At 71.9% G+C, this 57,187-nt stretch carries 52 protein-coding genes and 1 riboswitch (2 of these 53 cut by a window edge); of the genes, 18 read left to right on the top strand and 34 right to left on the bottom strand.

Annotation, left to right across the window (positions count from 1 at the left end; genetic code table 11):
• From AB0P17_RS01595 to AB0P17_RS01605, 3 genes are all read left to right on the top strand, one after another.
• On the top strand, nt 1–183 hold the final stretch of the coding sequence (locus tag AB0P17_RS01595; RefSeq protein ID WP_365806572.1) for a DUF2252 domain-containing protein. The gene continues 1,152 nt to the left of window position 1, outside the view; 183 of the gene's 1,335 nt are visible here — the last part of the coding sequence; the start codon falls outside the window, past its left edge; its stop codon occupies nt 181–183.
• 75 nt (nt 184–258) lie between these two features.
• Nucleotides 259–942 (top strand): hypothetical protein, encoded by a 684-nt coding sequence (locus AB0P17_RS01600; protein WP_365806574.1) that lies wholly within the window; start codon nt 259–261, stop codon nt 940–942.
• A 74-nt stretch (nt 943–1,016) separates the two neighbouring features.
• Nucleotides 1,017–1,832 carry a DsbA family protein gene (locus tag AB0P17_RS01605; RefSeq protein WP_365806575.1) on the top strand — a complete coding sequence of 272 codons (816 nt, stop codon included), beginning with the start codon at nt 1,017–1,019 and terminating at the stop codon, nt 1,830–1,832.
• 54 nt (nt 1,833–1,886) lie between these two features.
• Here AB0P17_RS01605 and AB0P17_RS01610 read toward each other — a convergent pair whose 3' ends face one another.
• Nucleotides 1,887–2,456 (bottom strand): dienelactone hydrolase family protein, encoded by a 570-nt coding sequence (locus AB0P17_RS01610; RefSeq protein ID WP_365806577.1) that lies wholly within the window; start codon nt 2,454–2,456, stop codon nt 1,887–1,889.
• A gap of 73 nt (nt 2,457–2,529) precedes the next feature.
• Between AB0P17_RS01610 and AB0P17_RS01615 the strand changes: the two genes are divergently transcribed.
• Nucleotides 2,530–3,651 (top strand): mechanosensitive ion channel domain-containing protein, encoded by a 1,122-nt coding sequence (locus AB0P17_RS01615; RefSeq protein WP_365806578.1) that lies wholly within the window; start codon nt 2,530–2,532, stop codon nt 3,649–3,651.
• A gap of 12 nt (nt 3,652–3,663) precedes the next feature.
• Here the strand turns inward: AB0P17_RS01615 and AB0P17_RS01620 are convergent, their stop codons facing one another.
• From AB0P17_RS01620 to AB0P17_RS01640, 5 genes are all read right to left on the bottom strand, one after another.
• A complete protein-coding gene (locus AB0P17_RS01620; protein WP_365806580.1) occupies nt 3,664–5,250 on the bottom strand; it encodes a Na+/H+ antiporter in 1,587 nt (528 codons plus the stop codon).
• 214 nt (nt 5,251–5,464) lie between these two features.
• Entirely contained in the window at nt 5,465–5,944 is a 480-nt protein-coding gene (locus AB0P17_RS01625) for a GNAT family N-acetyltransferase (RefSeq protein ID WP_365806581.1), read from the bottom strand.
• The gene (locus AB0P17_RS01630) at nt 5,941–6,882 is read right to left on the bottom strand and encodes an RluA family pseudouridine synthase (protein WP_365806583.1); all 942 of its coding nucleotides are present in this window, start codon (nt 6,880–6,882) and stop codon (nt 5,941–5,943) included. The genes AB0P17_RS01625 and AB0P17_RS01630 overlap by 4 nt, the downstream gene beginning before the upstream one ends.
• 79 nt (nt 6,883–6,961) lie before the next feature.
• A complete protein-coding gene (gene lspA / locus AB0P17_RS01635; RefSeq protein WP_365806585.1) occupies nt 6,962–7,546 on the bottom strand; it encodes a signal peptidase II in 585 nt (194 codons plus the stop codon).
• A gap of 180 nt (nt 7,547–7,726) precedes the next feature.
• Nucleotides 7,727–8,623, bottom strand: coding sequence for a TraR/DksA C4-type zinc finger protein (locus AB0P17_RS01640; protein ID WP_365806586.1), 897 nt, complete (start codon nt 8,621–8,623; stop codon nt 7,727–7,729).
• A 615-nt stretch (nt 8,624–9,238) separates the two neighbouring features.
• Between AB0P17_RS01640 and ileS the strand changes: the two genes are divergently transcribed.
• Nucleotides 9,239–12,409, top strand: coding sequence for an isoleucine--tRNA ligase (gene ileS, locus AB0P17_RS01645; RefSeq protein ID WP_365806588.1), 3,171 nt, complete (start codon nt 9,239–9,241; stop codon nt 12,407–12,409).
• A 176-nt stretch (nt 12,410–12,585) separates the two neighbouring features.
• Here the strand turns inward: ileS and AB0P17_RS01650 are convergent, their stop codons facing one another.
• From AB0P17_RS01650 to rsmH, 16 genes are all read right to left on the bottom strand, one after another.
• A complete protein-coding gene (locus AB0P17_RS01650) occupies nt 12,586–13,893 on the bottom strand; it encodes a DivIVA domain-containing protein (protein ID WP_365806589.1) in 1,308 nt (435 codons plus the stop codon).
• 49 nt (nt 13,894–13,942) lie between these two features.
• Nucleotides 13,943–14,239: a YggT family protein gene (locus AB0P17_RS01655; protein ID WP_365806590.1), complete on the bottom strand. Its 297-nt coding sequence runs from the start codon at nt 14,237–14,239 to the stop codon at nt 13,943–13,945.
• Nucleotides 14,240–14,332: 93 nt separating this feature from the next.
• Nucleotides 14,333–14,944 carry a cell division protein SepF gene (gene sepF / locus AB0P17_RS01660; protein ID WP_365806592.1) on the bottom strand — a complete coding sequence of 204 codons (612 nt, stop codon included), beginning with the start codon at nt 14,942–14,944 and terminating at the stop codon, nt 14,333–14,335.
• Nucleotides 14,945–15,068: 124 nt separating this feature from the next.
• Nucleotides 15,069–15,788: a YggS family pyridoxal phosphate-dependent enzyme gene (locus tag AB0P17_RS01665; RefSeq protein WP_365806920.1), complete on the bottom strand. Its 720-nt coding sequence runs from the start codon at nt 15,786–15,788 to the stop codon at nt 15,069–15,071.
• Between the two features lie 68 nt (nt 15,789–15,856).
• Nucleotides 15,857–16,585 carry a peptidoglycan editing factor PgeF gene (gene pgeF, locus AB0P17_RS01670; protein ID WP_365806594.1) on the bottom strand — a complete coding sequence of 243 codons (729 nt, stop codon included), beginning with the start codon at nt 16,583–16,585 and terminating at the stop codon, nt 15,857–15,859.
• Between the two features lie 6 nt (nt 16,586–16,591).
• Nucleotides 16,592–17,803, bottom strand: a complete 1,212-nt coding sequence (ftsZ, locus tag AB0P17_RS01675; protein ID WP_365806922.1) for a cell division protein FtsZ — start codon at nt 17,801–17,803, stop codon at nt 16,592–16,594.
• A gap of 276 nt (nt 17,804–18,079) precedes the next feature.
• Nucleotides 18,080–18,871 carry an FtsQ-type POTRA domain-containing protein gene (locus AB0P17_RS01680; protein WP_365806596.1) on the bottom strand — a complete coding sequence of 264 codons (792 nt, stop codon included), beginning with the start codon at nt 18,869–18,871 and terminating at the stop codon, nt 18,080–18,082.
• Between the two features lie 21 nt (nt 18,872–18,892).
• Nucleotides 18,893–19,987 carry an undecaprenyldiphospho-muramoylpentapeptide beta-N-acetylglucosaminyltransferase gene (gene murG, locus AB0P17_RS01685; protein WP_365806598.1) on the bottom strand — a complete coding sequence of 365 codons (1,095 nt, stop codon included), beginning with the start codon at nt 19,985–19,987 and terminating at the stop codon, nt 18,893–18,895.
• Nucleotides 19,988–19,993: 6 nt separating this feature from the next.
• Nucleotides 19,994–21,433: a putative lipid II flippase FtsW gene (gene ftsW / locus AB0P17_RS01690; protein WP_365806600.1), complete on the bottom strand. Its 1,440-nt coding sequence runs from the start codon at nt 21,431–21,433 to the stop codon at nt 19,994–19,996.
• Between the two features lie 169 nt (nt 21,434–21,602).
• Nucleotides 21,603–23,018 carry a UDP-N-acetylmuramoyl-L-alanine--D-glutamate ligase gene (murD, locus tag AB0P17_RS01695; protein ID WP_365806924.1) on the bottom strand — a complete coding sequence of 472 codons (1,416 nt, stop codon included), beginning with the start codon at nt 23,016–23,018 and terminating at the stop codon, nt 21,603–21,605.
• Nucleotides 23,000–24,070 (bottom strand): phospho-N-acetylmuramoyl-pentapeptide-transferase, encoded by a 1,071-nt coding sequence (gene mraY / locus AB0P17_RS01700; protein ID WP_365806602.1) that lies wholly within the window; start codon nt 24,068–24,070, stop codon nt 23,000–23,002. Before mraY ends, murD begins: the two co-directional genes overlap by 19 nt.
• On the bottom strand, nt 24,067–25,497 hold the full coding sequence (gene murF, locus AB0P17_RS01705; RefSeq protein ID WP_365806604.1) for a UDP-N-acetylmuramoyl-tripeptide--D-alanyl-D-alanine ligase: 1,431 nt from the start codon (nt 25,495–25,497) through the stop codon (nt 24,067–24,069). Before murF ends, mraY begins: the two co-directional genes overlap by 4 nt.
• A 4-nt stretch (nt 25,498–25,501) precedes the next feature.
• Nucleotides 25,502–27,097, bottom strand: coding sequence for a UDP-N-acetylmuramoyl-L-alanyl-D-glutamate--2,6-diaminopimelate ligase (locus tag AB0P17_RS01710; protein ID WP_365806605.1), 1,596 nt, complete (start codon nt 27,095–27,097; stop codon nt 25,502–25,504).
• A gap of 164 nt (nt 27,098–27,261) precedes the next feature.
• On the bottom strand, nt 27,262–29,226 hold the full coding sequence (locus AB0P17_RS01715; RefSeq protein WP_365806606.1) for a penicillin-binding protein 2: 1,965 nt from the start codon (nt 29,224–29,226) through the stop codon (nt 27,262–27,264).
• Between the two features lie 4 nt (nt 29,227–29,230).
• Nucleotides 29,231–29,764, bottom strand: coding sequence for a hypothetical protein (locus AB0P17_RS01720; protein WP_365806608.1), 534 nt, complete (start codon nt 29,762–29,764; stop codon nt 29,231–29,233).
• Nucleotides 29,764–30,720 carry a 16S rRNA (cytosine(1402)-N(4))-methyltransferase RsmH gene (gene rsmH, locus AB0P17_RS01725; protein WP_365806610.1) on the bottom strand — a complete coding sequence of 319 codons (957 nt, stop codon included), beginning with the start codon at nt 30,718–30,720 and terminating at the stop codon, nt 29,764–29,766. The genes AB0P17_RS01720 and rsmH overlap by 1 nt, the downstream gene beginning before the upstream one ends.
• A gap of 289 nt (nt 30,721–31,009) precedes the next feature.
• Between rsmH and AB0P17_RS01730 the strand changes: the two genes are divergently transcribed.
• The 4 genes from AB0P17_RS01730 (at nt 31,010) to AB0P17_RS01745 (ending at nt 36,714) form a co-directional block, all read left to right on the top strand.
• Entirely contained in the window at nt 31,010–31,636 is a 627-nt protein-coding gene (locus tag AB0P17_RS01730) for a carbonic anhydrase (RefSeq protein WP_365806612.1), read from the top strand.
• Nucleotides 31,637–31,880: 244 nt separating this feature from the next.
• Nucleotides 31,881–32,933 (top strand): MoxR family ATPase, encoded by a 1,053-nt coding sequence (locus AB0P17_RS01735; protein WP_365806614.1) that lies wholly within the window; start codon nt 31,881–31,883, stop codon nt 32,931–32,933.
• On the top strand, nt 32,933–34,291 hold the full coding sequence (locus tag AB0P17_RS01740) for a DUF58 domain-containing protein (protein ID WP_365806616.1): 1,359 nt from the start codon (nt 32,933–32,935) through the stop codon (nt 34,289–34,291). The genes AB0P17_RS01735 and AB0P17_RS01740 overlap by 1 nt, the downstream gene beginning before the upstream one ends.
• Entirely contained in the window at nt 34,288–36,714 is a 2,427-nt protein-coding gene (locus tag AB0P17_RS01745; RefSeq protein ID WP_365806618.1) for a DUF3488 and transglutaminase-like domain-containing protein, read from the top strand. The genes AB0P17_RS01740 and AB0P17_RS01745 overlap by 4 nt, the downstream gene beginning before the upstream one ends.
• A 286-nt stretch (nt 36,715–37,000) precedes the next feature.
• Here the strand turns inward: AB0P17_RS01745 and AB0P17_RS01750 are convergent, their stop codons facing one another.
• From AB0P17_RS01750 to AB0P17_RS01760, 3 genes are all read right to left on the bottom strand, one after another.
• A complete protein-coding gene (locus AB0P17_RS01750; RefSeq protein ID WP_365806620.1) occupies nt 37,001–37,396 on the bottom strand; it encodes a DUF3040 domain-containing protein in 396 nt (131 codons plus the stop codon).
• Between the two features lie 308 nt (nt 37,397–37,704).
• On the bottom strand, nt 37,705–38,490 hold the full coding sequence (locus AB0P17_RS01755; protein ID WP_365806622.1) for a methyltransferase: 786 nt from the start codon (nt 38,488–38,490) through the stop codon (nt 37,705–37,707).
• Between the two features lie 90 nt (nt 38,491–38,580).
• Nucleotides 38,581–39,120, bottom strand: a complete 540-nt coding sequence (locus AB0P17_RS01760; RefSeq protein ID WP_365806624.1) for an SAV_6107 family HEPN domain-containing protein — start codon at nt 39,118–39,120, stop codon at nt 38,581–38,583.
• A 627-nt stretch (nt 39,121–39,747) separates the two neighbouring features.
• On the opposite strand from AB0P17_RS01760, the gene AB0P17_RS01765 reads away from it, so the two are divergent.
• Nucleotides 39,748–40,338: a DUF4126 domain-containing protein gene (locus tag AB0P17_RS01765; RefSeq protein WP_365806626.1), complete on the top strand. Its 591-nt coding sequence runs from the start codon at nt 39,748–39,750 to the stop codon at nt 40,336–40,338.
• Nucleotides 40,339–40,348: 10 nt separating this feature from the next.
• Entirely contained in the window at nt 40,349–41,878 is a 1,530-nt protein-coding gene (locus AB0P17_RS01770) for an NAD(P)/FAD-dependent oxidoreductase (protein WP_365806628.1), read from the top strand.
• A 19-nt stretch (nt 41,879–41,897) separates the two neighbouring features.
• Here AB0P17_RS01770 and AB0P17_RS01775 read toward each other — a convergent pair whose 3' ends face one another.
• The 6 genes from AB0P17_RS01775 to AB0P17_RS01800 all read right to left on the bottom strand — a co-directional run bounded on the left by AB0P17_RS01775 (nt 41,898) and on the right by AB0P17_RS01800 (nt 47,078).
• Nucleotides 41,898–42,938, bottom strand: a complete 1,041-nt coding sequence (locus tag AB0P17_RS01775; protein ID WP_365806629.1) for a hypothetical protein — start codon at nt 42,936–42,938, stop codon at nt 41,898–41,900.
• A gap of 12 nt (nt 42,939–42,950) precedes the next feature.
• Nucleotides 42,951–43,868, bottom strand: coding sequence for a methylenetetrahydrofolate reductase [NAD(P)H] (gene metF / locus AB0P17_RS01780; protein WP_365806631.1), 918 nt, complete (start codon nt 43,866–43,868; stop codon nt 42,951–42,953).
• Between the two features lie 193 nt (nt 43,869–44,061).
• A complete protein-coding gene (thiE, locus tag AB0P17_RS01785; RefSeq protein ID WP_365806633.1) occupies nt 44,062–44,712 on the bottom strand; it encodes a thiamine phosphate synthase in 651 nt (216 codons plus the stop codon).
• A gap of 141 nt (nt 44,713–44,853) precedes the next feature.
• Entirely contained in the window at nt 44,854–45,219 is a 366-nt protein-coding gene (locus AB0P17_RS01790; RefSeq protein WP_365806634.1) for an Rv2175c family DNA-binding protein, read from the bottom strand.
• Nucleotides 45,220–45,366: 147 nt separating this feature from the next.
• Nucleotides 45,367–46,551: an FAD-dependent oxidoreductase gene (locus AB0P17_RS01795; RefSeq protein WP_365806926.1), complete on the bottom strand. Its 1,185-nt coding sequence runs from the start codon at nt 46,549–46,551 to the stop codon at nt 45,367–45,369.
• Nucleotides 46,552–46,718: 167 nt separating this feature from the next.
• Nucleotides 46,719–47,078 (bottom strand): hypothetical protein, encoded by a 360-nt coding sequence (locus tag AB0P17_RS01800; protein WP_365806636.1) that lies wholly within the window; start codon nt 47,076–47,078, stop codon nt 46,719–46,721.
• Between the two features lie 49 nt (nt 47,079–47,127).
• Nucleotides 47,128–47,241, top strand: a riboswitch (TPP riboswitch).
• On the opposite strand from AB0P17_RS01800, the gene thiO reads away from it, so the two are divergent.
• The 5 genes from thiO to AB0P17_RS01825 all read left to right on the top strand — a co-directional run bounded on the left by thiO (nt 47,239) and on the right by AB0P17_RS01825 (nt 52,414).
• On the top strand, nt 47,239–48,450 hold the full coding sequence (gene thiO / locus AB0P17_RS01805) for a glycine oxidase ThiO (RefSeq protein ID WP_365806638.1): 1,212 nt from the start codon (nt 47,239–47,241) through the stop codon (nt 48,448–48,450). It overlaps the preceding riboswitch by 3 nt.
• Before the next feature lie 11 nt (nt 48,451–48,461).
• Complete coding sequence (gene thiS / locus AB0P17_RS01810) at nt 48,462–48,662, top strand: sulfur carrier protein ThiS (RefSeq protein ID WP_365806928.1); 201 nt, start codon at nt 48,462–48,464, stop codon at nt 48,660–48,662.
• Nucleotides 48,663–48,667: 5 nt separating this feature from the next.
• Nucleotides 48,668–49,462, top strand: coding sequence for a thiazole synthase (locus AB0P17_RS01815; protein ID WP_365806640.1), 795 nt, complete (start codon nt 48,668–48,670; stop codon nt 49,460–49,462).
• Nucleotides 49,463–49,609: 147 nt separating this feature from the next.
• A complete protein-coding gene (gene pknB, locus AB0P17_RS01820) occupies nt 49,610–51,553 on the top strand; it encodes a Stk1 family PASTA domain-containing Ser/Thr kinase (RefSeq protein ID WP_365806642.1) in 1,944 nt (647 codons plus the stop codon).
• 6 nt (nt 51,554–51,559) lie between these two features.
• Nucleotides 51,560–52,414, top strand: a complete 855-nt coding sequence (locus tag AB0P17_RS01825) for a deoxyribonuclease IV (RefSeq protein ID WP_365806643.1) — start codon at nt 51,560–51,562, stop codon at nt 52,412–52,414.
• 42 nt (nt 52,415–52,456) lie between these two features.
• Here AB0P17_RS01825 and AB0P17_RS01830 read toward each other — a convergent pair whose 3' ends face one another.
• A complete protein-coding gene (locus AB0P17_RS01830) occupies nt 52,457–53,089 on the bottom strand; it encodes a sulfite oxidase-like oxidoreductase (RefSeq protein ID WP_365806645.1) in 633 nt (210 codons plus the stop codon).
• Nucleotides 53,090–53,246: 157 nt separating this feature from the next.
• Between AB0P17_RS01830 and bfr the strand changes: the two genes are divergently transcribed.
• Entirely contained in the window at nt 53,247–53,726 is a 480-nt protein-coding gene (bfr, locus tag AB0P17_RS01835; protein WP_365806647.1) for a bacterioferritin, read from the top strand.
• Nucleotides 53,727–53,768: 42 nt separating this feature from the next.
• Here bfr and AB0P17_RS01840 read toward each other — a convergent pair whose 3' ends face one another.
• Nucleotides 53,769–53,999: a (2Fe-2S)-binding protein gene (locus AB0P17_RS01840; RefSeq protein WP_365806649.1), complete on the bottom strand. Its 231-nt coding sequence runs from the start codon at nt 53,997–53,999 to the stop codon at nt 53,769–53,771.
• Nucleotides 54,000–54,158: 159 nt separating this feature from the next.
• Complete coding sequence (locus AB0P17_RS01845) at nt 54,159–55,511, bottom strand: class II 3-deoxy-7-phosphoheptulonate synthase (protein WP_365806651.1); 1,353 nt, start codon at nt 55,509–55,511, stop codon at nt 54,159–54,161.
• Between the two features lie 280 nt (nt 55,512–55,791).
• On the opposite strand from AB0P17_RS01845, the gene AB0P17_RS01850 reads away from it, so the two are divergent.
• Nucleotides 55,792–57,187: the 5' portion of an anthranilate synthase family protein gene (locus tag AB0P17_RS01850; protein ID WP_365806653.1), read on the top strand. It continues 596 nt past the right edge of the window; only the first 1,396 of its 1,992 coding nucleotides appear in the window; it begins with the start codon at nt 55,792–55,794; the stop codon falls past the right edge of the window.

The raw sequence follows: 57,187 nt of genomic DNA on the forward strand, positions 1-57,187 counted from the left end.
GACGACGAGAGCGGGCACTCCCTGGTGCCGTTCTCCACGGAGCGCGCCATCGACGCGGCGATCGCCGCCGACGAGGACGGCTTCGGAGCGCTGCTGGTGGAGTTCGCGCACACGTACGGGGCGCGGGCCAGGGCGGACCACCAGATCTTCGTGGACCTGTTCCGCAACGGCCGGCTGGCATAGGACACCGGTCGGGACACCGGTCAGGACACCGGTCTTAGGTATCGCTTACCGGGACCCATGGCACACTCGGCGACGATGGACATATCCGGGACGCGGCTCAGAGCGGCGCGGGCAGCACTCTTCACGGCACTGGTCGTGACGCTGTCCGCGGGCTCGCACGTGCTGCTGTCCCGGACCCCGCTGCCGCTCTCCCTGGTCGCCGGGCTCGGCGCCGTGGTGTTCGCGCTCAGCTACGCGGCGGCGGGCCGCGAGCGCGGCTTCTGGCGGATCGCCGCCCTGCTCGTCCCGCTCGAACTGGCCGCGGACACGGTCTTCACCAGCGGCCAGCGCGTCTGTTACGGCCCCTCGGGCGGCCCCGTGGCGGGGTCACTGCGCTCGGTCGGCTTCGACGTCCTGTGCGGCGGCGCCCTCGGGGCGCCGCTGCCCGGGGTGGCCTCGTCCCGGTCCACCGCCGCCGCGCTGCTGGACTCCCCCGATCCCGCCCTGCCGTGGCTGCTGCTGGCCGTCCACGTCTCGGTGGGGCTGCTCGCCGCGGCCTGGCTAAGGCACGGCGAGGCGGCGCTCTCCCGGCTGGTACGGACCGCGGCCGTGAGCGCCTTCCGGCCGCTGCTGATCGCGTGCGCCGTGGTCTCCACGGCCGCCCGGGCGGTACGGCGCGCCGTGCTCCCCACCGGCCGCCCGCGTCCCTCCCGTCACCGGCTCCTCGTCCACTCCGTGGGACGGCGGGGCCCGCCCCGAGCGGTGCCCGCCGCCGCCTGAGGCTCTTCCCGAGCCCGCGCGGCCGCACCCTCCCCTCCCCAGCCGCGGCACGTCATCACACGGAGCGAATCACCATGAGCGCACGCAACAGCAAGGCCAGCAAGGAAGCCGCCCGCGAGCGGCTGCGCGCCGAGCGCGAACGGCAGGCGAAGAAGGACAAGGTACGCCGCCAGCTCGTCGTCATCGGCTCGGCCGTCGCCGTCCTCGCGATAGCCGGCGGCGTCGGCTTCGCCGTCGTCCAGTCCAACAAGCCCTCCCACTGGGAGACGGCGAAGGAAGAGAAGACCGTCGTCGCCCCCAAGAACACCGAGGGCACGAACGGCACCACCGTGGTCATCGGCAAGCCGGACGCCAAGAAGACGCTCGAACTGTACGAGGACTCCCGCTGCCCCGTCTGCGCGAACTTCGAGCAGGCCGTCGGCCCGACGGTCCAGAAGGACCTCGACGCCGGCAAGTTCAAGATCAAGTACATCGGCGCGACCTTCATCGACAACTCCGACAACGGCGAGGGCTCGAAGAACGCCCTGTCGGCGCTGGGCGCGGCGCTCAATGTGAGCCCCGAGGCGTTCCTGGAGTACAAGACGGCGCTCTACTCGGCGAAGTACCACCCCGAGGAGTCGCAGGACAAGTTCGCCAAGGACAGCTACCTCCTCGAAGTCGCCGACTCGGTGAACGCGCTCAAGGGCAACGCGACGTTCAAGAAGGACGTCGAGGACGGTACGTACGACGCCTGGGCGATGAAGATGTCCGCCACCTTCGACAAGAGCGGCGTCCAGGGCACGCCCACCCTGAAGATGGACGGCAAGAAGCTCACGAGCCCGGGCAGCGACAATCCGCCGATGACCGTGGCGGACTTCGACACCGCGATCGCCGCGGCGCTCAAGGGCTGACGGAACGCCGCCCTGCGGACCGCCCGCGAGGGCCGGTCCGCAGGGGCTCACGGCTCAGAGCGAGTCGATGAAGGCGAGCCCGGTCCGCCAGGTCTCCTCGGCGGCCCGCTCGTCGTAGTCCGGCAGCTCCGGGTCGGTGAAGAGGTGCCCGGCGCCGGGGTAGCGGTAGACCTCCACGTCCGCCCCCGCCTGCCGCATCCGCAGGTACCAGGCGGTCAGCCAGTCGTGCGGCTCGAAGGGATCGGGGTCGGCCACATGGAGCTGTACGGGAAGCTCGTCCACGGACGCGTTCTCCGCGATGTCGGACGTACCGTGCAGGAGCAGCAGCCCGCGCGCCTTCGCGTCGCCCAGCGCCAGGTTCTGCGCGATGGAGCCGCCGAGCGAGAGCCCCACGTACACCAGTCCGCGCTCGGAGTACGGCGCCGCCGCCAGCACGGCCCGGCGCAGCAGCTCCTCCTTGCCGATCCGGTCCTTCAGCGCCATTCCCTCCTCGACGGTGGAGGCGGTTTCCCCCTCGAAGAGGTCGGGCACGCGCACCTCGTGCCCGGCGGCACGCAACCGGTCGGCCGCCGCGTGCACCGCGGGGCGCAGACCGTAGACGGAGTGGAAGAGCATGATGTTCATCCGGACATCCTGCCAGCCCGTCCGGACCCGACCGAGAGACCCTGGCCCCACGAGAGGCCCACGTAGGAGAACGATGGAGAACGCACTGCGCCCACTGATCGTGCTCGGCGGCACGGTCCTGCTCACCCTGGCGCTCGGCTGGGCGGTGGACCTGCTGCTGCGCCGCGCGGACGACCGCCACCCCGAGACCCCGCTGTGGGGCCTGCTGCGGCGCTGTGGAGTACCGCTGCAGGTGCTGCTGCTGACGTCCCTGCTGCGCGGCACGTACCGCGAGACCGGCTGGCAGCTCATCGAGGACTACCACACCGACATCGGCCGGGCGCTCTCCCTGGTGATAATCGGATCGGGTGCCTGGCTGGTCGTACGGATAGTCTCCGTGGTGGTCGAGTCGTCGTACGCGCGCTACGCGTCCACGACCCGCGACCCGGCCCGGGTGCGCCGGGTCCGTACGCAGGTCACGCTGATGATGCGGATCATCATCGCCGTGGTCGTGGTGGTCGCGGTCGCCGCGATGCTGCTGACCTTCCCCGACCTGCGCAGCATCGGCACCTCGATGCTGGCCTCCGCGGGCATCATCGGCATCGTCGCCGGTGTCGCCGCCCAGTCCACGCTCAGCAATCTCTTCGCCGGGTTCCAGATCGCCTTCGGCGACATGGTGCGCATCGGGGACACGGTGGTGGTCGACGGCGAGTGGGGCGTGGTCGAGGAGGTCACGCTCACCTTCCTCGCCGTACGGACCTGGGACGAGCGGCGCATCACCATGCCCGTCTCGTACTTCACCAGCAAGCCGTTCGAGAACTGGTCACGCGGCGGGGTCCAGATGACCGGCACGGTCTTCTTCCAGCTCGACCACTCCGCACCGGTGCCGCTGATGCGCGAGAGGCTCCAGGAGATCCTCGCGGAGTGCCCGGCGTGGGACGGCCGGGACTGGAGCCTGGCCGTCACGGACACCACCCCGACCACGATCGAGGTGCGCGCGGTGGTCACGGCCAAGGACGCGGACGACATCTGGAAGGTGCGCTGCGTGGTACGGGAGCAGATGGTGGCCTGGCTGGCCGCCCACCACCCGTACGCCCTGCCGAGGATCGTGGGAGAGGTCGCCACGCCGCCCGCCGCACGGAGCCGGGTCCCCGCGACCCGGGAACCCGGGGAGGAGACCGACGACAGCCGGGAGGCCGGCACCGGCCGCGGCTGACGTACCCGCCCGTCAGTGCATGCTGCGTACGTCGAGGTGGCGCAGGACCCGGTCGACGATCTCCGGGTCCGCGCCCGGCTCGTTACGGGCCGAGAGGACCTCGTGGCGGGCCGCCGACATCATCTCGCGCTGGATGCGCAGCATGGTCCGGCCTCTCGCGACGCGCTGCGCCGCCCACTCGCGGCGCTCGTCGTCCGCCAGGTCGGGACTGATCCGCAGCCCGATGTCGTAGGCCGCGCGCAGCAGCCGTTCGCTGATGTCCTCCGGCAGCTCCTCGACGCCCTCGATCTCCTTCAGCCGGCTCTTGGCCGCCTTGGCCGCGCGGAGCGCGAGCGCGTGCTCCAGGTCGTGCTCCGCCTGCGAGTCCGCCCGCACCCCGAGCCGCTTCACCAGCCAGGGCAGCGTCAGCCCCTGGACGACCAGGGTCGCCATGATGACCGCGAACGCGATGAAGATGATCTGCTCGCGCCCCGGGAAGGGCTGCCCGTCGTCGGTCTCCAACGGGATCGCGAGCGCCAGGGCGACCGAGGCCACCCCGCGCATCCCGGCCCACCACATGACGACGGTCTCGCGCCAGCTGGTGGGGATCTCCTCGTCGTAGTCCCGGATCTTGTGCATCCGCTTGGCCAGCCAGGTCGCGGGCAGCAGCCACAGCAGCCGTACGAACACGACGACCCCGATCACCGCCGCGCCCCAGGCGAGCATCTCCGACGCCCGGCCCTCGGCCGCGCCGAACGCGTTGTGCAGCTCAAGCCCGATGAGACCGAAGGCGACCCCGGTCACCAGCGTGTCGACGACCTGCCAGAAGGAATTGCCCGCCAGCCGTCCCATGACGTCGTCGGCGTCCGCCGTGTGGGTGGCGAGGAAGAGCGCGGTGGTGAGGACGGCGAGCACTCCGGAGCCGTGCAGTTCCTCCGCCAGGACGTAGCTGACGAACGGCACCAGCAGCGACAGACCGATCTGGAGGGTCGCGTCGCCGAGCAGCGACATCAGCTTGTTGGTGAGCCAGCCGAGCGCGAGCCCCACCGCCACGGCCACCACCGCGGAGAGGACCAGGGAGCCGACGGCGCCGGGCCAGGAGAAGGTCCCGCTGACGGCCGCCGCGATCGCCACGTGGTACAGCACGATCGCCGTGACGTCGTTGAAGAGGCCCTCGCCCTCCAGGATGGAGACGAGCCGCCGGGGCAGCCCCAGCGATCCGGCCACGGCGGTCGCCGCGACCGGGTCGGGCGGGGCGACCAGCGCGCCGAGCGCGACCGCGGCGGCGATCGGCAGGCCGGGCACCACCGAGTTGGCCACCCCGGCCACGGCCGCCGTGGTCACGAAGACCAGGGCGACCGCCAGCAGGAAGATGGGCCGCAGATTCGCCGTGAACTGCCGCCAGGAGGTGCGCTGTACGGCGGCGTACAGCAGCGGCGGCAACAGGAGCGGAAGGATGAAGTCCGGCGGCACCTGCACATTCGGTACGAACGGGAGCAGCGCCAGGACGATCCCGACGATCGTCATCAGCACCGGCGACGGCAGCCCCAGCTTGTCGCCGAGCGGAACGGTGAGCACCGCCCCGAGCAGCAGGACGATCAGCAGTGCCAACTGGTCCACGGGGCCCTCCGGTGGTCGAAAGCCGTCGAAAGCCTTGGCGGCAGACAAGGGTGATCAAGGCTCCAAGCCTGCCATGGGCCCCGTACGCCCCAGGTCAGGGGGTACGGACGCCCGCCCCCGGCCGACCGGCCCACCGGGCCCCACTACTGCCTCGGAGCCGCCTCGGAACCCCCGCGGAGCAGCCGGAGCAGCCCGGAGCAGCCCCGGAGCCGCCTCAGAACCGCCGCAGGACCCGGCGCATGGAGCGGTGCGGAATGCCCGCGTCCGGGAATTCGGGGCCGTACGCCTCGTATCCGAGCCGTTCGTAGAAGCCGAGCGCGTGCGACTGCGCGTGCAGGTCGACCACCCGGAGGCCGCGCTCCCGCGCCGCGTCCTCGACGGCCCGCACGAGCGCCGCGCCGATACCGAGGCCGCGGGCCGTGGCGCGGACCGCGAGCCGCCCCAGGGAGCCGGTGTCCGGGTCGCCGCCGGTACGGTCGGCCGCGCCGGGCCCGTACAGCAGCCGTCCGGTGCCCAGCGGCACCCCGTCGTCCCGTACGGCGAGCACCTGGACCGCGTCGGCGTCCCGGCCGTCGTACTCCAGCTCCTCGGGCACCCGCTGCTCGACGACGAAGACCTCCTTGCGGACCGCGAAGCACGCCTCGATGTCCGCGGGCTCCGTGGCGACCCGCAGTGCGTAGCCGGGCGCGGTCACGCGTTGCTCTCCGCCCTGACCTTGTCCAGCGCGCCCTGGAGGTCGGCGGGATAGGTGCTCGCGTACTCGACCCAGCGTCCGTCCGACGGGTGCTCGAAGCCGAGGCGTACGGCGTGCAGCCACTGCCGGGTCAGCCCGAGCCGCTTGGCGAGGGTGGGGTCGGCGCCATAGGTCAGATCGCCCACGCAGGGGTGGCGGTGGGCGGACATGTGCACCCGGATCTGGTGTGTGCGGCCCGTCTCCAGCTTGATGTCGAGCAGCGAGGCGGACCGGAACGCCTCGATCAGGTCGTAGTGGGTGACCGACGGCTTGCCCTCGGCGGTCACCGCCCACTTGTAGTCGTGGTTCGGATGGCGGCCGATGGGCGCGTCGATCGTGCCGCTCATCGGGTCCGGGTGCCCCTGCACCAGCGCGTGGTAGCGCTTGTCGACGACGCGCTCCTTGAACTGCGCCTTGAGCAGGGTGTACGCGCGCTCCGACTTGGCGACGACCATCAGCCCCGAGGTCCCGACGTCCAGCCGGTGCACGATGCCCTGGCGCTCGGCCGCGCCGGAGGTCGAGATGCGGTAGCCGGCGGCGGCCAGTCCGCCGATGACGGTCGTGCCGGACCAGCCGGGGCTGGGGTGCGCGGCGACGCCGACCGGCTTGACGATGACGACGATGTCCTCGTCGTCGTGCACGATCTCCATGCCTTCGACGGGCTCGGCGACGATCTGCACGGGCGCGGGGGCCGCGGGCATCTCGACCTCCAGCCAGGCCCCGCCGTTCACACGCTCGGACTTCCCGACCACGGCGCCGTCGACCTGGACCTTCCCGGAGGCGGCCAGTTCGGCCGCCTTCGTACGGGAGAAGCCGAACATGCGGGCTATGGCGGCGTCGACGCGCTCGCCCTCCAGGCCGTCGGGCACGGGCAGGGTTCTGATCTCGGGAAAGCTCACCTGTCGAGTATGCCTTGTGGCTACGACAGCCCCGACCGCCTGCCCTCCGGCCCTCCCGGCACGCGGTCCCCTCAGTCCTTCAGTCCTTGTGCACGGTCCCGTCGGGGTCGAGTCCCCGGAAGGAGAGCAGCACGATCAGGATGCCGCCGCAGACGATCGCGGAGTCGGCGAGGTTGAAGACCGCGAAGTGCGCGGGCGCGATGAAGTCCACCACGGCGCCCTGGAAGACCCCGGGCGAGCGGAAGATCCGGTCGGTGAGGTTGCCGAGTGCGCCGCCGAGCAGCAGCCCGAGCGCGATCGCCCACGGCAGGCTGTAGAGCTTGCGCGCCAGCCGGGCGATCACCACGATCACCGTCGCCGCGATGATCGTGAAGATGACGGTGAACGCCTCACCGATGCCGAAGGCCGCGCCCGCGTTCCTGATCGCCTCGAACTTCAGCAGATCACCGATGACCTCGATCGGCTCGTGGTGCTCCAGCTTGGCCACCACCAGCATCTTGGTCCCGAGGTCCAGCAGGTACGCCAGGAGCGCGACCGTGAAGAGCGCGGCGATCTTGCGCTTGCCCTTCGGCTGCTCGGCCGTGGCCGCGGTCTCGTCGTCGTTCCCGTTGTCGCTGTCTTTGTCAACGGACGGCGTACCGATGCTGCGCTCCGCCTCTGCCACGTGAGTCCCTCAACCTGCTGGAGTACTGGGTACCTGACTGAGGACGAGGGTACGTCACACCGGTACCCCCGTCCCCGTACCTCCGCACCGGCCGCCCGGTCGGCACCCGGCCCCGGGGGCGCGGGTCCGTCGGCCTCAGTGCCTGTCGTGCGGCTCAGGGCCTGCCGTGCGGCTCGGACCCTAGCCCCGCCGTTCCTGCTTCTGCTTGTCCTCCACGCAGAGGGTGGCCCGGGGGAACGCCTGCATCCTGGCCTTGCCGATCGGCTTGCCGCAGACCTCGCAGAGGCCGTAGGTGCCCGCGTCGAGCCGCAGCAGCGCCCGTTCGGTCTGCTCCAGCATCTCGCGGGCGTTGGCGGCGAGCGACATCTCGTGCTCCCGTGTGATGTTCTTCGTACCGGTGTCCGCGTCGTCGTCACCGGCGCCGTCCCCGGAGTCCCGCATCAGCCCGGCCAGCGCGGCCTCCGACGCGGTGATCTCGGCGGTCAGCCGGGCGATCTCGCTCTCCAGACCGGTACGCGCCTCGGCGACCTCCTCCGGGGTCCAGGGGTCCTCACCGGGCCGTACCGCGAGTTCCCCGGGCGCCGACGCGCCGTCCTGGGCCGTGGACACCGCTGTGGCGCCGGCCGGGCCTCCGCCGCCCGCGGTCTTCTTAGCTCCCACCGTTCTGGCTCCCGTCTGTTCCGCGGCCTGGGCCGCCCCCTCGGCCGCGGACGCGGCCTGCTTCGCAGGTGCCTTGCTCGCCGGCGCCTTCTTCGCGGGGACCTTCTTCGCGGCCGTCCTGCCGGTCGCCGCTCTCCCGCTCGGAGCCTTCTTCGCCGGCGCCTTCGTGTCCGGTGCGCTCTTCGCCGTCGCCTTCTTCGCCGCGGCCTTCGTCGCGGTCGCCTTCTCTGCCACCGGCTTCCCGGCCGCCGCCTTTTTCGCGGTCGCCTTCTTGGCCGGCGCCTTCTTCGCAGTCGCTTTCTTGGCCACCGCCTTCTTTGCGGCCTTCTTTGCGGTCGTCTTCCTCGCTGCCGCCTTCTTCGCCGCCGCGGGTTCCGCCACGGTGGTTTCCTTCGCGGCGGTCTTCTTCGCCACCATGGCCGCGGCCCCTTCACATAGCGCGATCTTGCTCGCGAATCGTGCTGGGACGATAAATCGACACCAGCCCCGCGGCAACGGGGCACGCCGCCCTCTCCGGCCCCTCCCCATGGCGTGAGAACACCGGCCTCCCTGCGTTGTGCCCAGCTCCCCGCCCGGTAATCCGCCGCCGCGCGCGCCACGCCGTACGCGGGCGCCGGTATAACCATTCGGGTCATACGCTCGGCCGTACGGCGTCCTCCGCTCCCCGGTCCCACCGACACGCTCCCGAGCGCGCGCTCCCTCGCCCTGCCTGCCGTAAAACCGGTCGGCCGGGCCGGGCGCCGCCCCGTACACTGGGCCCAGCGAGAGGCGTGGATGGGGACGAGTAGCGTCGTACGCGGCCATGAGCGACCCGGGGACGGTGCGAGCCCGGGGGCAGAGCGCGGCGTGAAGCATCACCCCGGAGCCGCCGGAAGAAAGCCCAGGTCACCCCGGGGCGAGTAGAACCGGCAGCGCGACCCCAATGAGGGGGCCACGGGCGGCGACGCCCGGGGCCAAGAAGGGTGGTACCGCGGGAGCCCAGCTCTCGTCCCTTCGACGGAGACGCCGCAGATCCGCCGGAGGAAGCCCCCGATGACACCAGAACCCGCGCCGACGACCGCGACCGGCCCCCGGTACCGCCAGGTGCCCGCCCAGGTCGACCTGCCCGCGCTGGAGCACGCCGTGCTCGACCTGTGGCGCGAGAACAAGGTCTTCGAAAAGAGCCTCGAACAGTCCGAGGGCCGCCCCGAATGGGTCTTCTACGAGGGCCCGCCCACCGCCAACGGCATGCCGGGCGCGCACCACATCGAGGCCCGCGTCTTCAAGGACGTCTTCCCGCGCTTCCGCACCATGCGCGGCTACCACGTCGCCCGCAAGGCCGGCTGGGACTGCCACGGCCTGCCCGTGGAGCTGGCCGTCGAGAAGGAACTGGGCTTCACCGGCAAGCAGGACATCGAGGCGTACGGCATCGCCGAGTTCAACGCCAAGTGCCGTGAGTCCGTCACCCGGCACACCGACGCGTTCGCCGAGCTGACGACCCGCATGGGCTTCTGGACCGATCTCGACAACGCGTACCGGACCATGAACCCGGAGTACATCGACTCCGTCTGGTGGTCCCTGAAGGAGATCTTCGGCAAGGGCCTGCTGGTCCAGGACTACCGGGTCGCGCCCTGGTGCCCGCGCGACCAGACCGGGCTCTCCGACCACGAGCTGGCGCAGGGGTACGAGACGGTCGTCGACCCCTCGGTCTTCGTCCGCTTCCCGCTCACCTCGGGCCCGCTCGCCGGCGAGGCGTCCCTGCTGGTCTGGACGACGACCCCCTGGACGCTGGTCTCGAACACCGCGGTCGCCGCGCACCCCGACGTCCGGTACGTCGTCGCGACGGACGGCACGGAGCGGCTCGTCGTCGCCGAGGCCCTGGTCGGCAAGGCGCTGGGCGAGGGGTGGGAGACCACCGGCGCGTCCTTCACGGGCCGCGACATGGAGCGATGGACATACGACCGCCCCTTCACCCTCGTGGAGTTCCCCGAGGAGGCGCACTACGTCGTCAACGCCGCGTACGTGACCACGGAGGACGGCACGGGCCTGGTCCACCAGTCCCCCGCCTTCGGTGAGGACGACCTCGCGGTCTGCCGCTCGTACGGCCTCCCCGTCGTCAACCCGGTCGGCCCCGACGGCACGTTCGAGGCCGGTCTCCCGCTGGTCGGCGGCGTCTTCTTCAAGAAGGCCGACGAGGTGCTGACGGCGGACCTCAAGGAGCGCGGCCGGCTCTTCCGCCACGTGCCGTACGAGCACAGCTACCCGCACTGCTGGCGCTGCCACACCGCGCTCCTCTACTACGCGCAGCCGTCCTGGTACATCCGTACGACGGCCGTCAAGGACCGCCTCCTGGAGGAGAACGAGCGGACGAACTGGTTCCCCGACTCGGTCAAGCACGGCCGGTACGGTGACTGGCTGAACAACAACGTCGACTGGGCGCTCTCCCGCAACCGCTACTGGGGCACCCCGCTGCCGATCTGGCGCTGCGAGGACGGCCACCACACCTGCGTCGGGTCGCGCGCCGAGCTGACGGAGCTGACCGGCACCGACCAGAGCGCGCTCGACCCGCACCGCCCCTTCATCGACGCGGTGACCTTCACCTGCCCGCAGGACGGCTGCGAGCTGACCGCCGTCCGCGTCCCCGAGGTCATCGACGCCTGGTACGACTCGGGTTCCATGCCGTTCGCGCAGTGGGGCTACCCGTACAAGAACAAGGACCTCTTCGAGAAGCGCTACCCGGCGCAGTTCATCTCGGAGGCCATCGACCAGACGCGCGGCTGGTTCTACACGCTGATGGCCGTCGGCACGCTCGTCTTCGACAAGTCGAGTTACGAGAACGTCGTCTGCCTCGGCCACATCCTCGCCGAGGACGGCAGGAAGATGTCCAAGCACCTGGGCAACATCCTCCAGCCGATCCCGCTCATGGAGCAGCATGGCGCGGACGCGGTGCGCTGGTTCATGGCGGCCGGCGGCTCCCCCTGGTCGGCCCGGCGCGTGGGGCACGGCACGATCCAGGAGGTCGTGCGCAAGACCCTCCTCACGTACTGGAACACGGTCGCCTTCCAGGCGCTGTACGCCCGTACGTCCGACTGGGCGCCGAGCGCCGCCGACCCGGCCCCGGCCGACCGGCCGCTGCTCGACCGCTGGCTGCTGAGCGAGCTGCACGCGCTGGTCGACCAGACCACGCAGGCGCTGGACGCGTACGACACCCAGCGGGCCGGCAAGCTGCTCTCGGCCTTCGTCGACGACCTGTCGAACTGGTACGTACGCCGCTCGCGCCGCCGCTTCTGGCAGGGCGACAAGGCCGCGCTGCGCACGCTGCACGACGTGGTCGAGACGGTGACGCGGCTGATGGCCCCGCTGACCCCGTTCATCACGGAGCGGGTCTGGCAGGACATGGTCGTACCGGTCGCCCCGGACGCACCCGAGTCGGTGCACCTGGCGACCTGGCCGGAAGCGGACCTGTCGGTGATCGACCCGACGCTCTCCCGCCAGATGGCGCTGGTACGGCGCCTGGTAGAGCTGGGCCGCGCGACGCGGGCCGAGTCGGGGGTGAAGACCCGCCAGCCGCTGTCGCGCGCCCTGATCGCGGCGACGGGCTTCGAGGCGCTGTCGCCGGAACTGCGCGCCCAGATCACCGAGGAGCTGAACGTCTCCGCGCTGGCAACGCTCTCCGAGGTCGGCGGCTCGCTCGTCGACACGACGGCGAAGGCGAACTTCCGCGCGCTGGGCAAGCGCTTCGGCAAGGGCGTCCAGGCGGTGGCGAAGGCGGTCGCCGAGGCGGACGCGGCGGCCCTCTCCGCGGCGCTGCGCGACGGTACGGCGTCGGTGACCGTGGACGGCGAGAGCGTCTCGCTCGCCCCGGACGAGGTGATCATCACGGAGACCCCGCGTGAGGGCTGGTCGGTGGCCTCCGACTCCGGCGCGACGGTCGCCCTCGACCTGGAGATCACCCCGGAGCTGCGCCTGGCGGGCCTCGCACGGGACGCGATCCGCCTGATCCAGGAGGCCCGCAAGAACAGCGGCCTGGACGTGGCGGACCGGATCGCGGTGCGCTGGACGGCGTCGGACGACGCGACGACGGAGGCGCTGACGGCGCACACGCCGCTGATCGCGGACGAGGTCCTGGCGACGGACTTCGCCCCGGGCGACGCGGACGCCACGTACGGCACCCCGTTCGAGGACGAGGGCCTGTCCCTCACGTTCCGCCTCCGCAAGGTGTAACCCTCTTTCAAGCCCATCCGGCGTTTGAGGACCGGGGCCCGGTACGGTGCCCCGGTTCGGGACCCCACACCCCGCACCGGCGGAGTCACGCAAAAGGGCTGGGCCCAGGACGGAAGTCCTGGGCCCAGCCCTTTTCAAGCCTGCCGACGGCTACGCGTACCTCACGCGCGAACCCGTCAGTTGTCGTCCTCGTCGATCAGGAACCCACGCATCGGCGACGGCGCCTGCTGCATCGGCTGCGGCGCCTGCGGCCGTACCGGTGCCATCGGCTGCGTCATCGCGGGCGACATCTGCTGCTGACCGCCGTACGACGGACCCGGCGACGGCGCGCCCATCGAGGGGCCGCCCATGGACGGGCTGCCGCCCATGCTGTGGCCCATCGCGCCCGCGCCGGCCGGAGCCATCGAGGGCGACGGCGGCAGCGAGGCGGCCGCCGGGGTGCGCGGCGGGGCCAGCGAGTCGTCCGCCTGGGTCTCCAACTGCCGGAGCTGGCTCTCCAGGTAGGACTTCAGCCGCGTACGGTACTCGCGCTCGAAGCCGCGCAGGTCCTCGACCTTGCGCTCCAGCGTCGCGCGCGCGGACTCCAGGGAGCCCATCGCCACGCGGTGCTTCTCCTGCGCGTCCCGCTCCAGCGCGTCCGCCTTGGCGCGCGCGTCGCGCTCCAGGCCCTCGGCACGGCTACGGGCCTCGCCCACGATCTTGTTGGCCTCGGAACGCGCCTCGGCGATCGCCTGGTCGGCGGTCTGCTGGGCGAGGGAGAGCACGCGTGCGGCGCTGTCACCGCCGGGCCCCTGACCGGGCTGGCCCATCTGCGGACCGTGGCCGCCCATGGGGCCGCCCATCGGACCGCCCATGGGGCCGCCCTGCTGCTGCATCGGACCGCCCTGGCCCATCGGGCCGCCCTGCCCCATCGGGCCGCCCTGGCCCATGGGTCCGCCCTGCTGCATCGGGCCACCCTGCATGGGGCCACCCTGCTGCTGCATCGGACCGCCCTGGCCCATCGGACCGCCCTGGCCCATCGGACCGCCCTGGCCCATCGGGCCGCCCTGGCCCATGGGTCCGCCCTGCTGCATCGGGCCACCCTGGCCCATCGGGCCGGGGCCGTGCTGCTGCTGGCCCTGCGGCCCCTGGCCGTGGGCGCTCGGGCCCGCGGGAAGCTGCGGTGCGCCACCGGGCAGCTGGGGCGGGCCCATCTGCGGGGGCTGCTGCTGTTGCGGCGGTCCGGATATGGCGGCGGGCACCGGAGCCCCGGGTCGGTCCTGCTGCTCGGGCGGCTTGCGCATGGACTGCTGCTGCTGGTTCTGCGCGGCGGCACGCGTCGCCGCGGCCAGCTTGGCGCGCAGGTCCTCGTTCTCGCGGAGCAGGCGGGTCAGTTCGGCCTCGACCTCGTCGAGAAAGGCATCGACCTCGTCCTCGTCGTAGCCTTCTCGGAGGCGGACGGTTGTGAACTGCTTGTTCCGCACGTCCTCGGGGGTCAACGGCATCTCTTCTTCACCTCTACGTAGTCGTCGGCAGTCGGCAAGACCGTTTCGTTCACATTCCCCTCGCAAGATTGCTGACAACCGCGATGAGGATGTAAACGATGATCATCAGAACGAAGAAGGACAGGTCGAGTGCCACGCCCCCGAGACGCAGCGGCGGGATGAACCGCCGCAGAAGCTTGAGCGGTGGATCGGTGACAGTGTAGGTGGCCTCCAGAATGACCACCATCGCCTTGCCTGGCTGCCATGAGCGCGCGAACTGGAAGACGTAATCCATGACCAACCGGAAAATCAGCACGATGAGGAAGCACATCAGCGCGATGTAGACCACCTGTAGTGCGATGCCCATCCCGCTGCTTCCCTCTCCCCTGGCTCACTCTGATTCCGGTCGCGTCGGCGGGCCGTTCCCGCCGTGCGACCGGGTCGTTCCCGGTGCTGTGTTCTAGCTCTGGTTGAAGAATCCGCCCTCTGCGATGCGGGCCTTGTCCTCCGCCGTGACATCGACGTTAGCAGGAGAGAGCAGGAACACCTTCTGCGTCACCCGCTCAATGCTGCCATGGAGACCGAAGACGAGTCCCGCGGCAAAGTCGACAAGTCGCTTCGCGTCCGTGTCGTCCATCTCCGTGAGGTTCATGATCACCGGAGTGCCCTCGCGGAAGTGTTCCCCGATGGTACGGGCCTCGTTGTAGGTCCTCGGGTGCAGTGTGGTGATGCGGTAGGGCTCCCGCTCGGACACGACCTTGGGCATGATCACAGGTGCGTTCTTCTCCAGGCTGGGACGTTCAGGTGTGATGGATGCCACGGGGGCGATTCGGGCCGGACGTACACTGTCCGCCGCGAGCGAAACCGGCTCGCGGTCGCGCTGCGCGGGCGGTTGGGCCACGCGCACGGGCTCTTCCCGCTCGGGCTGGTGTACGGGCTGGTGACGCCGGTGCTCTCGTTCCGGCTCCGGCTCGGGTTCGAAATCATCGTCGGGGTCGAAGCCCCGGCCGTCGTACCCATCGTCCTCCACGAGGCCGAGGTAGACCGCCATCTTGCGCATCGCGCCGGCCATGCTCTGGGTCCTCCGCTCTGTGGTGGATCGGCCTCGTCACCAAGTGCCCTCGATCCACTGGGTCTGACCGCCTTTCGGCGGAAATGACCATATTTTCTGCTGTGGTCCGACTCGCTTCGCGACGTTACCCGAGCCGAGGTCGGACTCCGAGTACCGCCGTACCGACGCGTACATGTGTCGCTCCCGCCGCTACCGCGTCCTCAAGGTCCGCACTCATCCCCGCCGAGACCATGTTCGCAGCCGGATGGTCCGCGCGCAGGCGGGACGCCAATTCCAGCAACCGGTCGAACGCGGCCCGTTGCCGGCCCGCGTACCGGCCGGCGAGCGGCGCCACGGTCATCAGACCGCCGAGTCGCAACCCCGGCGCACCGGCCACCGCGGCCGCCAACTCCTCGATTCCGTCGGGCGCCACACCACCCCGCGCCCCGCGCTCACCGGACTCGGCGTCGAGGGCGACCTGAAGCAGGCAGCCGACCTCACGCCCCGTGCGTACCGCCGCGGCGGAGAGTGCGGAGACAAGCTTGGCGCGGTCGACAGATTGCACCACATCGGCGTAACTGGCTACGGAACGGACCTTGTTCGTCTGCAATTGACCCACAAAATGCCAGGTCAACGACAAATCTTCACAAGCGGCCGCCTTGGGGGCGGCGTCCTGGTCCCGGTTCTCCGCGACCTGCCGGACCCCGAGTTCATGGAGCAGCCGGACATCACTCGCGGGGTAGGTCTTGGTGACCACGATGAGGGTCACCTCCTCCCGCTCGCGGCCCGCGGCGGCGCAGGCGGCGGCGATCCGCCGCTCCACCGTCGCCAGATTCGCGGCGAGTTCGGACTTCCGCCCCGCCATGTCCCGCGCGTCCCACGTGTCCTGCATGCCCCGCACATCCTGCTCGTCCCGCATGTCCGCCCCGTCCATCATGCCAGCCAGACATAGCCGGCGAGCCGACCGGTCGTGCGGTCCCGGCGGTACGAGTAGTGGTCGTCCGACTCGCGGGTGCAGACCTCCGAGCGTCGCAGGTCCAGGACGCCGAGGGAGGCGAGCTGTGCGTGCACACCGCCGACCACGTCGACGGACGGGGTCCCCCAACTGGTCTCGGCCCCGGCCTCCGGTACAACGGCGGCGACGTCGTCCCGCATCGTCGCGGGGACCTCGTAGCAGCGCCCGCAGACGGCGGGCCCGGTACGGGCGGTGATCCTTTCGGGCCGGGCGCCGAGCGAGACCATCGCCTCGACGGCGGCGGGCACGACGCCCGCGACCAGACCGGGGCGCCCCGCGTGGGCCGCGGCGGCGACACCGGCGACCGGGTCGGCCAGCAGGACCGGGACGCAGTCCGCGGTGAGCACGGCGAGGGCGAGTCCTCGCCGTACGGTGACGACCGCGTCGACGGCCGGAATGTCGCCGTCGGTCCACGGTCCTTCGATGACGGCGACATCGCGGCCGTGCACCTGGTTCATCCAGACGACCCGCGTAGGGTCGATCTCCAGGGACTTGGCCGCGAGGTCGCGGTTGGCACGTACGGCGACGGGGTCGTCACCGACCGCGCCGCCGAGGTTGAGCTCACCGAACGGAGCGGCGCTCACCCCGCCCCACCGGTCGGTGAAGGCGAAGTGCGCGCCGCTCAGTTCTTCGTACTGTCGTATCACTTCAGGTCACTTCAAGAAGTCCGGGACATCCAGCTCCTCGGCCTGGCTGTCCTGGTACGGACGGGCCGGCGGGACCTGCGGCTGGTTGACCGTCGAGAGCGGCTTCTCGCTCACCGGGGCCGGGTCGACCCGGATCTGGCTCTCCTCACGCGGCGGCACCGTGCCGAGCCCGCCCGCGGGGCGGCCGGTCTCGGCCGGGCGGGCCGGAGCCTGCGGTTCGTCGCGCTTGCCGGAGCCCGCGCCGAGCACGGTCTCGCGCCGGGTCGGCGGCTGCCCGCCGTCGAAGCCGGCCGCGATGACGGTGACCCGTACCTCGTCGCCCAGGGCGTCGTCGATGACCGCGCCGAAGATGATGTTGGCCTCGGGGTGGGCGGCCTCGCTGACCAGCTGCGCGGCCTCGTTGATCTCGAAGAGACCGAGGTCGGAGCCGCCGGAGATGGAGAGCAGGACACCGCGGGCGCCGTCGATGGACGCCTCCAGGAGCGGCGAGGAGATCGCCATCTCCGCCGCGGCCACCGCCCGGTCGTCGCCCCGGGCGGAGCCGATGCCCATGAGCGCCGAGCCGGCCTCGGACATCACGGACTTCACGTCGGCGAAGTCCAGGTTGATCAGCCCGGGGGTGGTGATGAGGTCGGTGATGCCCTGGACACCCGACAGCAGCACCTGGTCCGCGGACTTGAACGCGTCGAGCACGCTGACCTGGCGGTCCGAGATGGACAGCAGGCGGTCGTTGGGGATGACGATGAGGGTGTCGACCTCTTCTCGGAGTTCGGCGATGCCGTCCTCCGCCTGGTTGGCGCGGCGCCGGCCCTCGAAGGTGAACGGGCGGGTGACCACACCGATCGTGAGGGCGCCGAGCGAGCGCGCGATGTTGGCCACGACGGGCGCGCCGCCGGTGCCGGTGCCGCCCCCCTCGCCCGCGGTGACGAAGACCATGTCGGCCCCCTTGAGGACCTCCTCGATCTCCTCACGGTGGTCCTCGGCCGCCTTGCGGCCGACCGCCGGGTTGGCGCCGGCGCCGAGGCCACGGGTGAGTTCCCTGCCGACGTCGAGCTTGACGTCGGCGTCGCTCATCAACAGGGCTTGCGCGTCCGTGTTGATCGCGATGAACTCGACGCCCTTGAGACCGACCTCGATCATTCGGTTGATGGCATTGACACCACCGCCGCCGACACCGATGACCTTGATGACTGCGAGGTAGTTCTGCGGTGCTGCCACGTCGAAGGCCTCTCGCCTCGAGTTACGTGTCGTCACGGAGCTGATGTGGCGCCGCGACGACTGATGCCGATGGGACGGTCCGAATCGCCGACCCAAACCCTCACGTTGAAGTTCAGGGTTACCAGTGTGTCCGCTTCACGGACTCTTCCGGACAGGACACTAAGTCGACAAGTGGCGCGCGTTCAACGAACACGCCGAACCTCCCGTTTTTCTTTTCACCCTATGTGATCACCCATAGCGATGACCAACCAGGGTGCTGGCCAGCGCATATGTCCGTCAACTCCCGGACGCGGCGGGCGCCGTGGGTGCGCTCACATCGAAGTGCCCCGCCTTGGGGACCGCTTTCATGAGGGCGGTGAGCGCACGCGCCTTGGCCGGCCCGTCCTCCCCGCTTCCCCACATCACCGTACGTCCGCCGGTCAGCTCCAGGGAGATGGAATCGTACGATCGGACCCTGAGGGCCCTGGTCTCCCTGGCTACCGCGCCGGGGAGTTCGCTCCGGACGGCCACCGCTTCGAGCAGCAGCCGGTCGGTGCCGAAGCGACCGGAACCGGCCGATTGACCGACCGTCATTTTCAGCAGCGGAACACCGCGGGGCGCCTTGTCGACGGTGGCGAAACGGACACCCTCGGCGTCCATTTCGATGAACTTTGCGCCTTTTTCAATGAGCAGAGCGGGCTTTCGCTCGATCACTTTCAGACTGATTCCGTCCGGCCATGACCGGCCGACGTCGACGGAGTCGATACGGGGCAGTCTCCGCAGCAGCCGGGCCTCCACCGCGTCCGTGTCGACGGAGACCAGCGGCTCCCCGAGGGGCACCGCCGCCACCGACTCGACCTCGGCGCGGGAGAGCACCTCGGTGCCGGACGTGGTCACCTCCCCGACGCGGAGCCACTGGGAGCCGTAGAGCGCCCAGAGCGCCGCGCCGGTCAGCACGGCCGCGGCGGTCACCGCGATCAGCAGCCGGGGGCGCGGCAGCCGGAACCGGCCGCCCCCGCCCCCCTCACCCGGGTGGCCGGAGACCGGCTTCGGTCGTGCGCCGCGCTCGGCGGTCGTCGGTCCGGCCACGCTGCTGCCTCCTGCCTGCGCCTACGCCCTCCGGCGTGCGGCGATCGCCTCGTACACCATGCCGACGAGCAGGTCGTCGGCGTCCCTGCGACCGAACTCGGCCGCCGCGCGCGACATCTCGAACAGCCGGTGCGGATCGGCGAGCACGGGAAGCACCTGGCTCTGGACCCACTCGGGCGTCAGTTCCGCGTCGTCGACCAGCAGTCCGCCGCCGGCCTTCACCACCGGCTGCGCGTTGAGCCGCTGTTCGCCGTTGCCGATGGGCAGCGGGACGTATGCGGCGGGCAGGCCGACGGCGGAGAGTTCGGCGACGGTCATCGCGCCCGCGCGGCAGAGCATCATGTCGGCCGCGGCGTACGCGAGGTCCATCCGGTCGACATACGGTACCGGGATGTAGGGCGGCATACCGGGCATGTTGTCCACGCGCGGCATTTCGTTCTTCGGCCCGACCGCGTGCAGGATCTGGATCCCGGAGCGCTGGAGCACGGGGGCGATCTGCTGGACCACCTCGTTGAGCCTGCGCGCGCCCTGCGAGCCGCCGGAGACCAGCAGCGTCGGCAGGTTGGGGTCGAGCCCGAAGGCGGCACGGGCCTCGGGGCGCACCCGGGCGCGGTCCAGGGTGGCGATGGAGCGGCGCAGCGGGATGCCGATGTAGCGGGCGTCCCGCAGCTTGCTGTCGGGCGTGGAGACGGCCACCGCGGCCGCGTACCGCGAGCCGATCTTGTTGGCCAGTCCGGGCCTGGCGTTGGCCTCGTGGACGATGATCGGCACCCCGAGCCGCTTGGCGGCGAGATAGCCGGGCAGGGCGACATAGCCGCCGAAGCCGACGACGCAGTCCGCCTTGGTGCGCTCCAGGATCTGCTCGGCCGCCTTGATCGTGCCGCGCAGCCGCCCCGGGACGGTGATCAGTTCGGGGGTGGGCTTGCGCGGCAGCGGTACGGCGGGGATGAGCCCGAGCTCGTACCCGCGCTCGGGTACGAGCCTGGTCTCCAGCCCGCGCTCCGTGCCGAGGGCCGTGATCCCCACGGTGGGGTCCTGCCTGCGCAGGGCATCCGCGAGGGCGAGCGCGGGCTCGATGTGGCCGGCGGTCCCCCCACCGGCGAGTACGACATGCACCGAAATTCACCGCTCTCCGGACGGACGCTTCTTGACGCGCCGTCTCATCGTCTTCCAACTCACCCCGGGCCGCTTCCTGCCGAGGACAGGCTGCCGGACGGCCAGGGCCGCCTTCGCGGCGGGATCCTCCCGTGCGAACGCGATCAGCAGTCCGACCGCGAACATCGCCGGCAGCAGGGCCGACCCTCCGTAGGAGAACAGCGGGAGCGGGACTCCGGCGATCGGCAGCAGACCGAGCACCGCACCGATGTTGATCACAGCCTGCACCGTGATCCAGGTGGTCACGCCTCCCGCGGCGTACCTCACGAAGGGGTCCTCCGTGCGTCCGGCCACGCGAATACCCGCATAGCCTAGAGCCGCGAACAGTGCGAGCACCGACAGCGTCCCCGCCAGCCCCAGTTCCTCCCCGGTGATGGCGAAAATGAAGTCGGTGTGCGGTTCGGGCAGTTGACCCCACTTTTCCACACTCGCGCCGAGGCCGGAACCGAACCATCCGCCGGAGGCGAGGGCGTAGATTCCGTGGACGGCCTGCCAGCACTCGCCCTCGGGTCCCAGGTCCTTCGCGGCGATGCAGCCGAACCGGTCGAGCCGGTTCTGGCTGGTCTGGATGAGCATGAAGCCGATCAGTCCGGCGACCCCGAGGACCCCGGCGAAGAGCCGGGTGGGGGCGCCGGCCAGCCAGAGCAGCCCGAAGAGGATCGCCGTGAGGATGATCGCGGTGCCCATGTCGCCGCCGAGCATGATCAGTCCGAGCAGCAGGAAGCCGCCGGGGACCAGGGGCACCAGGAGATGTTTCCACTGGGTCAGCAGCCGTTTGTCGTTCTTGCGGGCGAGCAGGTCGGCGCCCCACAGGACGAGGGCGAGCTTGGCGAATTCGCTGGGCTGGAGCTGGAACGGGCCGCCGAAGTAGATCCAGTTCTGGTTGCCGTTGACGGACCGCCCTATCCCGGGGACCTGGACGAGCGCCATCAGGAAGACGGTGGTGACCAGCATGGGGTACGAGAGGGCGCGGTGCAGTTTGACGGGCATCCGGGAGGCGGCGTACAGCAGCCCGGCGCCGAGGATCACGGCGAGGAACTGTTTGCGGAAGAAGTAGGTCGCGGGCAGCGAGTTCTGGAGCGCGTAGATCATCGACGCGGAATAGACCATCACCAGGCCCAGCACGGTGATCAGCAGGCCGCTGCCGAGGATCACGTAGTAGGCGGTGAGCGGCCGGTCCCAGGCCCGCCGCAGCCGCTCGTAGAAGCGCCTGGTGCGAGCGCCACGGGGCGGACGCGGGGTCCTGGCTCCCCCGCCCCCGCGCCGGGCCGCGGGCGGCCTGCGTACGGCGGCGCCGGGCGCCCTGCCGCGGAGCGCGGTGGCTCCGCCGAGCGCGGGCAGGGCCACGAAGCCCCAGCGGGTCGCCGCGGACCGGTCTTCCCGGTGCGCGGTGTCATCGGCCGGCATCGTCGCTGTCCCCTCCGTCGTGCCTGGCGCGGCCGTCACGGCTGTCGCGGATGTCGCGGCGTTCGGCGGGCCGGGGCGTGTTCGGCGGGGCCGCCGCTGTCGCGGCCCCGGGAACAGTTCAGCACGGCGCGGGGGCCGGACCGGTCAGGCGTGCTCGGCGGCTGCGGACTCATTCATCCAGGGCGTGTACCGCGTCGGCGAACGCCTCGCCCCGTTTGTTGTAGTTGACGAACATGTCCATCGAGGCACATGCGGGGGCCAGCAGGACCGTATCCCCCGGTCGCGCGAGCCGCGCCGCTTCGCGGACCGCCGCCGACATCGCTCCCGTGTCCGTCCGGTCGAGGTCCACGACCGGGACGTCGGGGGCGTGTCGCGCGAGTGCTTCGCGGATGAGGGCCCGGTCGGCCCCGATCAGGACCACGCCGCGCAGCCGTTTCGCGGCGGCGGTGACGAGTTCGTCGAAGGTCGCGCCCTTGGCGAGGCCGCCGGCGATCCAGACGATCGGGTCGTACGAGGCGAGGGATGCCTCCGCGGCGTGTGTGTTGGTGGCCTTGGAGTCGTCGACGTAGGTGACGCCCCCGATCTCCGCGACGCGCTCGATGCGGTGCGGGTCGGGGCGGAACGCGCGCAGTCCGTCGCGTACGGCGGCGGGTTCGACACCGTACGCGCGGGCGAGGGCCGCGGCGGCTAGGGCGTTGGCGATGTTGTGCGGGACCGGCGGGTTCACGTCGGAGACCTGGGCCAGCTCCTGGGCCTGCTCACGGCGGTTCTCGACGAAGGCCCGGTCGACCAGGATGCCGTCCACGACGCCGAGTTGGGAGGGGCCCGGGGTGGAGAGGGTGAAGCCGATCGCCCGGCAGCCCTCCTCGACATCGGCCGCGCGGACCAGGTCCTCGGTGGCCGGGTCGGCCGCGTTGTAGACGCACGCGACGGTGTTGCCCTCGTAGATCCGGCCCTTGTCGGCGGCGTACGCGGCCATGGAGCCGTGCCAGTCGAGGTGGTCGGGGGCGAGGTTGAGCACGGCCGCGGAGTGGGCGCGCAGGCTCGGCGCCCAGTGGAGCTGGTAGCTGGACAGCTCCACGGCGAGGACGTCGTACGTCTCCTCGCCGGTGACGGCGTCCAGCAGCGAGACGCCGATGTTGCCGACGGCGGCCGTGCGCAGCCCCGCGGCGGTCAGGATCGAGGCGAGCATCCTGACCGTCGTGGTCTTGCCGTTGGTGCCGGTGACAGCCAGCCAGGGGGCGGCATCCGGCCCCCGCAGCCGCCAGGCCAGTTCGACGTCGCCCCAGATCTCCACGCCGGCCGCCGCGGCGGCCGCGAAGAGCGGCTTGCCGGGCCCCCAGCCGGGGGCCGTGACGATCAGCTCGGTGCCGTCGGGCAGGGTGGCCCCGTCGCCGAGGCGCACCGTCACGCCGAGCTTCTCCAGCTCGGCGGCCTGGGCGCGGTCCCGCTCGTCGTCCGTGTCGTTGACGACGGTGACGACGGCGCCGAGACCGTGCAGCACCCGGGCCGCCGGGATCCCGGAGATCCCGAGACCCGCGACGGTGACCCGCTTGCCCTGCCAGTTCACTTCTCTGCCGCCCAGCCCGCGTAGAAGAGTCCGAGACCGACGATGACGCACATGCCCTGGATGATCCAGAAGCGGACCACCACAAGGACTTCCGACCACCCCTTGAGTTCGAAGTGGTGCTGGAGCGGTGCCATACGGAAGACGCGCTTGCCGGTCATCTTGAAGGAGCCGACCTGGATGACCACCGACATGGTGATCATCACGAAGAGGCCGCCGAGAACGGCCATCAGGATTTCCGTACGGGAGAGGATCGCGAGACCGGCGATCGCGCCGCCGAGCGCGAGCGATCCGGTGTCCCCCATGAAGATCTTGGCGGGCGAGGTGTTCCACCACAGGAAGCCGAAGCAGGAGCCCATGAGGGCGGAGGCGACGACCGCGAGGTCGAGTGGATCTCGTACCTCGAAACAGGCGTTGGGGTTGGTCAGGGTCATCGCGTTGGCGCAGGACTCCTGGAACTGCCACAGCCCGATGAACGTGTACGCGCCGAAGACCATCACCGAGGCGCCGGTGGCGAGGCCGTCCAGACCGTCCGTCAGGTTCACGCCGTTGGACATCGCGAGGATCATGAACAGCGCCCAGACCACGAAGAGCACCGGGCCGATGGACCAGCCGAAGTCCGCGACGAACGACAGCCTGGTGGAGGCCGGGGTGTTGCCGCGGTAGTCGGCGAACTGGAGCGAGAGCACCGCGAAGGCGATGCCGACGATGAGCTGGCCCGCCATCTTGGCCTTGGCCCGCAGTCCCAGCGACCGCTGCTTCACGATCTTGATGTAGTCGTCCAGGAACCCGACGAGCCCCATCCCGCCCATCAGGAACAGGACGAGGAGACCGGAGAAGGACGGGGTCTCGCTGGTGAGCACCTTCGCCAGGGCGTACGCGATGAGCGTGGCCAGGATGAAGGCGATGCCGCCCATCGTGGGCGTGCCCTTCTTGCTGCCGTGGGTGCGGGGTCCGTCGTCCCGGATGAACTGCCCGTACCCCTTCCTCGCCAGCAGCTTGATCAGCAGCGGTGTGCCGATCAGGGTGAGGAAGAGCCCGATGGCTCCCGCGAAGAGGATCTGCCTCATCGGCCGGCGACCTCGCCCTCGGTGGCGTTCTCCAGCAGTGCCTGGGCGACCTTTTCGAGGCCGACCGACCTGGAAGCCTTCACCAGCACGACGTCTCCCGGACGCAGTTCACTGCGCAACAGGTCGATCGCCGCCCGCGCGTCGGACACGTGCACCGACTCCTCACCCCACGAACCCTCGTTGTAAGCGCCCATTCGCAGCCAGGCCGCTTCCCTGCCCCCGACTGCCACGAGCTTGCTGACGTTGAGCCGGACGGCGAGCCGTCCGACCGCGTCGTGCTCGGCGAGCGACGCGTCACCCAGCTCGGCCATCTGCCCGAGCACCGCCCACGTACGGCCCCCCTCGGCCCGTGAGGCACCACCCATGGCGACCAGCGCACGGAGCGCCGCTCTCATGGATTCGGGGTTCGCGTTGTAGGCGTCGTTGACGATCGTCACGCCGTCCGCGCGCTCGGTGACCTCCATACGCCAGCGGGAGAGGGTTCCCGCCTCGGAGAGCGCCACTGCGATCTCGTCGACGGACATGCCCAACTCATGGGCGACGGCGGCCGCGGCGAGCGCGTTCGACACGTGGTGCTCACCGTACAGCCGCAGCGTCACCTCGCTGCACCCGGAGGGTGTTCGAAGGCTGAACGCGGGCTGTCCGGTGGCTGTGAGACGGACGTTCTCTGCCTGTACGTCTGCTTCGCCCGACTCCCCGAAGAGGACGACGCGCGCCGTGGTGCGCGACGCCATGGCGCGAACGAGCGGGTCGTCGGCGTTGAGGACGGCCACCCCGCCGTCGGCGGCGGACGGCAGGGACTCGACCATTTCGCCCTTGGCCTGGGCGATCTGTTCCCGGCCGCCGAACTCGCCGATGTGCGCGGTGCCGACGTTCAGGACGAGGCCGACGGTGGGCGGGACGAGTCCGGTGAGGTAGCGGATGTCCCCGATGTAGCGCGCGCCCATTTCGAGCACGAGGAAGCGGGTGTCCTGTTCGGCGCGGAGCGCGGTGACGGGCAGCCCGATCTCGTTGTTCAGGTTGCCTTCCGGCCAGACCGTGGGCCCCGCGCGCCGCAGGAGCTGCGCGATCAGGTCCTTGGTGCTGGTCTTTCCGGCCGATCCGGTCAGCGCGACGGTGGTGGCGCCGAGGCGCTCCACGACGGTGCGGGCGAGGGCGCCGAGGGCCTGGACGACATCGTCGACGACGATGGCGGGCACGCCGACGGGGCGGGTGGCCAGCACGGCCACCGCGCCCGCCTCGACGGCGCGGCGCGCGTAGTCGTGGCCGTCGACCCGGTCGCCGGCGAAGGCGGCGAAGAGGCCGCCCGGCTCGACGGCGCGGGAGTCGTACACGACGGAGCCGGTGACGCGGACGGCCGGATCCGGTATGTCGTGCGGCTGCCCGCCGACGATGGCGGCGATCTCGGCGAGGGAGAGGGCGATCACTGGGTCATCCCTGACTGTTGTTCTCGTTGCGGGGCGCGGGGTGGCGGTGGTCGGAGCCTGCGCCGGGGCGCAGGGTGCGTTCGATGGCCTCGCGCAGGACCTGGCGGTCGTCGAAGGCGCGTACCACTCCGGCGACGTCCTGGCCCTGCTCGTGGCCCTTGCCCGCGATCAGTACGGTGTCGTCGGCCGCGGCGCGGGCCACGGCCGCGGCGATGGCGGAGGCCCGGTCGGCGTCGACCAGGACGTCGCCGCGCTCATGGACCGGGACCTCGGCGGCGCCCGCGAGCATCGTGGCGAGGATCGCCAGCGGGTCCTCGCCGCGCGGGTTGTCGGAGGTGAGTACGGCGGTGTCGGCGAGGCGGGCGGCGGCGGCGCCCATGGGCCCGCGTTTGGTCCGGTCGCGGTCCCCTCCGCAGCCGAGGACGATGTGCACCTTGCCCTTGGTGACCTTGCGCAGGGAGCGCAGCACCGATTCGACGGCGTCCGTCTTGTGCGCGTAGTCGACGACGGCGAGGTAGGGCTGTCCCGCGTCCACGCGCTCCAGCCGGCCCGGTACGCCGGGGACGGCGGCGATGCCGTCGGCGGCGGTCTGCGGGTCGATCCCGGCGACCGCCAGGGTGACGATCGCGGCGAGGGTGTTGGCGACGTTGAACGGTCCCGGCAGCGGCGCCTCGGCGGTGACCTGCTCACCGCGGGGGCCGACGGCGGTGAAGGTGGATCCGTGCGAGCCGACCTGGACGTGTTCGGCGCGCCAGTCGGCGTCGGGGTGGCCCTCGGCGGAGAAGGTCGTGACGGGGACGCCGGACTCGCCGGCGAGCCTGCGGCCGTACGCGTCGTCGATGTTCACGACGCCGGTCCTGCTGCGCTCGGGGGTGAACAGCCGCGCCTTGGCCTGGAAGTAGTCCTCCATGTCGGAGTGGAACTCCATGTGCTCCGGGCTGAGGTTGTTGAAGACGGCGACGTCGAAGACGCAGCCGTCGACCCGGCCGAGCACCAGGGCGTGGCTGGAGACCTCCATGGCGACCGAGCGGACGCCGCGTTCACGCATGACCGCGAAGAGCGCCTGGAGGTCGGTGGCCTCGGGGGTGGTGCGCTCCGACTTGAGGCGCTCGTCCTCGATGCGTGTCTCCACCGTGCCGATGAGGCCCGTACGGTGGCCCGCGCCGCGCAGTCCGCCCTCGACGAGGTAGGCGGTGGTGGTCTTGCCCGAGGTGCCGGTGATGCCGATCTGGAGCAGATCGGTGCCGGGGTTCCCGTAGATCGCCGCGGCGAGCTCGCCCATGCTGCCGCGCGGGTCGGGCACGGTGAGGACGGGCAGCCCGGTGGCGGCGGCGCGGTCGGTGCCTGCGGGGTCCGTGAGGATCGCGACGGCTCCGAGGTCCGCGGCCTGGCCGGCGAAGTCCGCCCCGTGGAGGCGGGCGCCGGGGAGCGCGGCGTACACGTCCCCCGGGCGCACGGCGCGCGAGTCGTGGGTGATCCCGGTGGCTTCGCCCGGCCCGGCCGTCCCGGCGCCCGGTGCCTCGGCGCCCAGCCGGGCGGCCAGCTCGGCGAGGGAGGTCGGGCGGACCCGGTCCGGACGGGGCGTCCCCGGAGTGTTCACAGGGGCGTCCTTGGAGGGGGTTCGGTACTGATCAGCTTGTGGCACGGCGGTGAGCGTACCGGGAGGGGCGGGCGGCGAGCCAAGTGAGGCGGGCCGGTGCGCGGGCGGTTCGGGGTGGTTCCCGGAATCGGGGGTGATCGTTGTCACTGGGACTTTCCCTGGGGTCACTCGCCGGGTTTGAAGCTGACCGGCAGCCGGGCGGGTTTGCTGCCGGTCGGTTCGACCCGCAGTGTCTTGAGAGCGAACTCCATGACCTTCTTGTAGATGGGTCCGCAGATCTGTCCGCCGAAGTAGCTGCCGCTGGTGGGGTTCTGGATGGCGCAGTAGACGGTGATCTGCGGGTCGTCGGCGGGCGCGAAGCCGGCGAACGAGGCGGTGTAGCCCTTGTAGACGCCGAGCTTCGGGTCGACCCGGTTGGCCGTACCGGTCTTGCCCGCGATGCGGTAGCCGGGGATCTGGGCCTTGGTGCCGGTGCCCTCCACGTCGGCGACGACCGACTCCAGCATGGTGGCGAGCGTCTTGGCGGTCTTCTCGCTGACCACTCTGGTCTTCTGGGGCGCGGGCGCCGCGGTGAAGTGGTTGTCGGGGCCGTTGGTGCCGCGGATCAGGGTGGGGTCGATCCGTACGCCGCCGTTGGCGATGGTCGAGTAGACGGAGGCGGCCTGCATGGCGTTGAGGGAGAGCCCCTGACCGAAGGGGATCGTGTACTGCTGCGAGGTGGACCAGTCCTTCGGCTCGGCGAGGATGCCGCGGGTCTCGCCCGGGTAGCCGAGACCGGTGGGCTGTCCCATGCCGAACTTCTCAAGATACGAGTGGAGCACCTCATTGGCCTCGGGCTGGGTCTTGCCGAGCTGCCCCGTGGCGAGGATGGTGCCGATGTTGCTGGACTTGGCGAGGACGCCGTTGAGCGTCAGGTACCAGGTGGGGTGGTCGATGTCGTCCTTGAAGAGCCGGTCGCCGCGGTGCAGCCGGTTGGGGACGACGACATGGGTGCCGGGGGTGGCGGCCTCCTCCTCCAGTACGGCGGCCATGGACATGACCTTGGCGGTGGAGCCGGGTTCGTACGCGTCCTGGAGCGCCGCGTTGCCCATGGCGGCGGCGTTGGCCTGGGCGAGGTCGTTGGGGTCGAAGCCGGGAGCGTTGGCCATGGCGAGGACCTCGCCGGTCCTGGTGTTCTGGACCACCACGTAGCCGCGGTCCGCCTTGGACTCCTTGACCTGGTCGGCGATGGCCTGCTGGGCCGCCCACTGGATGTCCCTGTCGATCGTCAGCTCGATGTCGGAGCCGGGTACGGCGGGGGTCTCGCGGGAGGTGGCGGTGGGGACCCGGCGCCCGCCGGACTGGGCGTAGGTGACCTTGCCATCCTTGCCCGCGAGTTCCTTGTCGAGCATGGACTCGATGCCGCCTCCGCCGCGCCCCGAGGCGTTGACGTATCCGAGTATCCCGGCGGCGAGGTCGCCGTTGGGGTAGACGCGTTTGCTGCTGGGCTCCTGGAAGACGCCCGAGAGCACGCTGACGGAGCCTTCGGCGGACTTCTCCTTGCTCGCCTTCTCGGCGAGCACCCGCTTGAGGTCCTTGATCTGGTTCCAGACCTGCGGGGTCTGCCGGCGGGCCAGCACCGCGTAGCGCGACTTGGGGGTCTTGAGTTTCCCGGCCAGTTCGGCGGTGTCGGTGCCGAGGATCGGCGCGAGCAGCGCGGCGGCCTGTTCCGGGGCGTCGGGGACCTTGCTGAAGTCGGGGGTGAACATCGACGGGTCGGCGGTGATGTCGTACGCGTCGTCGCTGGTGGCGAGCGCGACACCGGAGCGGTCGGTGATCTGGCCGCGCTCGGCCGCGATGGTGTGGCTGAGGTAGCGGCTCTTCTCCGCCTTGGCGGCGTACGCGCTGGCGTCGACGGCCTGCACCTGGAGCAGCCGGACGACGAACACCAGCATGACGAGGCTCAGGCCGAAGCCGACGAGCCGGAGCCGGGGGCGCGGGCTGCCCAGCTGGATCCTGCGCGCGGCGCCGGGGCCGTTACGGCGCGGCGCGGGACGGGCGGCCGGGCGGGACGGGGTGCGGGGACGTCCGCCGTTGCCGGAGCGCGCGGGGTTCGGTACCCGGCGGCGCGGTGGTTCCTTGGGGGGCACTGCGTCACCTGCCGGGGGTCGTCGGGGCCGGCGTACCGGATGCCGGTACGGGGGACGTCGAGGTCTCCTCCAGGACGGAGGGCCGGGCGGAGGGCTCCCCGGAAGGCCCGGCGGAGGGCGCCGCGGGCGGCTGCGGGGCGAACTGGGCGGAGGGCTGGGCCCCCGGCGCCGTAGGGGCCGCGCCGGGGGCGCCGCGCACCGTACCGTCCGGATCGAGGAAGGCCGGGCTGCCGCCGGGCACCATGCCCAGCTCGCGGGCGCGCCGCTCCAGCGCGTACGGGGCGGAGAGGTCGTCCACGTCCCGTTGCAGCGCCTGCTGTTCGTCGGTGAGGTCGGTGGTGCGCTTCTTCAGGTCGGTCAGTCTGAAGGAGCCCTCGCTGAGGGCGGAGTTCAGCAGCAGCAGGGCGATCAGGCCGCCGCCGAGGAGCAGCACGACCAGCAGGACGAAGGGGGTGCGGGCCGCCGAGTTGCTCCCGGCGGGCAGCACCTGGGCGAGGCGGGCGGCCCGCCCCTTCAGCTGCTTGCCCGGCCCCCTCATCACAGGACGTCCTCCCGGATCCGCTGCGCCCCCCGGAGCCGGGCGGGGGCGGCGCGGCGGTTCTCCGCGACCTCTTCCTCGGTGGGGAGTTCCGCGCCGCGGGTGAGCAGCTTCAGCCGGGGCTGGTAGCGCTCGGGGACGACGGGCAGGCCGGGCGGGGCGGTGTTGGCGGCCCCGGCCGCGAAGACCTGCTTGACCAGGCGGTCTTCGAGCGAGTGGTACGAGAGGACGGCGATCCGGCCGCCGACGGCGAGGCTCCGTACGGCGGCGGGGACGGCCCGTTCCAGGACGGGGAGTTCGCCGTTGACCTCGATGCGCAGGGCCTGGAAGGTGCGCTTGGCGGGGTTGCCGCCGGTGCGCTTGGCGGCCTGCGGGAGCGCGTCACGGATCAGCTCGACGAGGCGGGCGCTGCGGCTGAAGGGCTCCTTGTCCCGCTCCCTGACGACCGCGGACACGATGCGCTTGGCCTGCTTCTCCTCGCCGTACGCGCGCAGGATGCGGACCAGTTCGCCGGGCGGGTAGGTGTTGAGGACCTCGGCGGCGCTGACACCGGTCGTCTGGTCCATCCGCATGTCGAGCGGCGCGTCCTGGGCGTACGCGAAGCCGCGGTCGGCCTCGTCGAGCTGCATCGAGGAGACGCCGAGGTCGAAGAGGACGCCCTGGACGCGGGGGACGGACAGCCGGTCGAGCACGTCGGGCAGTTCGTCGTAGACGGCGTGCACGAGGGTGGCCCGGTCCCCGTAGGCGGCGAGGCGTTCGCGGGAGAGCCGCAGCGCCTCCTGGTCGCGGTCGAGCGCGACGAGCCGTGCGGCGGGGAAGGTGGCGAGCAGTGCCTCGCTGTGTCCGCCGAGGCCGAGCGTGCAGTCGACGACGACGGCGCCGGGCTCGGCGAGGGCGGGGGCCAGCAGGTCGAGGCACCGCTGGAGCATCACCGGTACATGCCGGACCTGGTTCATGCGCCCTCTCAAGTACGGACGGTCGTACGTACCGCCGAGCGGGAAGGGGCCGAGCCGCACGTACGCCGCGTTATGCGGGAAAATTCTGGATGCGTTCTGGCACGGGTTCAGGGTGTGTCCGTGAACTTCGCGCCACTTTAGTCCACGGTTCCCGGTGGTTCCGGGCCACCCGGCCGGTCAGCGCGTCGCAGGGTCCTCGCGCTGTCATCACGCCATTCCACGAAAGGCGTTCTTCACCCGTTCGGCGGCACCGTACTCGACCTTGTGGGTTAGCTCACACCAATCCGCGATGACGTTCTTTGTCCACTCTCACGACGGGCTTCCCCGGGCTGTGCCGACTAACGTCACAGGTATGCCGACTTCCGCACATCTCCCCGCAGAGCCCTCAGGGGCCCCCGCCGACGCGGCCCGCACCGGCGGCACCGTCACCGACCGGCTGGTCGACGCGAACCACGCGTACGCGGCCGGCTTCACCGATCCGGGCATGGACGCCCGCCCGGTGCTCCAGGTCGCCGTCGTCGCCTGCATGGATGCCCGGCTCGACCTGCACGACGCCCTGGGGCTCTCGCTGGGCGACTGCCACACCATCCGTAACGCGGGCGGCGTCGTCACCGACGACGTGATCCGCTCGCTCACCATCAGCCAGCGGGCGCTCGGCACGCGCAGCGTCGTCCTGATCCATCACACCGGCTGCGGTCTGGAGAGCCTCACCGAGGAATTCCGGCACGAACTGGAGATGGAGGTCGGCCAGCGGCCGGCGTGGGCCGTCGAGGCGTTCCGCGATGTCGATCAGGACGTGCGCCAGTCCATGCAGCGCATACGCACCTCGCCGTTCCTTCCGCACACCGACGATGTCCGCGGCTTCGTCTTCGACGTGAGGACGGGACTGCTGCGGGAAATCGATCCGGCCGGCTGACCGGCGGACTGAGCAGGAACGCCCCGCCCGTACGTATGGAACGGGGGCGTTAACCGGACCCGAAAGACAGCAAAGCAGACATAACCCACCGACTTATCCACAGGCGGATGACACGAAGCGGTAACGGCAACAAGAATGCGTATGCGACAGCGTCCCGGAACGTTCCGGGGACGGTGTCCGTGTTTCGGGGAGGGCCGGGCCGTCTGATGAGCATCGGCCCGTTGAAAGGGCCGAGGAGGGCCGGGTGACGACCTATGACGATCGAGCGAGCCTCACGGATCTGACCACCACAGCGGAGCGTGTGCGCGCATCGGTGGAGGGTGTGATCGAGGGCAAGCCTGAGGTCGTACGGCTTTCGCTGACCGTGCTGCTCGCCGAGGGCCATCTTCTGATCGAGGATGTTCCCGGCGTGGGCAAGACCATGCTGGCCAAGACGCTGGCGCGTTCCATCGACTGCTCGGTGCGGCGTATCCAGTTCACCCCCGACCTGCTGCCTTCGGACATCACCGGAGTGTCGATCTACGACCAGCAGCGGCGGGAATTCGAGTTCAAACCGGGAGCGATCTTCGCGCAGATCGTGATCGGCGACGAGATCAACCGCGCCTCGCCCAAGACCCAGTCGGCGCTGCTGGAGTCCATGGAGGAGCGTCAGGTCACCATCGACGGGAAGACCTACGAACTGCCCGGCCCGTTCATGGTGGTGGCCACCCAGAACCCGGTCGAGATGGAGGGCACGTACCCGCTGCCCGAGGCGCAGCGCGACCGCTTCATGGCCCGGGTGTCGATCGGCTACCCGAGCGCGGAGGCCGAGTTGCAGATGCTGGACGTGCACGGCGAGGTCTCGCCGCTGGACGACCTCCAGCCGGTGGCTCACGCGCACGACATCGTCAAACTCATCGACGCCGTGCGCACGGTCCATGTCGCCGAGTCCGTCCGGCGGTACGTGGTGGAGCTGGTGGCGGCGACCCGTAGCCATCCGGATCTCAGACTCGGCGCCTCGCCGCGCGCCACACTCCATCTGCTGCGGGCGGCGAAGGCCGCCGCGGCGCTCGACGGCCGGGAGTACGCGCTCCCCGACGACGTGCAGTCGCTGGCCTCGGCGGTGCTCGCGCACCGGCTGCTGCCCACGGCCCAGGCCCAGTTGAACCGGCGTACGGCGGAGCAGGTCGTCCAGGACATCCTCCAGCGGACCCCGGTGCCCACGGCCGACGGCGGCCGGACCACCGTGGGCCGCCCGGCTCCCGGCGGGACCGCCGGGACGCTCTTCGGCCAGCAGTCCGGCGCCCGGCGGCTGTGATGGCGTCGGGGGGGCCGGCCGCCGGCGACGGCGAGGAGAAGGGCGGGGTGCGGGCCGCGCTGTCCGGACTGACCACCCGCGGCCGGTCGTTCCTCGCGGCGGGCATCGCCGCCGCGGTGTGCGCCTATGTCCTCGGCCAGTCGGATCTGCTGCGGGTGGGGCTGCTGCTCGCCGTACTGCCGCTGATCTGTGTGGCGGTGCTGTACCGCACGCGCTACCGGGTGGCGGGCAGCAGGCGGTTGGCGCCCTCGCGGGTCCCCGCGGGGGCCGAGGCGCGGGTGCATCTGCGGATGGACAACGTCACACGGCTGCCCACCGGGCTGCTGATGCTCCAGGACCATGTGCCGTACGTCCTCGGGCCGCGCCCCCGGTTCGTACTGGACCGGGTGGAGCCGGGGGGCCGCCGTGAGGTGTCCTACCGGGTCCGCTCCGATCTGCGCGGGCGCTATCCGCTCGGACCGCTCCAGCTGCGGCTGAGCGACCCGTTCGGGATGTGCGAGCTGACCCGCTCGTTCAGTGCCTTCGACATCCTGACGGTCATCCCGCGCACCGAACCGCTGCCGCCGGTGCGGCTCGCGGGCGAGGCCGCGGGCCACGGCGACGGGCGCCAGCGCTCGCTGGCGCTGGCCGGTGACGACGACGTGATCCCGCGGGGGTACCGGCACGGCGACGACCTGCGCCGGGTCCACTGGCGCTCCACCGCGCGGTACGGCGAGCTGATGGTGCGCCGCGAGGAGCAGCCGCAGCGGGCACGCTGCACGGTCCTGCTGGACACCCGGCGGATCGCCTACCAGGGCTCGGGCCCCGACTCGGCCTTCGAGTGGGCGGTCTCCGGGGCGGCCTCCGCGCTGGTGCACATGCTGGAACGGGGCTTCGCGGTACGGCTGCTGACCGACACCGGCGGTTCGGTGCCCGGCGAGGGCGCGGACGGCTTCGCGGGGGCCACCCAGGACTCCGCGGACTCGGCCGGGCTGATGATGGACACGCTCGCGGTCGTCGACCACTCCGACGGGGCGGGCCTCTCGCGCTCGTACGACGTGCTGCGCGGCTCCACCGAAGGGCTGCTGGTGGCGTTCTTCGGCGATCTGGACGAGGAACAGACCGCGGTCGCCGCCCGGATGCGGCAGCGCAGCGGCGCGGCCGTCGCCTTCGTGCTCGACAGTTCCGGCTGGACGCAGGGACCGAGGGACGACGCCGAGGTCGAGAAGCGGCTGCGGCAACTGCGCGAGACGGGGTGGACGGCGCTGGCCGTGCCCTCCGGGGCGGCGCTGCCCGATCTGTGGCGGCTGGCCGGCCGCCAGCACTCGGAATCGGCCGTCGCGGGCGGTACGACAGGGTTCTCCGGAGGATGGTCATGAGCGGTCGCGGACGGCTGGCGCTGTGCTCCTTCGCCGCCACGGTGATGGCGGCGGGCGCCCTGACCCCGCTGGTCGAGTCGCCCACCTGGCTGGTCCAGTGCGCGTTCATGGTGGGGGTCGTGAGCGGGGTGGGGGCGCTGGCCCGGCGGGTGCCGCTGGCCCGCCCGCTGACCGTCGCCTTCCAGGCGCTCGCGGTCCTGCTGCTGCTCACCCTGGTCTTCGCCAAGGAGCAGGCCCTGTTCGGCTTCGTGCCGACGCCGGACTCCGTCCAGGAGTTCGGCCGGCTGCTGACGTCCGGCGGCGACGACGTCGGGCGGTACGCGATACCCGCCCCGGCGACCGAGGGCATCCGGCTGATGCTGATCGGTGGCGTGCTGGTGATCGGTCTCGCCGTGGACGCGATCGCGGTGACGTTCCGCAGCGCCGCCCCGGCGGGGCTGCCGCTGCTGGCGCTCTACTCGGTCGCCGCGGGGCTCTCCGGCGGGGCCGGCGGGTGGGTGTGGTTCCTGCTGGCCGCCACCGGCTATCTGCTGCTGCTCCTGGCCGAGGGCCGGGACCGGCTCTCCCAGTGGGGCCGGGTCTTCGGCGGCGCGCCGCGCACCCCGGGCCGGTTCTCGTCGGCCTTCGACCCGAACGGGCGGGCCCCGGTCCGTACGGGCCGCAGGATCGGTGTGGTGGCGCTGGGCGTCGCACTCGCCGTCCCGGCGGCTCTGCCCGCTTTGGACGGCGGGCTGCTGGCCGGCGCGGGCGCGGGGAACGGCTCGGGGGTGGGCGGCGGGGGCACGATCTCCGCGGTCAACCCGCTGGTGTCGCTCCAGGACAATCTGAACCAGCCCGAGGACCGCGAGGCGCTGCGCTACAAGACCAACGCGAAGGGCACGCAGGACCTGTACCTGCGGATCATGGCGCTGGACAAGTTCGACGGCACGTCCTGGCGGTTCTCCCAGCGCAGCGTGGAGGACGTGCCGGACACGCTGCCGACCGCGCCCGGACTCCGGAGCGACGTCGAGGCCACGGAGATCAGGACCACCATCTCGGCGGCCGGGTGGTACCGGCAGAACTACCTGCCGATGCCCTACCCGGCCTCCGAGGTGAAGATCGACGGGCGTTGGCGCTTCGAGCCGACGGGCCGGACGCTCGTGGGCGACCGGGGCCAGTCGACACGTGGCGCGCGCTACGAGGTCACCAGCCTCCAGGTGAACCCGACCAGGCAGCAGCTCGCTTCGGCGCCCGCCGCCCCGTCGGGGCTGCTCCGCGAGTACACCCAGGTGCCCTCGGTGCTGCCGGAGGTCGTCAGGTCGACGGCGCGGGAGGTCACCGCGGGGGCGGCGAACGACTACGAGAAGGCCGTCAAGCTCCAGGACTGGTTCGCGCTGGACGGCGGCTTCACGTACAACACCGCCGTCGACTCGGGCACCGGTGTCACGGCCATCACCCGCTTCCTGCGGAACAAGGAAGGGTTCTGCGTCCACTTCTCCTTCTCGATGGCGGCGATGGCCCGCACGCTGGGCATCCCGGCGCGGGTCGCGGTCGGCTTCACCCCGGGGACCCCGCAGGCGGACGGCACGATGTCGGTCGGCCTGCGGGACGCGCACGCCTGGCCCGAGCTGTACTTCGAAGGGGTCGGCTGGACCCGTTTCGAGCCGACGCCGAGCCGGGGCAGCACCCCCGACTACACCCGCGAGGAGGCCCCGACAGGCACGCCGAGCGACTCGGCCAGCGAGGGCACCGACCCGTCCGCCGCGCCGTCCGCGGAGCCGTCGGCCTCGGAGACCTGCCCGGCGCAGGCCCAGCGGCTGGGGGAGTGCGACCCGACGGAGGAAGCGGGCGTGCTGCCGCCGACGGACACGGGCACCCCACTGGGAACCGTCCTCGCCGTGGTGGCGGGCGCGCTGGCGGTGCTGTTGCTGCCACTGCTGCCTTTGCTGTGGCGGACCCGCGTCAGGGCGGGCCGGCTCGGCTCCGCCGGGCGTACCCCGGAGGACGCCACGGCCAGGACGCTCGTCGCCTGGCGTGAGGTCATCGATACGGCGTGGGACCACGGCATACCGCCCGACGAGTCGGGAACGCCCCGGAGGACCGCCGAGCGCATCGTCCGGCTGGGCGGTCTCGACGGCGAGGCGGCCGCGGCGGTGCACCGGATGGCCGGATCCGTGGAGCAGGTGCTGTACGCGCCGGTGCCGCGGCCGGGCACGGGGCTCGCCGAGGACGCCCGGCTGATCCGGGAGGGCCTGAGCGCGGCCGCCGGCCGGTGGACGCGGCTCCGGGCACTGCTCGCGCCTCGCTCGGCCGTTCGGGTGATCTGGTACGGGGCCGAGCGGTGGCACACGGTCGCCGCGCGGTGGACTGATCGCCGTCTGGAGCTCACCCGCCGGATGGCCACGGCGACGACACGGCTGCGGCCGTCGCGGCAGCGCGGCTGAGGCTCCGGGCGGCCTTCTCCGGGGGCCACCAGGGGCCCGGGAACACGGAGTACGGCCGGGAGGGGCGGAGTACGGCCGAGGGGCGGACGCGCGACGCGTCCGCCCCTCGGCCGTTGCCGCGGCCGGGTCGGCCTCTTGCCGCCGCCCGGCGCACTCCGTTCGGAGGCCCGGAGGCCCAGCGGCCCGGGCCCGGAAGCCCGGATACGCGAAAGAGCCGGCCCCTGAGGGGGACCGGCTCCTTACAGGACTGGTGTCACCGGGTCTGTTCGGTCACTGGCCTGTTCTTTCACTGACCCTGTTCGTCACGGCGGCGCTGCCACCGCTGCTCGATCCGGTTCATCATGGAGCGGCGCTGTCTTGGCTGGTGCCGGTCGGCGGACGCGCCGCCCGCCGCCTGCTGCTCGCCTGGTTTGGGCGCCTTGCGCCAGCCGGTGACCGCCAGGACCGCACAGCCCAGCATGACGAGGAACCCCACCACGCTGATCCAGATCTGCTGGGCGACCATTCCGGCCATGAGGAGCGCGATACCCACCAGGAAGCCTGCGACTGCCTGGTAGACCCGTCGCCGGGTGTACGTACGCAGCCCGCTTCCCTCAAGCGCTGTCGCGAACTTGGGATCTTCGGCGTACAGCGCTCGCTCCATTTGCTCGAGCATTCGCTGCTCGTGCTCCGAGAGCGGCACGGAGTCCTCCTAGTCGTCGGTCGCGGGGGGCGACCGGTATGCGGCTCCTTCAAGGATAGGCAGGGATTCGCCCCCGTGAAACCCGCCCTCAACGCCAAATCGCCATTCCGGGCCGCCATGTCGGCTCGGTCGCTGAGGCGTTGATTCCCCAACCATCGATCCGTCATGCCGGATGGTGTACCCCGATCATACGGCGCCCGGCGCCCCGCTGGGGGGCCTGTGGCGCACTCCATGCGGAGCTGCGCCGCTGATCAGCCACACACGGGGCGTTCCGGACGGCTCACAGGGGGTCTCCGGGCCTCCGGCGATCAGCGCCTTTTCTCGCCCAGGACATGGAGCTGGCTGGCCACGGAGTGGAAAGCGGGCAGTTCGGCGGCTGCCGCCTCCAGCTTCAGCAGGGCGTCCAGGGCCCCCGGCTGGGTGTCCACGAGACCGCCGGGCACCAGGTCCGCGAAGACCCGGACCCCGTGGACGGCGCCGACCCGCAGACCGGCCGCGGTGACCAGCTCCGTGAGCTGCTCGGCGTCGAACCGCCGGGGCACCGGGTCGCCCGCGCCCCAGCGGCCCGCCGGGTCGGTGAGCGCCTGCCGGGCCTCCGTGAAGTGCCCGGCGAGCGCCCTGGCCAGCACGGCGCCGCCCAGCCCCGCGGCGAGCAGGCTCAGCTCGCCTTCGGGGCGCAGCGCGTCGACCGCGTTCCGTACCCCCTCGGCGGGATCGTCCACGTACTCCAGGACGCCGTGGCAGAGCACCGCGTCGAAGCTGCCGCGCCCGACCACCTCGAAGAGGCCGTGGATATCACCCTGCACCCCGCGGACCCGCGCCGCGACCCCGGCCTCCGCCGCCCTGCGCTCCAGTGCGAAGAGCGCGTTCGGGCTGGGGTCGACCACGGTCACCCGATGGCCCAGTCGGGCGACGGGCACCGCGAAGTTGCCCGTGCCCCCTCCGGTGTCGAGGACGTCCAGGGCCTCCGTGCCGGCCGCCTTGGCCCGGCGGTCGAGGGCGTCCTTGAGGACCTCCCAGACCACGGCGGTACGGAGGGAGCCGCGGGGGCGCGATGGCGTCTCCCCACCGACGGCAGGGGAAGGGTCCGACACGGCAGTTGACTCCTCGGCGCGGTGCCGCCCCGGCGGGGCGTGGAACAGGACAGACTCCGCCCACCCTATTGCCTCGGCCGTCCCGCCCGGTCACCCTGCGGCATCACCGGGCCGTGGCTGTTCCTCGCGGGGCTGGGGCAGCACCGGTTCGAGCACGAGCAGGCGCTCCACCAGGCGCAGGAACATCGCCGCCGACCGGAGCAGGTCGTCGGCGTCACGGCTGCCGGCCGCGCCCGGTATGCCGGCCTCGGCGCGCGCCCTGCGGGTGGCGCCGGCGGCGAAGTGCCCGCTCCATTCGGCCAGCTCGGGCGCGATCTCGGGCAGGACCTCCCACACGCTCCGTATCCGCCTGCGCCGCTGCGGGGTGGTCTCGGGACGGCCACGGGCCGCGAGGACCGCGGCGGCGGTGCGCAGGGCGGCGAGGTGGGCCGTGGCGTAGCGCTCGTTCGGAGTGTCCAGGGTGGCGGCCTCGTCCAGTCCGCCGCGCGCCTGCGCGAGCAGATCGAGGGCGGCGGGCGGCGCGGTGGCCCGGCGCAGGACGGGGTGGACGTCGCTGGGTGGTCCGGTCAGTGAGGGTGCAGGGCCGTCGGGGCGCCGCCGGTGTGCGGCACGTGCGTAGGAACTGGCCATGACGAACCTCCTGTCGTCGCGTGACGGCTTCGTGGCCGTATGTGTCCATCGTGACGGGCACCACTGACAATCGGCCCTGACCTGCGCATTCGCCCCGATTGACGGAATTCCGCGACGGGACCGGGACCGGGGCTTGGACCGGAGCCGGGGCCGGGGCCGAGAAGGCGAAACGCGTCGGTCCGGTGCGGCTCATTCCCCCATGAGCCGCACCGGACCGACACGTTCCCCCGTTCCCCTCCCTGCTTCCCCCCGTTCCCCTCCCTGCTTCCCCCCGTTCCCCTGACTCCCCCCTGGACTCCCCCTGCTTCCCGTCTCCCCCCTGAACGCCCCCCTTGATGCCCACCCCTTCCCCCGTGGTGCCGGAGGGCCAGCCCTCCACCGATCCTCCGTGGATCCCCCGTGGTCGCCGGGCCCTCCGTACCGCACCCCCGTCACGTCCGGGGTGCCGCGCCTGTTCCGCCGCCCCGTGTCGGCGGTACCGGTGCCGCGCCCCTTCCGTGGGCTCCACTCTTCCGTTCGCGCAGGTCGCGGCCCATCCGCGCACCTACTCAACTCACCCGCTAGGTACCTGTACTCAGAGCTCGGTACTCCTGCCCACTTCCTGTCCGCGCGGCTAGGCTCGCGTCCGTGTCCGTACTTCCCCTGATCTTCACGAGCGGCTGGGCCAGCGGCGTCAACGCCTACGCGGTGGTGCTCCTGCTGGGCCTGTTCGGCGCCACGGGGCTGACCGACGAGGTGCCCGCCTCGCTCCAGCGCACCGACGTGCTGATCGTCGTGGGGGCGCTCTTCCTCTGTGAGGCGGTGGCGGACAAGATCCCGTACGTCGACACCGTGTGGGACTCCGTCCACACGGTCGTCAGACCGCTCGCGGGCGCGGTGGTCGGCGCGCTGCTCGCCGGGGAGAGCGGCTCGCTGCCGGAGCTCGCGGCGGGCGCCGTGGGCGGCTCGACGGCGCTGGTGAGCCATCTCGTCAAGGCCGGGACCCGGATGGCGATCAACACGTCCCCCGAGCCGGTGAGCAACGTCCTGATGAGCACGGCGGAGGACCTGGGCGTCGCCGGGATCGTCGTCTTCGCGCTGTTCCACCCGGTCGCCGCCGCGGTCATCGCGGGGATCCTGCTGGCGGCGGGCATCGCGACGGTGTTCTTCCTGGCCACCAGGATCCGCCGGTTCCTGCGGCGCAGGACGCGGCGCCGGGCTGTCGGTGACGGTGGATAGGCTCGTGCGCATGGGACAGATGGTGATGATCGGGGCCGGGATGGGCACCATGGCCGCGGCCGCCCGGCTGGCCGTGGCGGGCCACCGGGTGACGGTGTACGAGCGCTCGGCGACCTACGGCGGCGCGGTGGACCGGTTCGAGCGGGACGGGTTCGTCTTCGACACCGGTCCCGGGCTGCTGCACCTTCCCGCGGTCTACCGCGATCTGTTCGTGAAGACCGGCAAGGAGTCCCTGGAGCGGAGCGTGGAGCTCGGCCAGGTGGATCCGGCGAGCCGTCATCTCTTCGCCGACGGTACGGACGTCCGGCTGCCCAACGCGTCGCGGGCGGGCGCCGTCGCGGCGCTGGACGCGGCGCTCGGCGCGGGTGCCGGTGAGCGCTGGGCGGATTTCCTCGGCCGGGCCAGGGACGCCTGGGACCGCTCGCGCCGGCCGCTGCTGGAGGAGCCGCTGTGGCGCGACCCGCGGGCGCTCGGGCGGGACCCGTATCCGGCGGTGCCGCGGCGCCGGCTGCTGCGCTCCCCCCGGCTGGCCACCACGGTCGCCGAGATCGGCGCCTGGGAGCTGGGTGACGCACGGCTGGCGGCGCTGCTGGACGGCTGCGCGCTGTCGTACGGACTCGATCCGCGGCACGCCCCGGCGAGCGCCGCGGTGCTGCCGTATCTGGAGCAGACCTTCGGCAGCTGGTATGTGCGGGGCGGCATGCGGGAGTTGGCCCGCGCGGTGTACGAACGGTGCCTGGCACGCAGGGTCGAGTTCGTCTTCGGCGCCGAGGTGACCCGGATCGTCGAGAAGGACGGCGCCGCGGCCGGTGTGGAGCTGGCGGACGGCACGCTCGTCGAGGCCGACGCGGTGGTGGCGGGAGTCGCGCCCGGCCGGCTCCTGGCGCCGCACCCGGGCGGATCCGGATCCGCAGCCGGTGCCGCCGGTGAAGCGGCCGTGGCGGAGCGGGACGACGGGTCGGTGCCCGGGCGGTTCACGGTGCTGCTGGCGCTGCGCGGCGGCCGGGACGTGGGCGCCGCGCACCGGACGGTGGTGCACTCCCCCGACGGCGGGGCCGAGGCGGCCGCCGTCTTCGGCGGGCGCCCCGCGGAGCGGCCGACGGTCACGGTGCTGCGGCCCGACGACCCGGCGACGCGCCCCGACGGCGGGCACGAGGCCGTCACGCTCACCGCGACCGTCGCCCCGCACGGCCCGGTCGACTGGTCCGACGCGGCGCTGCGCGCGCGGTACGCGGAGGTCCTGATGTCGGTGGCGGAGGCGGCCGTGCCCGGGCTGCCGGAGCGGCTGCTGTGGCACGAGACACGGACGCCCGCCGACACCGCGGCGCGGACGGGTGCCGCGGGCGGCTCGGTCCCCCCGCCCGCGCTGGCCGGGGCGGAGGGGCGGCTGCTGTACCCCGCGAACACCACCCGGCTGCCGGGTCTCCACCGCGCGGGCGGCTGGGCGCACCCGGGCGGCGGGCTCGCGCACGCGGGCATGTCGGGGGCGCTGGTCGCCGGACTGATCGTCGAGGGACCGGAGTTCCGGGGGTCGCAGTGAGCGGGCGGTACGCGAGCGGTCAGTAGCGGTACTGGTCGTTCTGGTAGCCCGAGCCGGAGCCCGAGCCCGCGTCGTACCCCTGCTGGGGCTTCTCGCCCGGCGCCGGGGGGAACGGGTCGTCCTGGCGCTCGCGCTGCTGCGGGACCCATACCCCGCCGGGCGGGGTGTCGTTGGCGTACTGCTGCTGGTGCTGGTCGTGTTCGCCGGGCGCCGCCGCGTACTGCTGCCGGCCGCCGAAGCTGTCGTACGTGTCGTACTGCTGGCCGCCGTTGACCGCGCCGCCACCGCCGTACGACGGGTCGGAGTAGGCCGCGTACTGCTGCTCACCGGTCCCGTAACCGTACTGCTGGGTCTGCTGGTTGTAGGCGTCCTGGTCCGCGGCGTAGGTGTTCTGCGCCCCGTAGCCGCCCTGCCCCGCGTAGGCGTCCTGGTTCGCGTAGCCGTCGTGCGTGGCGTAGGGGTCGTGCGCCGCGTAGGCGTCCTGGCCGGCCTGCTGGGTCCCGTAGCCGGAGTACGGGTCGTACCCGCCGCCGTAACCGCCCGCATCCGCCGTGCCCGTGGCCGCGTCGGCGTCCGCCCGGGAGGCCGAGCGGGGGTCCTGGAGCGCGTCGTCGTAGACGCCGTACTGCCCGGTCTCGTCGGGCATCGGCTCCGTGGTGTACACGGACGCGGCGTCGGCGGCCGGACGGACCGGGAGCGGCTCCTGGGCGGCGGCCGGCTCGTACTCCAGGTCCGAGACCTCAAGGGCGGGTTCGCGGTCGGCGGCCTCCTCCTTGGCGGCCTTGCGCCGCTTGCTGACCGTCGGCCTGCCGCCGATCGCCCACCCCGTCGAGAAGCCGCTGCGGAAGGAGAGCGTCACATACGTCTGGCCGACCGCGAAGGCGATCGTGCCGAGCACGATGACGAAGATGTTCGGGATCAGCACGCCGAGCACCACGCCCATGAACCCGGTGAAGGCGAGCAGCCGCCAGCGCAGCCGCGCCTTGTACTGGAGCAGCACCTCGCCCAGCAGCCACAGGGCAACGATGCCGAATGCGATGTAGAGGACCGTCCAGCCCATGCCCGCCCCTAGTCACGACTGCTCGTGCAGTCCGAGATTCTCGTAGATTTCGAGCGTCGCCGTGGAATTGTTGAGTGTGATGAAGTGCAGGCCAGGTACGCCCTCGGACAGCAGTCCGGCGCAGAACTCCGTCGCGAACTCGATGCCGATCGAGCGTACAGCGGCCGGATCGTCCTTCACCGAGAGGATCCGCTCTTTCAGCTCCGCCGGGAAGACCGCGGTGGAGAGCTGGGGCAATCGCTCCAGCATCTTCACACTGGTGACCGGCATGATCTCCGGAATGATCGGGGTCGCGCAACCCGCGGCGTCGACCCGGTCACGCAGCCGCAGATAGCCTTCGGGCTCAAAGAACATCTGAGTGATCGCGTAGTCGGCGCCCGCCCGGCACTTGGCGACGAAGTGCCGGATGTCGGTGTCCCAGTCGGCCGAGCGCGGATGCATCTCGGGGAAGGCGGCCACGCCCACGCAGAAGTCCCCGGACTCCTTGATGAGCCTGACCAGGTCGGCCGCGTACCGCACGCCCTCGGGGTGCTCGATCCACTCCCCCATCGGGTCGCCGGGCGGGTCGCCCCGTACGGCGAGGATGTTGCGTATCCCGGCGTCGGCGTACTGCCCGATCATGTTGCGCAGCTCGGCGACGGACTGGCCGACGGCCGTGAGGTGCGCGACGGGGGTGAGGGTGGTGTCGGCGGCGATCCGTTCCGTGGCCCTGACCGTGCCGTCCCGGGTGGAGCCGCCGGCCCCGTAGGTCACGGAGACGAAGCTCGGGGCGACCGCCTCGACCCTGCGCAGCGCGTTCCAGAGGTTGCGCTCGCCCTTCTCGGTCTTGGGCGCCCAGAACTCGAAGGAGTACGAGGTTTTACCGGTCGCGAGCAGATCACGCACCGTACGCGCGTGATCCGATCTGGTCGAAGCTGTACCGAGGGCCATATGTGCAGGTTATCCAGGGCGCGGCGACGACCCAACCGCGCGGGAGGCTTTCAGCGGTATTGACCGGCAAGTGTCCACCCCTCGGACATGAGCCGGAAACCCGGGACACGGCGCCGCCACCGGCCGGGAGGCGCCGGAACACGGCCCCGCCGCCGGTCGGGCGGCGCGGCCGGAACCCTGTTCCGCCGGCCGGTCAGGCGGCGCGCGCCCGTATCCGTCCGGCCAGGGCCGTCGTCGCCGCCGCCGGGTCGTCGGCCTCCGTGATCGCCCGTACGACGACGACGCGGCGGGCCCCGGCGTCCAGCACCTGGTCCAGATTGCCGGCGTCGATCCCGCCGATCGCGAACCACGGGCGGTCCGTGCCGCTCGCCGCCGCGTACCGCACCAGGTCGAGGCCCGGGGCGTGCCGGCCCGGCTTGGTGGGGGTGGGCCAGCAGGGGCCCGTGCAGAAGTAGTCCACGCCTGGCTCGGCGAGCGCCGCGTCCACCTCGGTGCGCGCGTGGGTGGAGCGGCCGATCAGCGGGGCGGGGCCGAGGATCGCCCGCGCCGCCGGGACGGGCAGGTCGCCCTGGCCGAGGTGGAGCACGTCGGAGCCGATGGCGTGCGCGACGTCGGCGCGGTCGTTCACGGCGAGCAGTCTGCCGTGGCGGCGGCAGGCGTCCGCGAAGACCCGGAGGTGGTCCAGTTCCTCGGCCGCCTCCATGCCCTTGTCGCGGAGCTGGACGATGTCCACGCCGGACGCCAGCACGGCGTCGAGGAACTCGGGGAGGTCCCCCTGCCGCTTGCGGGCGTCCACGCACAGGTAGAGCCGGGCGTCGGACAGTGCCTCGTGAGGCGTGGGCATGGAAAGGTCCCCCCGTTGGAATCCGCGTCGGCATCTGCGTCCGGAACGGCGTCCGGAACCGCTCGCGGAGCTGTGTGTGGAGCTACGTGACTTCCTGGACGGGCGGCGGCGGGCGCCGCCCGTCCCCGGATGATGAGGCCGTCAGACGGCGAGCGCCTGAGCCCGGCGCTTCACCTCCGTACCGCGATTCTCGCTGAGCGCCTGCGCGGGGGTGCCGGGCAGGCTGGGGTCGGGGGTGAAGAGCCACTCAAGCATCTCTTCGTCGGTGAAGTGGTCGTCCCTCAGGAGCGTCAGGGTGCCGGCGAGCCCCTTGACGACCTTGGTGCCGTCGATGAAGGCGGCGGGAACCTGGAGCGTCCTGTTCTCGCCCCGGCGCACGGCGATGAGCTGGCCTTCCTTCACCAACTGCCGCACGCGCGTCACCTCGACACCGAGCATTTCGGCGATATCGGGCAGGTGAAGCCAGGCGGGGACGAGAGCATCGATCTTTGCGTCAATCTCGGTCACAGGACAAGCGTGCCATCCCGGACTGACACCGGGCACCCCGAGCCACTCCGGACGGGGTGGAAACCAGGGCACAACGGACCTGGACCGCCGCCGGACGGCTCAGAGCCCGTCGGGTGACCTCTGACCGTGCGGTCACCCGAGAGGCTCTCAGCGGACCGCCTTGCGCAGCGGTACCGCCGGGTCGGCCGTCAGCTCCCGGTCGAGGCGCGCGCCCGCCTCGATCAGCTTGCGGCCCTGGGCCAAGTCGCGGGGGCGCCCCACGGCCAGCAGGGCCACCAGGACGCCGTCGCGCAGCCAGACCGCCGACCAGGAAGCCCCCGCGGGGTCGCCGCGCCGTACCAGGGTGTCGGCCGCCCCGTGGTGGCCCGCGTACTGGACGAACCTGCCGAACTGCTCCGACCAGAAGTACGGCACCGGATCGTAGACCGGATCGGTCTCCCCGACGGCCTGCGCGGCGACCGTGAGCGGTCCCTGGAGCGCGTTGTCCCAGTGGTGGACCAGGAGCCGTTCGCCGTAGCGCGCGGACGGGAAGGAGGCGCAGTCACCGACCGCGTACACGTCTGGCAGCGAGGTGCGCAGCCGTTCGTCCGCGGTGATCGAGCCGTCCGCGCCGAGCGCGATGCCGGAGCCCGCGAGCCAGGCCGTCGCGGGCCGTGCGCCGATGCCCACGACCACCGCGTCGGCGGCGAGCCGGCGGCCGTCCGCGAGGATCACCGTGCCCGGCTCGACGGCGGCGACACCGGTGCCCGTCAGCAGTTCGGCGCCGCTCTCCGCGTACCAGTCGGTCATAGGGGCGGCGACCTCTGCGGGCAGGACGCCCGCGAGGGGCCGGTCGGCGGCCTCCACGACGGTCACCACGCATCCGGCCTCGCGGGCGGCGGTGGTGAACTCCGCGCCGATCCAGCCCGCGCCCACGACGACGACCTCCCGCCGCCGCTCCAGTACGGGGCGCAGCCGCACGGCGTCGTCGAGCGTGCGCAGCGGGTGGACCCCGGGCACGCCCTCCGTGCCGGGCAGTACGGCGGGTTCGGCGCCGGTGGCGATGACCAGCACGTCGTACGGGACGGGCCCGGCGGTGGTGTCCAGCTCCCGGTCGGACGGGCGCAGCCCGGTGGCTTCCAGACCGAGCCTGAGGTCGACGGAGAGGGCCTCGAAGTCGATGTCGAAGGCGGATCCTTCGGCCGTGCCGAGCAGGATCGCCTTGGAGAGCGGGGGCCGGTCGTAGGGCGGGTGGGGTTCCGCGCCGATCAGGGTGATCCGGCCGCCGTACCCCTTCTCGCGCAGGGCGACGGCGGTCCGCACCCCCGCCATGCCCGCGCCGACGACGACCACCCCGGGCTCATCCGGCCGCCCGTCGCCCGGGTCCCACCCCTCGTGCCCGTCACGTCCGTGTGCCTGCCGCTGTTCGCTCACCCGGTCACCTTAGAGGTCGCCGGAACGGCGGGGCGGCGTCGCGTGCCGACGGGCAGCGTCACCTGCCGACGGGCGCCGCAGCGGTGTCAGACAGAGACCGGAGCGCCGGCGGGCAGTTCCTCCACGACGCTCGTCCCGCTGCCTTCCCGGGACTCCCACTCCCAGCTCTCCTCCAGCCGGACCCGGCCGTCGGGGAGTTCGACGACGGTGGAGACGCAGTGCCCCGAGGAGGTCTCACCGCCGTGCCTCAACTGGACGTAACGGAAGTCGAGACGGTCCCCGGTACGCGTTCCCACGAGGTGGCCGCGGAGCACGTCGCCGCCTTCGTAGGAGGCCCAGATGTGGCCGTCCTCCTCGTGGTACGCGAAGCGGGTACGGGTCCCGACCTGGCCCGGGGCCTGGTCGGCGACGGGTGAGAGGACGAGTCCGTCCAACGAGCGGGCCATGGTGATGCTCCCTTACGACCTGGTGGACGGCGCGTTAGTCTGGCGGTCGACACTACCTCGCGGGAGTCCGGACGCACCGGGCTGAGAGGGAGGCTGGAGCGGCCTCCGACCGTACGAACCTGATCCGGGTCATGCCGGCGAAGGGAGGGGCTGGACGCCCATGCACGCATCCACACGGTCATCGTCCCGGGCACCGACATCCCCCACGGGGTACGACGTCCTGGTCGTCGGCGGCGGGATCATCGGTCTGGTCACGGCCTGGCGCGCGGCCCGGCGCGGGCTGCGTACCGCCGTCGCCGACCCGGACCCGGGCGGCGGCGCGGCGGGGGTCGCGGCGGGCATGCTCGCCGCCGTCACCGAGCTGCACCACGGCGAGCAGACCCTGCTCGGGCTCAATCTCGCCTCCGCCGGGCGGTATCCGGCGTTCGTCGCGGAGCTGGAGGAGGCGAGCGGCCGGGACACCGGGTACCGGGCGTGCGGCACGCTCGCGGTGGCCCTGGACTCCGACGACCGCGCGCAGCTCCGCGAACTGCACGCGCTGCAGCGGCGATCGGGGCTGGCCTCCGAGTGGCTGACGGGGCGCGAGTGCCGGCGCCTGGAACCGATGCTCGCGCCGGGGGTACGCGGGGGCCTGCGGGTCGACGGCGACCACCAGATCGACCCGCGGCGGCTCGCGGCGGCGCTCCTCACGGCCTGCGAGCGGGCCGGGGTGGTCCTCCACCACGCCTGGGCCCGGGGGCTCACCGTGGTACGGGACCGGGCCGCGGGCGCCGTCCTCGCCGACGGCGGCGCGCTCGCCGCGGACCGGGTGGTGCTGGCGGGCGGCAGCCTCAGCGGCAGGCTGGCGGGCGTGCCCCCGGAGGCGGTGCCGCCCGTACGGCCCGTCAAGGGGCAGGTCCTGCGCCTGACGATGCCGCGCCGCCACGAGCCCTTCCTGTCCCGGACGGTACGGGCCGTGGTGCGGGGCGGCCAGGTCTATCTGGTGCCGCGCGAGAACGGCGAGCTGGTCGTCGGCGCGACCAGTGAGGAACTGGGCTGGGACACGACGGTCACGGCGGGCGGCGTGTACGAGCTGCTGCGCGACGCGCACGAACTGGTGCCCGGCATCACCGAGCTGCCGCTCACCGAGACCCGCGCCGGGCTGCGCCCCGGCTCGCCGGACAACGCGCCGCTGCTCGGGCCGACCGTGCTGCCGGGTCTGTCGCTGGCCACCGGCCACTACCGCAACGGGGTCCTGCTGACGCCGGTCACCGGCGATGTCATGGCCACCGTCCTGACGACGGATGAGCTCCCGCCCGAGGCGGCGCCCTTCACCCCGCTGCGCTTCTCCGCCGGCGCTTCCGTGTCCGCCCCTTTGGAGCAGCCCGTATGAACACTTCCGTGATGCATGTCTCCGTCAACGGCGAGCGGCGCGAGTTCGCCGCCGCGACCACCCTCGACGCCGTCGTCGCGACTCTCACCCCGGCGCCCTCCGGGGTGGCCGCCGCCGTCAACGAGACGGTGGTCCCCCGTACCCGCTGGTCCGGCACCGCGCTCAGCGACGGCGACCGGGTCGAAGTGCTCACCGCCGTCCAGGGAGGCTGACGGACATGGCCGACGATCTGCTCACCATCGGCTCCACCACGTTCTCCTCCCGGCTGATCATGGGGACGGGCGGGGCGCCCAGCCTCGACGTCCTCGAACGCTCGCTGATCGCCTCCGGCACCGAACTCACCACGGTCGCGATGCGCCGGCTGGACCCCACCGTGCAGGGCTCCGTGCTCTCCGTGCTGGACCGGCTCTCCATCCGCCCGCTGCCCAACACGGCGGGCTGCTTCACCGCCGGCGAGGCCGTCCTGACCGCCCGGCTCGCCCGGGAGGCGCTCGGCACGGAGTGGATCAAGCTGGAGGTCGTCGCGGACGAACGCACCCTGCTGCCCGACCCGGTGGAGCTGCTGGACGCCGCGGAGACCCTGGTGGACGACGGGTTCACGGTCCTGCCGTACACCAACGACGACCCGGTCCTGGCGGCGAAGCTGGAGGACGTGGGGTGCGCCGCGATCATGCCGCTCGGCTCGCCCATCGGCTCCGGGCTCGGCATCCGCAACCCGCACAACTTCCAGCTCATCGTGGAGCGCGCCGGTGTCCCGGTGATCCTGGACGCGGGCGCGGGCACCGCGTCGGACGCCGCGCTCGCGATGGAGCTGGGGTGCGCCGCGGTGATGCTGGCGTCCGCGGTCACCCGCGCCCAGGAGCCGGTGCTGATGGCCGAGGCGATGCGGCACGCGGTGGCGGCGGGCCGGCTGGCGCGGCGGGCGGGCCGGATCCCGCGCCGCCACTTCGCGGAGGCGTCCTCGCCGGTGGACGGGGTGGCGGCGCTCGACCCGGAGCGGCCCTGCTTCTGACCCGCCGGGCGCGCCGGGCGGGTACGGGGCCCGGCGCGTCCGGTGCGTAACGACGCTCCGGGAGGCCTGTCACAGGTCGGCTTCAGTCGTGTGCCCGGTCCGACCGGGGCTTCGGCGGTGTCGGCGGTGACTCGTAGACTCACCGGCGTGGATACGACCCTTCAGGACCCCATCGTCGGGCAGGTGCTCGACGGCCGTTACCGCGTCGAGGCGCGGATCGCGGTCGGCGGCATGGCCACGGTCTACCGGGCCGTGGACACCCGGCTCGACCGGATCCTGGCGCTCAAGGTGATGCATCCGGCGCTCGCGGCGGACGCCTCCTTCGTGGAGCGGTTCATCCGTGAGGCCAAGTCGGTGGCGCGGCTGGCGCACCCCAATGTGGTCGCGGTCTTCGACCAGGGCGCGGAGGGCGCGTACGTCTACCTGGCGATGGAGTACGTCGCCGGGTGCACCCTGCGCGATGTCGTGCGGGAGCGTGGCGCGCTGCGTCCGCGGGCCGCGCTGGACATCCTGGAGCCGGTGCTCGCCGCGCTCGGCGCCGCGCACCGGGCCGGGTTCGTCCACCGGGACATGAAGCCGGAGAACGTGCTGATAGGGGACGACGGCCGGGTCAAGGTCGCCGACTTCGGGCTGGTCAGGGGCGTCGGGGAGGTGACCAACACCACCGGGACCGTCCTCGGCACGGTCTCGTACCTCGCGCCGGAGCAGATCGAGTACGGCACGTCCGACACCCGCGTCGACGTGTACGCCTGCGGGGTCGTCCTGCACGAGATGCTGACCGGTGCCAAGCCGCACACCGGGGACACCCCCGCGCAGGTCCTCTACCGCCATCTCAACGAGGACGTGCCGGCCCCGTCCGCCGCCGTTCCCGGGCTCGCCCCGGAGCTGGACCGGCTGGTCGCCGCGGCGACCGCGCGTGACCCCGAGGACCGGCCGCTCGACGCGGTCGCGCTGCTGGCGCTGGTCCGCGCGGCCCGTGCGGCGCTCACCGACGCGCAGCTCGACGCCGTACCGCCCCGGGCCAGGCCCGAGCCGGCGGCCGGCGCGGACGCCGACGGGCGTACGACGGTGATCCCCCGGATCCGGCCCGTCGAGGAGCCGGACGACGAGCCCGTCCGGCACACGAGCCGGCTGGAGATGCCGCCCCCGGACGCCGGGCCGCCGGCCGGCCGGTCCCGGTACGGGGCCGGGGGGCGCCGGGGGATGCCGTCGCGGGGGGTGCTCGCGGCGGTCGTCGCGGTGCTGCTCGTCCTCGGGGTGGGGACAGGTGTCTGGTACATCAACTCGGGCCAGTTCACCCGGGTGCCGTCGCTGCTCGGGCAGACGGAGCAGGAGGCGCGCGAGCGGCTCGGCGCCGAGGGCCTGGACGCGAAGATCACCCGCGACTTCAGCGACAGCTTCGACCGGGGCACGGTGATGGGGACGGATCCGGAGCCGCGCTCCCGGGTCCGGGGCAGCGGTCCGGTGACGCTGGTCATCTCGCGCGGCCCGGAGATCGTCCGGGTGCCCGACCTGACCGGCAAGACGCTGGCCGAGGCGCGGTCCGTCCTGAAGGAGGCCGGGCTGGCCGCCGGACTCGTCAAGCGGGAGTTCGACGAGGACGTCGCGCGGGGCACGGTGATCAGCTCCACGCCGGCGGCGGGCCGGGACGTACGGCCCGACGCGGGCATCGCGCTTCTGGTCAGCAAGGGCGCCCCCGTCGACATGCCCGATGTGACCGGCGAGACCGTGGCCGACGCCACCACCGAGCTGGAGGACGCGGGGCTCACGGTGAAGGTCGCCACGGAGCGGGTGAACTCCGCGCAGGACGAGGGCACGATCGCCCGGCAGTCCGCCGCGGAGGGGACCCGCCTGGCGCAGGGCGACACGGTCACGCTGACGGTCTCCAAGGGCCCGCGGATGGTCTCCGTACCGGATGTGACCGGGCAGGGCACCGAGGCCGCGAAGAAGCTGCTGAAGGACGCGGGCTTCCAGGTGGAGGTCGAGCGGAGCTTCCCGTTCCTGGGGGACACCGTGGGCGAGCAGTCCGTCGCCGGCGGCGAGCAGGCCCCCGAGGGCTCCACCATCACCATCAAGACCAAGGGACTCTAGACGCAGATGCGCAACCCTGTCGGCGCCCATGTCCCCGTGGCCGGCGGGCTCGCCACGACCGGCCTGGCGTACGCGCGCGAGCTGGGCGCGGAGACCGTCCAGGTCTTCGCGGCCAATCCGCGCGGCTGGGCGACGCCCGCCGGGAATCCGGCACAGGACGAGCGGTTCCGCGCCGAGTGCGCGGCGGCGCGGATGCCCGCCTACGTACACGCTCCGTATCTGATCAACTTCGGCTCGCACACGGAGGCGACCGCCGAGAAGTCCGTGGAGTCGCTCCGCCACAGTCTGCGGCGGGGCCGGGAGATCGGCGCGCTGGGCGTGGTCGTGCACACCGGTTCCGCGACCGGCGGGCGGCCGCGCGAGGTGGCGCTCGCGCAGGTACGGGAGCGGATGCTGCCGCTCCTGGACGAGCTGACCCACGACGACGACCCGTTCCTGCTGCTGGAGTCGACGGCGGGCCAGGGCTTCTCGCTCTGCTCACGGACCTGGGACTTCGGCCCCTACTTCGACGCGCTGGACTCCCACCCCCGGCTGGGGATCTGCCTGGACACGTGCCACATCTTCGCGGCGGGGCACGATCTGGCCGGGCCGCACGGCATGCGGCAGACCCTGGACCTGCTGGTGGACACGGTCGGCGCCGGCCGGCTCAAGCTGATCCACGCCAACGACTCCAAGGACGTGACGGGAGCGCACAAGGACCGGCACGAGAACATCGGCGCGGGGCACATCGGGGAGGACCCGTTCCGCGAGCTGTTCACGCATCCGGCGACCGCCGGCGTACCGCTGGTGATCGAGACCCCGGGCGGCAAGGAGGGGCACGCGGCGGACGTGGCCCGGCTGAAGAAGCTGCGCGACGGCTGAGCACTCCCTACCGGCCGGACCTGGGGTCCGGCCCCGGCCCCGTCAAAGTTCCGGGCCGTCGCCCGGGAGTTCCTGGTAGGAGTAGCGCTGCTCGGACCAGGGGTCGCCGACATTGTGATAGCCGCGTTCCTCCCAGAAACCGCGTCGGTCGGCGGTCATGTATTCCACGCCCCGGACCCATTTCGGGCCCTTCCAGGCGTAGAGCTGCGGAACGATGAGCCGTACCGGAAATCCGTGTTCCGCGGTGAGCAATTCACCGTCCTTGTGGGTGGCGAAGATCGTGCGGTCGGATACGAAGTCGGCGATCCGCAGATTCGAGCTGAAGCCGTACTCGGCCCAGACCATCACGTGTGTGACGTCCGGCGCGGGCGGCGCGAGTTCCACGATCGTCCGGGCGGGCACCCCGCCCCATTCGGCCCCCACCATGCTGAATTTTGTGACGCAGTGCAGATCGGCGACCACGGTGGAGAACGGCAGCGCCGAGAACTCACCATGGTTCCAGCAGTGTTTGTCGCCGTCGGCGGTCGCGCCGAAGACCCGGAACTCCCAGCGTTCCTGCCGGAACTTCGGTACGGGGCCGTAATGCGTGACCGGCCAGCCGCGCTGCAGGCGCTGTCCCGGCGGCAGCTCGGACACTTCCGGCTCCTGACGCTCCCGGCTCTCCGGCTGACCCATGCCTTCCATGGTGACAGACCGGGAGGGGTGGTGATGACCAGGTACACCTCGATTCCGGCAACTCCTACTAAGCGTGTACTTACTGGACGGCCTCCGGATCACGGTGCGAGGATGCCCAGCATTCCGCTCCGTCACCGGCTTGGAAGGAGTCCGCGCGATGCAGGGCGACCCCGAGGTCATTGAATTCCTCAATGAGCAGCTGACCGCCGAACTGACCGCGATCAATCAGTACTTTCTCCACTCGAAAATGCAGGAGAACTTCGGCTGGACGAAACTCGCCAAGTACACCCGGGCCGAGTCGTTCGACGAGATGAAGCACGCTGAACTCCTCACCGACCGGCTGCTGTTCCTGGAAGCCCTGCCGAACTATCAGCGGCTCTTCCATGTACGGGTCGGCCAAACGGTCACGGAGATGTTCCAGGCGGACCGGCAGGTCGAGGTGGAGGCGATCGACCGCCTCAAGCGCGGTATCGACGTGATGCGGTCCAAAGGCGACCACACGTCCAAAGGGATCTTCGAATCGATCCTGGAGGACGAGGAACACCACATCGACTATCTCGACACGCAACTGGAGCTGATCGAGAAACTCGGCGAACCGCTCTACATCGCCCAGCTCATCGAACAGCCCGACAGCTGAGGCGGCTGGACGGCCAGACGGCTGAAACGCAGGGACAGCGGCCTACGCGGCGTCCCTGAGGACCGGGGCGGGCCGCTGCTGCTCCAGCAGCTCACGGCGCGGGCATCCACCGCGCCCCAGCAGCGACTGGATCCGCCGTACGCACGAGCCGCAGTCGGTGCCCGCCTTGCTCGCCGACGCGATCTCGCGGGGCGTGCACGCGCCGGCGGCCGCGTGTTCCCTCACCTGCGTCTCGGTGATCCCGAAACATGAGCAGACGTACACGCGATTCACCTCCCGACGCCGAGTGCCGCTGATGTGGAGCCACGCCGCATGATCGTCGGTGAGGCTAACCTAACCTTACCCGTCGTGCCGCATACGGAAAAGTCCTGGAAACGCAGGTGGGGCGCGGATCACACCGATCCGCGCCCCACCGGGCCGTACAGGAGGCTCCTACTGGTCCCGGTACATCTCCGCGACCAGGAAGGCCAGGTCCAGCGACTGGCTGCGGTTGAGCCGGGGGTCGCAGGCCGTCTCGTAGCGCTGGTGCAGATCGTCGACGAAGATCTCGTCGCCGCCGCCCACGCACTCCGTGACGTCGTCGCCGGTCAGCTCGACGTGGATGCCGCCCGGGTGCGTGCCGAGCGCCTTGTGGACCTCGAAGAAGCCCTTGACCTCGTCGAGCACATCGTCGAAGCGGCGGGTCTTGTGACCGGAGGCCGCCTCGAAGGTGTTGCCGTGCATCGGGTCCGTCACCCAGGCCACCGTGGCGCCGGACGCGGTCACCTTCTCGACCAGGGCCGGGAGCTTGTCCCTGACCTTGTCGGCGCCCATGCGGACGATGAAGGTGAGCCGGCCGGGCTCGCGGTCCGGGTCGAGCCGGTCGATGTAGGTCAGCGCCTCGTCGACGGTGGTCGTCGGGCCGAGCTTGATCCCGATCGGGTTCTTGATCTTCGAGGCGAACTCGATGTGCGCGCCGTCGAGCTGGCGGGTGCGCTCACCGATCCACACCATGTGGCCCGAGACGTCGTACAGCCCGCCGGTCCGGGAGTCGACCCGGGCCAGCGCCGACTCGTAGTCCAGCAGCAGCGCCTCGTGCGAGGCGTAGAACTCGACGGTGCGGAACTCGGCCGGGTCGGTGCCCGCCGCCTTCATGAAGTTCAGCGCGTTGTCGATCTCGCGGGCGAGCTGCTCGTAACGCTGGCCCGACGGGGACGACTTCACGAAGTCCTGGTTCCAGGCGTGCACCTGGCGCAGGTCGGCGTAACCACCCGTGGTGAAGGCGCGCACCAGGTTGAGCGTCGCGGCGGACGCGTGGTACATCCGCTTGAGGCGCTCGGGGTCGGGGACGCGGGACTTCTCGTCGAAGGCGAAGCCGTTGACCGAGTCGCCCCGGTACGTCGGCAGGGTCACACCGTCGCGGGTCTCGGTGCTCTTGGAGCGCGGCTTCGAGTACTGCCCGGCGATCCGGCCGACCTTGACCACCGGCACGGACGCCGCGTACGTGAGAACGGCGCCCATCTGAAGGAGCGTCTTCAGCTTGTTCCTGATCTGGTCGGCGGAGACGGCGTCGAACGCCTCGGCGCAGTCACCGCCCTGCAGCAGGAACGCCTCGCCCTTGGCGACGGACGCCAGCCGGGCACGGAGCTGGTCGCACTCCCCCGCGAAGACCAGCGGCGGATAGCTCTCCAGCTCCGCCACGACAGCACGCAGGGCTTCGCGGTCCGGATACTCCGGCTGCTGAGCAGCGGGAAGATCGTGCCAGGACGGCACATGCTTGGCGGAGTTCTCAGCGTTCACTGTCACGCGCTCCAGATTACGTGGTCGAGGGCGCCGGGCGGCGCGGCGCTCACAGTGTGGAACAGACCGGTGCCCCGGCGCATGCGCTATGGTGCGGCTCATGTTCGCGCAATCGCATCAGACCTGGTGGTGGCCCGCTCGTCCGGCGGTCCACTGATTCACGCGCGCACCACGAATCACGAAGGCCGCCCGAGGGGCGGCCTTCGGTGTTCTCCAGGTCCGGATGCCAGGTTCCCGGCCGGGGAAGCGGGCCGTTCCTCTCCCTCCTCCGGAAGGAACACCGCAGATGAACACCGACCTGATGGACACCGTCCCTTCCCCGGCCGCCCTGCTGATCGGCCGGCTGCTGGACGACGACTGCCCGCCCTTCGCCCTGCTGCGCCGCCGCACCCCCGGCCGTGACCATGACACCGTCGAGCTGCTGATCGGCTCCGTGCACGAGGCGGAGCGGCTCGCCGATCTCCCGGCGGGCGACCGCACCGCGCTGGCCCTGGTGCCGTTCCGGCAGATCAGGGAGCGCGGCTTCGACGTACGGGACGACGGGACGCCGCTGGCCGTGCTGGTCGCGGACGAGACGTACGAGCTGCCCCTCGGCGAGGTGCTCGACCGGCTGCCCGCGCACCCGGTACGGGTCGAGGACGGCGCCTTCGACATCGACGACGAGCGGTACGCGGAGATCGTGCGGCGGGTCGTCGACGAGGAGATCGGCCGGGGCGAGGGCGCGAACTTCGTCATCCGGCGCACCTTCGAGGGCCGGATCCCCGGCTTCGGCCGGGCGGACGCCCTCGCGCTCTTCCGGCGGCTGCTCGTCGGGGAGCGGGGCGCGTACTGGACGTTCCTGGTGCACACGGGCGGGCCCGGCGATGACGGCGGCGGCGACCGCGACAGCGGGCCCGGCGGGCGGACGCTGGTCGGGGCCAGTCCCGAGGTGCATGTCCGGATGAGCGGCGGAACCGTCGTGATGAATCCCATCAGCGGGACCTTCCGCTATCCGGCCGGGAACCCCGGTCCGGAGGCGCTGCTGGAGTTCCTGGGCGACCGCAAGGAGACCGACGAGCTCTCCATGGTCGTCGACGAGGAGCTGAAGATGATGTGCACGGTCGGCGACCGGGGCGGGGTGGTGATCGGCCCCCGGCTCAAGGAGATGGCCCATCTCGCGCACACCGAGTACGAACTGCGCGGGCGCTCCTCGCTCGATGTGCGCGAGGTGCTGCGGGAGACGATGTTCGCGGCGACGGTCACCGGCTCGCCGGTGCAGAACGCCTGCCGGGTCATCGAGCGCCACGAGGTGGGCGGACGCGGCTACTACGCGGGCGCGCTCGCGCTCCTCGGGCGGGACTCCGGCGGGGCGGCGACCCTCGACTCCCCGATCCTGATCCGTACCGCCGACATCGGCGCCGACGGCGCGCTGCGGGTGCCGGTCGGGGCCACCCTCGTACGCCACTCGCGGCCGGAGAGCGAGGTGGCCGAGACGCACGCCAAGGCGGCGGGGGTGCTGGCGGCGCTGGGGGTACGACCGGGGCGCCCGCCCGCGGCGGCGGCGCGGCCCCGGCTCGCCGACGACCCGCGGGTACGGGCGGCGCTGGACGCGCGGCGCGCGGATCTGGCGCCGTTCTGGCTGCGGATGCGGGAGACCACCGCGACGCTGTCGGGGCACGCGCTGATCGTCGACGCCGAGGACA

This window comes from Streptomyces sp. NPDC088124 (genome assembly GCF_040685895.1).
Classification (GTDB): domain Bacteria; phylum Actinomycetota; class Actinomycetes; order Streptomycetales; family Streptomycetaceae; genus Streptomyces.

What these genes read in the sequence shown, in the direction of transcription:
- AB0P17_RS01600 (WP_365806574.1), top strand. Translation starts at nt 259, where the DNA reads ATGGACATATCCGGGACGCGGCTCAGAGCGGCGCGGGCAGCACTCTTC.
- AB0P17_RS01605 (WP_365806575.1), top strand. Translation starts at nt 1,017, where the DNA reads ATGAGCGCACGCAACAGCAAGGCCAGCAAGGAAGCCGCCCGCGAGCGG.
- AB0P17_RS01610 (WP_365806577.1), bottom strand. Translation starts at nt 2,456, where the DNA reads ATGAACATCATGCTCTTCCACTCCGTCTACGGTCTGCGCCCCGCGGTG.
- AB0P17_RS01615 (WP_365806578.1), top strand. Translation starts at nt 2,530, where the DNA reads ATGGAGAACGCACTGCGCCCACTGATCGTGCTCGGCGGCACGGTCCTG.
- AB0P17_RS01640 (WP_365806586.1), bottom strand. Translation starts at nt 8,623, where the DNA reads ATGGTGGCGAAGAAGACCGCCGCGAAGGAAACCACCGTGGCGGAACCC.
- ileS (WP_365806588.1), top strand. Translation starts at nt 9,239, where the DNA reads ATGACACCAGAACCCGCGCCGACGACCGCGACCGGCCCCCGGTACCGC.
- AB0P17_RS01650 (WP_365806589.1), bottom strand. Translation starts at nt 13,893, where the DNA reads ATGCCGTTGACCCCCGAGGACGTGCGGAACAAGCAGTTCACAACCGTC.
- AB0P17_RS01655 (WP_365806590.1), bottom strand. Translation starts at nt 14,239, where the DNA reads ATGGGCATCGCACTACAGGTGGTCTACATCGCGCTGATGTGCTTCCTC.
- sepF (WP_365806592.1), bottom strand. Translation starts at nt 14,944, where the DNA reads ATGGCCGGCGCGATGCGCAAGATGGCGGTCTACCTCGGCCTCGTGGAG.
- AB0P17_RS01665 (WP_365806920.1), bottom strand. Translation starts at nt 15,788, where the DNA reads ATGGCGGGGCGGAAGTCCGAACTCGCCGCGAATCTGGCGACGGTGGAG.
- ftsW (WP_365806600.1), bottom strand. Translation starts at nt 21,433, where the DNA reads ATGCCGGCCGATGACACCGCGCACCGGGAAGACCGGTCCGCGGCGACC.
- mraY (WP_365806602.1), bottom strand. Translation starts at nt 24,070, where the DNA reads ATGAGGCAGATCCTCTTCGCGGGAGCCATCGGGCTCTTCCTCACCCTG.
- AB0P17_RS01720 (WP_365806608.1), bottom strand. Translation starts at nt 29,764, where the DNA reads ATGAGGGGGCCGGGCAAGCAGCTGAAGGGGCGGGCCGCCCGCCTCGCC.
- rsmH (WP_365806610.1), bottom strand. Translation starts at nt 30,720, where the DNA reads ATGAACCAGGTCCGGCATGTACCGGTGATGCTCCAGCGGTGCCTCGAC.
- AB0P17_RS01730 (WP_365806612.1), top strand. Translation starts at nt 31,010, where the DNA reads ATGACGTTCTTTGTCCACTCTCACGACGGGCTTCCCCGGGCTGTGCCG.
- AB0P17_RS01740 (WP_365806616.1), top strand. Translation starts at nt 32,933, where the DNA reads ATGGCGTCGGGGGGGCCGGCCGCCGGCGACGGCGAGGAGAAGGGCGGG.
- AB0P17_RS01745 (WP_365806618.1), top strand. Translation starts at nt 34,288, where the DNA reads ATGAGCGGTCGCGGACGGCTGGCGCTGTGCTCCTTCGCCGCCACGGTG.
- AB0P17_RS01760 (WP_365806624.1), bottom strand. Translation starts at nt 39,120, where the DNA reads ATGGCCAGTTCCTACGCACGTGCCGCACACCGGCGGCGCCCCGACGGC.
- AB0P17_RS01770 (WP_365806628.1), top strand. Translation starts at nt 40,349, where the DNA reads ATGGGACAGATGGTGATGATCGGGGCCGGGATGGGCACCATGGCCGCG.
- AB0P17_RS01775 (WP_365806629.1), bottom strand. Translation starts at nt 42,938, where the DNA reads ATGGGCTGGACGGTCCTCTACATCGCATTCGGCATCGTTGCCCTGTGG.
- metF (WP_365806631.1), bottom strand. Translation starts at nt 43,868, where the DNA reads ATGGCCCTCGGTACAGCTTCGACCAGATCGGATCACGCGCGTACGGTG.
- thiE (WP_365806633.1), bottom strand. Translation starts at nt 44,712, where the DNA reads ATGCCCACGCCTCACGAGGCACTGTCCGACGCCCGGCTCTACCTGTGC.
- AB0P17_RS01800 (WP_365806636.1), bottom strand. Translation starts at nt 47,078, where the DNA reads ATGGCCCGCTCGTTGGACGGACTCGTCCTCTCACCCGTCGCCGACCAG.
- thiO (WP_365806638.1), top strand. Translation starts at nt 47,239, where the DNA reads ATGCACGCATCCACACGGTCATCGTCCCGGGCACCGACATCCCCCACG.
- thiS (WP_365806928.1), top strand. Translation starts at nt 48,462, where the DNA reads ATGCATGTCTCCGTCAACGGCGAGCGGCGCGAGTTCGCCGCCGCGACC.
- AB0P17_RS01815 (WP_365806640.1), top strand. Translation starts at nt 48,668, where the DNA reads ATGGCCGACGATCTGCTCACCATCGGCTCCACCACGTTCTCCTCCCGG.
- AB0P17_RS01825 (WP_365806643.1), top strand. Translation starts at nt 51,560, where the DNA reads ATGCGCAACCCTGTCGGCGCCCATGTCCCCGTGGCCGGCGGGCTCGCC.
- AB0P17_RS01830 (WP_365806645.1), bottom strand. Translation starts at nt 53,089, where the DNA reads ATGGGTCAGCCGGAGAGCCGGGAGCGTCAGGAGCCGGAAGTGTCCGAG.
- bfr (WP_365806647.1), top strand. Translation starts at nt 53,247, where the DNA reads ATGCAGGGCGACCCCGAGGTCATTGAATTCCTCAATGAGCAGCTGACC.